At 60.4% G+C, this 54,717-nt stretch carries 54 protein-coding genes (1 of these 54 only partly in view); 24 read left to right on the forward strand and 30 right to left on the reverse strand.

The features are described from left to right. On the reverse strand, positions 1-122 hold the 5' end (the start) of the coding sequence (cadR, locus tag EYC95_RS15140; protein ID WP_131061077.1) for a Cd(II)/Pb(II)-responsive transcriptional regulator. The gene continues 328 nt to the left of window position 1, outside the view; 122 of the gene's 450 nt are visible here — the first part of the coding sequence; the start codon lies at positions 120-122; the stop codon falls past the left edge of the window. An 85-nt stretch (positions 123-207) separates the two neighbouring features. Here cadR and EYC95_RS15145 point away from each other — a divergent pair, with 85 nt between their 5' ends. From EYC95_RS15145 to EYC95_RS15175, 7 genes are all read left to right on the forward strand, one after another. Continuing rightward, complete coding sequence (locus EYC95_RS15145; RefSeq protein WP_131061078.1) at positions 208-2,481, forward strand: heavy metal translocating P-type ATPase; 2,274 nt, start codon at positions 208-210, stop codon at positions 2,479-2,481. Positions 2,482-2,497: 16 nt separating this feature from the next. After that, a complete protein-coding gene (locus tag EYC95_RS15150) occupies positions 2,498-3,361 on the forward strand; it encodes a LysR family transcriptional regulator (protein WP_131061079.1) in 864 nt (287 codons plus the stop codon). Between the two features lie 233 nt (positions 3,362-3,594). After that, on the forward strand, positions 3,595-4,671 hold the full coding sequence (locus tag EYC95_RS15155) for a putative 2-aminoethylphosphonate ABC transporter ATP-binding protein (protein WP_131061080.1): 1,077 nt from the start codon (positions 3,595-3,597) through the stop codon (positions 4,669-4,671). After that, entirely contained in the window at positions 4,671-6,395 is a 1,725-nt protein-coding gene (locus tag EYC95_RS15160) for a putative 2-aminoethylphosphonate ABC transporter permease subunit (protein ID WP_131061081.1), read from the forward strand. Before EYC95_RS15155 ends, EYC95_RS15160 begins: the two co-directional genes overlap by 1 nt. A 48-nt stretch (positions 6,396-6,443) precedes the next feature. After that, on the forward strand, positions 6,444-7,469 hold the full coding sequence (locus EYC95_RS15165; protein ID WP_131061082.1) for a putative 2-aminoethylphosphonate ABC transporter substrate-binding protein: 1,026 nt from the start codon (positions 6,444-6,446) through the stop codon (positions 7,467-7,469). Positions 7,470-7,588: 119 nt separating this feature from the next. Then, positions 7,589-8,722 (forward strand): TIGR03364 family FAD-dependent oxidoreductase, encoded by a 1,134-nt coding sequence (locus EYC95_RS15170; protein ID WP_131061083.1) that lies wholly within the window; start codon positions 7,589-7,591, stop codon positions 8,720-8,722. Further along, positions 8,722-9,279, forward strand: a complete 558-nt coding sequence (locus EYC95_RS15175; RefSeq protein ID WP_131061084.1) for a phosphonate degradation HD-domain oxygenase — start codon at positions 8,722-8,724, stop codon at positions 9,277-9,279. The genes EYC95_RS15170 and EYC95_RS15175 overlap by 1 nt, the downstream gene beginning before the upstream one ends. A gap of 144 nt (positions 9,280-9,423) precedes the next feature. On the opposite strand, the gene EYC95_RS15180 is transcribed toward EYC95_RS15175, so the two are convergent. Continuing rightward, complete coding sequence (locus EYC95_RS15180) at positions 9,424-10,800, reverse strand: GTPase/DUF3482 domain-containing protein (RefSeq protein ID WP_131061085.1); 1,377 nt, start codon at positions 10,798-10,800, stop codon at positions 9,424-9,426. Further along, positions 10,793-12,172, reverse strand: a complete 1,380-nt coding sequence (locus tag EYC95_RS15185; protein ID WP_131061086.1) for a DUF2868 domain-containing protein — start codon at positions 12,170-12,172, stop codon at positions 10,793-10,795. Before EYC95_RS15185 ends, EYC95_RS15180 begins: the two co-directional genes overlap by 8 nt. A gap of 85 nt (positions 12,173-12,257) precedes the next feature. On the opposite strand from EYC95_RS15185, the gene EYC95_RS15190 reads away from it, so the two are divergent. Continuing rightward, positions 12,258-12,770: a dihydrofolate reductase gene (locus EYC95_RS15190; RefSeq protein WP_131061087.1), complete on the forward strand. Its 513-nt coding sequence runs from the start codon at positions 12,258-12,260 to the stop codon at positions 12,768-12,770. A gap of 120 nt (positions 12,771-12,890) precedes the next feature. On the opposite strand, the gene EYC95_RS15195 is transcribed toward EYC95_RS15190, so the two are convergent. Continuing rightward, the gene (locus EYC95_RS15195; RefSeq protein WP_131061088.1) at positions 12,891-14,282 is read right to left on the reverse strand and encodes an L-cystine transporter; all 1,392 of its coding nucleotides are present in this window, start codon (positions 14,280-14,282) and stop codon (positions 12,891-12,893) included. A gap of 241 nt (positions 14,283-14,523) precedes the next feature. Between EYC95_RS15195 and EYC95_RS15200 the strand changes: the two genes are divergently transcribed. Further along, complete coding sequence (locus EYC95_RS15200; RefSeq protein ID WP_131061089.1) at positions 14,524-15,579, forward strand: haloacid dehalogenase-like hydrolase; 1,056 nt, start codon at positions 14,524-14,526, stop codon at positions 15,577-15,579. 255 nt (positions 15,580-15,834) lie between these two features. Here the strand turns inward: EYC95_RS15200 and ilvD are convergent, their stop codons facing one another. The 5 genes from ilvD to EYC95_RS15230 all read right to left on the reverse strand — a co-directional run bounded on the left by ilvD (position 15,835) and on the right by EYC95_RS15230 (position 22,801). Then, positions 15,835-17,676 (reverse strand): dihydroxy-acid dehydratase, encoded by a 1,842-nt coding sequence (gene ilvD / locus EYC95_RS15210; RefSeq protein ID WP_131061090.1) that lies wholly within the window; start codon positions 17,674-17,676, stop codon positions 15,835-15,837. Between the two features lie 258 nt (positions 17,677-17,934). After that, positions 17,935-19,143, reverse strand: a complete 1,209-nt coding sequence (locus EYC95_RS15215; RefSeq protein WP_131061091.1) for an MFS transporter — start codon at positions 19,141-19,143, stop codon at positions 17,935-17,937. Continuing rightward, positions 19,136-20,101: a diiron oxygenase gene (locus EYC95_RS15220; RefSeq protein ID WP_131061092.1), complete on the reverse strand. Its 966-nt coding sequence runs from the start codon at positions 20,099-20,101 to the stop codon at positions 19,136-19,138. Before EYC95_RS15220 ends, EYC95_RS15215 begins: the two co-directional genes overlap by 8 nt. Further along, positions 20,098-21,177 carry a SagB family peptide dehydrogenase gene (locus tag EYC95_RS15225; protein ID WP_131061093.1) on the reverse strand — a complete coding sequence of 360 codons (1,080 nt, stop codon included), beginning with the start codon at positions 21,175-21,177 and terminating at the stop codon, positions 20,098-20,100. Before EYC95_RS15225 ends, EYC95_RS15220 begins: the two co-directional genes overlap by 4 nt. Positions 21,178-21,604: 427 nt before the next feature. Then, a complete protein-coding gene (locus EYC95_RS15230; RefSeq protein ID WP_071490392.1) occupies positions 21,605-22,801 on the reverse strand; it encodes a class I SAM-dependent rRNA methyltransferase in 1,197 nt (398 codons plus the stop codon). Between the two features lie 313 nt (positions 22,802-23,114). Here EYC95_RS15230 and EYC95_RS15235 point away from each other — a divergent pair, with 313 nt between their 5' ends. The 3 genes from EYC95_RS15235 to EYC95_RS15245 are packed head-to-tail and all read left to right on the forward strand — an operon-like array spanning position 23,115 to position 25,149. Next, a complete protein-coding gene (locus EYC95_RS15235) occupies positions 23,115-23,930 on the forward strand; it encodes an HDOD domain-containing protein (RefSeq protein ID WP_178083838.1) in 816 nt (271 codons plus the stop codon). A gap of 28 nt (positions 23,931-23,958) precedes the next feature. Then, entirely contained in the window at positions 23,959-24,771 is an 813-nt protein-coding gene (mutM, locus tag EYC95_RS15240; protein ID WP_131061096.1) for a bifunctional DNA-formamidopyrimidine glycosylase/DNA-(apurinic or apyrimidinic site) lyase, read from the forward strand. Between the two features lie 54 nt (positions 24,772-24,825). Next, on the forward strand, positions 24,826-25,149 hold the full coding sequence (locus EYC95_RS15245; RefSeq protein WP_131061097.1) for a multidrug transporter: 324 nt from the start codon (positions 24,826-24,828) through the stop codon (positions 25,147-25,149). Between the two features lie 53 nt (positions 25,150-25,202). Here the strand turns inward: EYC95_RS15245 and EYC95_RS15250 are convergent, their stop codons facing one another. The 5 genes from EYC95_RS15250 to EYC95_RS15275 form a co-directional block, all read right to left on the reverse strand. Further along, a complete protein-coding gene (locus tag EYC95_RS15250; protein ID WP_048722619.1) occupies positions 25,203-25,454 on the reverse strand; it encodes a YfhL family 4Fe-4S dicluster ferredoxin in 252 nt (83 codons plus the stop codon). Between the two features lie 102 nt (positions 25,455-25,556). Next, the gene (gene coaD / locus EYC95_RS15260) at positions 25,557-26,036 is read right to left on the reverse strand and encodes a pantetheine-phosphate adenylyltransferase (RefSeq protein WP_131061099.1); all 480 of its coding nucleotides are present in this window, start codon (positions 26,034-26,036) and stop codon (positions 25,557-25,559) included. Between the two features lie 115 nt (positions 26,037-26,151). Continuing rightward, complete coding sequence (locus EYC95_RS15265) at positions 26,152-27,747, reverse strand: GMC family oxidoreductase (RefSeq protein WP_131061100.1); 1,596 nt, start codon at positions 27,745-27,747, stop codon at positions 26,152-26,154. A gap of 122 nt (positions 27,748-27,869) precedes the next feature. Next, entirely contained in the window at positions 27,870-28,415 is a 546-nt protein-coding gene (locus EYC95_RS15270) for a twin-arginine translocation pathway signal protein (protein WP_131061101.1), read from the reverse strand. Between the two features lie 28 nt (positions 28,416-28,443). After that, on the reverse strand, positions 28,444-29,880 hold the full coding sequence (locus tag EYC95_RS15275; protein WP_131061102.1) for a coniferyl aldehyde dehydrogenase: 1,437 nt from the start codon (positions 29,878-29,880) through the stop codon (positions 28,444-28,446). A 147-nt stretch (positions 29,881-30,027) separates the two neighbouring features. Between EYC95_RS15275 and EYC95_RS15280 the strand changes: the two genes are divergently transcribed. Continuing rightward, complete coding sequence (locus EYC95_RS15280) at positions 30,028-30,699, forward strand: TetR/AcrR family transcriptional regulator (RefSeq protein ID WP_131061104.1); 672 nt, start codon at positions 30,028-30,030, stop codon at positions 30,697-30,699. 33 nt (positions 30,700-30,732) lie between these two features. Continuing rightward, positions 30,733-31,587 (forward strand): sulfurtransferase, encoded by an 855-nt coding sequence (locus EYC95_RS15285; RefSeq protein ID WP_131061105.1) that lies wholly within the window; start codon positions 30,733-30,735, stop codon positions 31,585-31,587. Between the two features lie 196 nt (positions 31,588-31,783). On the opposite strand, the gene EYC95_RS15295 is transcribed toward EYC95_RS15285, so the two are convergent. Genes EYC95_RS15295 through EYC95_RS15315 form a run of 5 tightly spaced genes read right to left on the reverse strand, consistent with a single transcriptional unit; the run spans position 31,784 to position 37,130 of the window. Next, a complete protein-coding gene (locus EYC95_RS15295) occupies positions 31,784-32,623 on the reverse strand; it encodes an AraC family transcriptional regulator (protein ID WP_131061107.1) in 840 nt (279 codons plus the stop codon). Positions 32,624-32,626: 3 nt separating this feature from the next. After that, positions 32,627-33,625, reverse strand: coding sequence for a hydrolase (locus tag EYC95_RS15300; RefSeq protein ID WP_131061108.1), 999 nt, complete (start codon positions 33,623-33,625; stop codon positions 32,627-32,629). Between the two features lie 55 nt (positions 33,626-33,680). Then, positions 33,681-34,292 carry a 16S rRNA (guanine(966)-N(2))-methyltransferase RsmD gene (gene rsmD, locus EYC95_RS15305; protein ID WP_109635619.1) on the reverse strand — a complete coding sequence of 204 codons (612 nt, stop codon included), beginning with the start codon at positions 34,290-34,292 and terminating at the stop codon, positions 33,681-33,683. Then, on the reverse strand, positions 34,292-35,782 hold the full coding sequence (locus tag EYC95_RS15310) for a pitrilysin family protein (RefSeq protein WP_131061109.1): 1,491 nt from the start codon (positions 35,780-35,782) through the stop codon (positions 34,292-34,294). The genes rsmD and EYC95_RS15310 overlap by 1 nt, the downstream gene beginning before the upstream one ends. Next, positions 35,775-37,130: a pitrilysin family protein gene (locus EYC95_RS15315; RefSeq protein ID WP_131061110.1), complete on the reverse strand. Its 1,356-nt coding sequence runs from the start codon at positions 37,128-37,130 to the stop codon at positions 35,775-35,777. Before EYC95_RS15315 ends, EYC95_RS15310 begins: the two co-directional genes overlap by 8 nt. 608 nt (positions 37,131-37,738) lie before the next feature. Here EYC95_RS15315 and ftsY point away from each other — a divergent pair. The 4 genes from ftsY to rpoH all read left to right on the forward strand — a co-directional run bounded on the left by ftsY (position 37,739) and on the right by rpoH (position 41,901). Further along, the gene (gene ftsY, locus EYC95_RS15330; protein ID WP_131061111.1) at positions 37,739-39,247 is read left to right on the forward strand and encodes a signal recognition particle-docking protein FtsY; all 1,509 of its coding nucleotides are present in this window, start codon (positions 37,739-37,741) and stop codon (positions 39,245-39,247) included. Next, on the forward strand, positions 39,244-39,915 hold the full coding sequence (ftsE, locus tag EYC95_RS15335; RefSeq protein WP_131061112.1) for a cell division ATP-binding protein FtsE: 672 nt from the start codon (positions 39,244-39,246) through the stop codon (positions 39,913-39,915). Before ftsY ends, ftsE begins: the two co-directional genes overlap by 4 nt. Continuing rightward, positions 39,912-40,934, forward strand: coding sequence for a permease-like cell division protein FtsX (gene ftsX / locus EYC95_RS15340; protein ID WP_131061113.1), 1,023 nt, complete (start codon positions 39,912-39,914; stop codon positions 40,932-40,934). The genes ftsE and ftsX overlap by 4 nt, the downstream gene beginning before the upstream one ends. Positions 40,935-41,046: 112 nt before the next feature. Beyond that, on the forward strand, positions 41,047-41,901 hold the full coding sequence (rpoH, locus tag EYC95_RS15345; RefSeq protein ID WP_007897890.1) for an RNA polymerase sigma factor RpoH: 855 nt from the start codon (positions 41,047-41,049) through the stop codon (positions 41,899-41,901). A 338-nt stretch (positions 41,902-42,239) separates the two neighbouring features. Here rpoH and mtgA read toward each other — a convergent pair whose 3' ends face one another. Then, the gene (mtgA, locus tag EYC95_RS15355; protein WP_131061116.1) at positions 42,240-42,962 is read right to left on the reverse strand and encodes a monofunctional biosynthetic peptidoglycan transglycosylase; all 723 of its coding nucleotides are present in this window, start codon (positions 42,960-42,962) and stop codon (positions 42,240-42,242) included. A gap of 74 nt (positions 42,963-43,036) precedes the next feature. On the opposite strand from mtgA, the gene EYC95_RS15360 reads away from it, so the two are divergent. From EYC95_RS15360 to EYC95_RS15385, 5 genes are all read left to right on the forward strand, one after another. After that, positions 43,037-43,408, forward strand: coding sequence for a DUF423 domain-containing protein (locus tag EYC95_RS15360; RefSeq protein ID WP_131061117.1), 372 nt, complete (start codon positions 43,037-43,039; stop codon positions 43,406-43,408). A 90-nt stretch (positions 43,409-43,498) separates the two neighbouring features. Then, positions 43,499-43,699: a sulfur carrier protein ThiS gene (thiS, locus tag EYC95_RS15365; RefSeq protein WP_165557463.1), complete on the forward strand. Its 201-nt coding sequence runs from the start codon at positions 43,499-43,501 to the stop codon at positions 43,697-43,699. Between the two features lie 60 nt (positions 43,700-43,759). Next, positions 43,760-44,554, forward strand: a complete 795-nt coding sequence (locus EYC95_RS15370) for a thiazole synthase (RefSeq protein ID WP_008068101.1) — start codon at positions 43,760-43,762, stop codon at positions 44,552-44,554. Between the two features lie 9 nt (positions 44,555-44,563). Next, complete coding sequence (trmB, locus tag EYC95_RS15375; RefSeq protein WP_131061118.1) at positions 44,564-45,289, forward strand: tRNA (guanosine(46)-N7)-methyltransferase TrmB; 726 nt, start codon at positions 44,564-44,566, stop codon at positions 45,287-45,289. Between the two features lie 184 nt (positions 45,290-45,473). After that, positions 45,474-46,265 carry a hypothetical protein gene (locus tag EYC95_RS15385; RefSeq protein ID WP_131061119.1) on the forward strand — a complete coding sequence of 264 codons (792 nt, stop codon included), beginning with the start codon at positions 45,474-45,476 and terminating at the stop codon, positions 46,263-46,265. Between the two features lie 143 nt (positions 46,266-46,408). Here EYC95_RS15385 and EYC95_RS15390 read toward each other — a convergent pair whose 3' ends face one another. From EYC95_RS15390 to EYC95_RS15435, 10 genes are all read right to left on the reverse strand, one after another. Further along, positions 46,409-46,732, reverse strand: a complete 324-nt coding sequence (locus EYC95_RS15390) for a DUF3392 domain-containing protein (RefSeq protein ID WP_131061120.1) — start codon at positions 46,730-46,732, stop codon at positions 46,409-46,411. A 22-nt stretch (positions 46,733-46,754) separates the two neighbouring features. Next, the gene (gene hemW / locus EYC95_RS15395; protein WP_131061121.1) at positions 46,755-47,960 is read right to left on the reverse strand and encodes a radical SAM family heme chaperone HemW; all 1,206 of its coding nucleotides are present in this window, start codon (positions 47,958-47,960) and stop codon (positions 46,755-46,757) included. Beyond that, positions 47,957-48,553 (reverse strand): RdgB/HAM1 family non-canonical purine NTP pyrophosphatase, encoded by a 597-nt coding sequence (gene rdgB / locus EYC95_RS15400; protein ID WP_131061123.1) that lies wholly within the window; start codon positions 48,551-48,553, stop codon positions 47,957-47,959. The genes hemW and rdgB overlap by 4 nt, the downstream gene beginning before the upstream one ends. Continuing rightward, positions 48,550-48,984: a DUF4426 domain-containing protein gene (locus EYC95_RS15405; protein WP_131061124.1), complete on the reverse strand. Its 435-nt coding sequence runs from the start codon at positions 48,982-48,984 to the stop codon at positions 48,550-48,552. Before EYC95_RS15405 ends, rdgB begins: the two co-directional genes overlap by 4 nt. Positions 48,985-49,010: 26 nt before the next feature. Further along, a complete protein-coding gene (metW, locus tag EYC95_RS15410) occupies positions 49,011-49,631 on the reverse strand; it encodes a methionine biosynthesis protein MetW (protein ID WP_131061125.1) in 621 nt (206 codons plus the stop codon). Between the two features lie 7 nt (positions 49,632-49,638). Beyond that, a complete protein-coding gene (locus EYC95_RS15415) occupies positions 49,639-50,778 on the reverse strand; it encodes a homoserine O-acetyltransferase (RefSeq protein ID WP_131061126.1) in 1,140 nt (379 codons plus the stop codon). Between the two features lie 182 nt (positions 50,779-50,960). Then, positions 50,961-51,257: a DUF167 domain-containing protein gene (locus tag EYC95_RS15420; RefSeq protein ID WP_131061127.1), complete on the reverse strand. Its 297-nt coding sequence runs from the start codon at positions 51,255-51,257 to the stop codon at positions 50,961-50,963. Then, positions 51,257-51,844, reverse strand: a complete 588-nt coding sequence (locus EYC95_RS15425) for a YggT family protein (protein ID WP_131061128.1) — start codon at positions 51,842-51,844, stop codon at positions 51,257-51,259. The genes EYC95_RS15420 and EYC95_RS15425 overlap by 1 nt, the downstream gene beginning before the upstream one ends. A 24-nt stretch (positions 51,845-51,868) precedes the next feature. After that, positions 51,869-52,687, reverse strand: coding sequence for a pyrroline-5-carboxylate reductase (gene proC / locus EYC95_RS15430; protein WP_131061129.1), 819 nt, complete (start codon positions 52,685-52,687; stop codon positions 51,869-51,871). Between the two features lie 24 nt (positions 52,688-52,711). Further along, positions 52,712-53,410: a YggS family pyridoxal phosphate-dependent enzyme gene (locus EYC95_RS15435; RefSeq protein ID WP_131061130.1), complete on the reverse strand. Its 699-nt coding sequence runs from the start codon at positions 53,408-53,410 to the stop codon at positions 52,712-52,714. A 57-nt stretch (positions 53,411-53,467) separates the two neighbouring features. Here EYC95_RS15435 and EYC95_RS15440 point away from each other — a divergent pair, with 57 nt between their 5' ends. Next, entirely contained in the window at positions 53,468-54,502 is a 1,035-nt protein-coding gene (locus tag EYC95_RS15440) for a type IV pilus twitching motility protein PilT (RefSeq protein ID WP_131061131.1), read from the forward strand. The last annotated feature ends 215 nt before the right edge of the window (positions 54,503-54,717 follow it).

Below are 54,717 nucleotides of genomic sequence, written 5' to 3' on the forward strand. Positions count from 1 at the left end.
TGGGTGTAGACGCGGTAGTTGCCGTCGCTGCGGGCCGGCTCCGGCAGCAGGTTTTCGCGCTCGTAGTAGCGGATGGTTTCCACGGCGCAGTCGGTGAGTTTCGCCAGTTCTCCGATCTTCATGACGGCAATCTCCAAATAGGTGCTTGACCCTATAGTGGCTACAGGGTCTTTACTTGGCAACAGGCACCTTCATGGACGTAACCCGATGAGCGATTCCCTTCACACCCATAAACCCGAGGCTGATCACGATCACGATCACGATCACAGCCACAAGCTGCAGCCTGTGCAGAAACATGACCACGGCGGGCACGGGGACTCTTGCTGTTCATCCAAAGCGGCAGCACCTTCGCTGATCAAGTTGAGCGACAAGCCGACCGACGGCGCACGGCTGAGCAGCTTCCGCATCGACGCCATGGATTGCCCGACGGAGCAGACGCTGATCCAGAACAAACTGGGCAAGCTTGCGGGTGTGCAGCAACTGGAATTCAACCTGATCAATCGGGTACTGGGCGTGACCCATGACCTGCCAAGCACTGCGCCGATTATCGAGGCGATCAAGTCGCTGGGCATGGTGGCCGAACCGATGGAGCAGGGCGAAGAAGCGCCCGCGCCAATTCCCGAGAAAAAGCACTGGTGGCCCCTGGCGCTGTCCGGCGTGGGTGCGCTGGCTGCAGAAGTTATCCACTTCACCAACGCCGCACCGATGTGGGTGGTGGCAATCATCGCGCTGATTTCGATCCTCAGTGGCGGCCTCACCACTTACAAGAAAGGCTGGATCGCGCTCAAGAACCTCAACCTGAATATCAATGCGCTGATGAGCATCGCGGTGACTGGCGCGATCCTGATCGGCCAATGGCCGGAAGCGGCGATGGTGATGTTCCTGTTCACCGTGGCCGAGTTGATCGAAGCCAAGTCGCTGGACCGGGCGCGCAACGCCATTGGCGGCTTGATGCAGATGACTCCGGAGCGGGCCACGGTGCAGCAAGCTGGCGGCAGTTGGGTCGAGCAAGACGTCAAAACCATTGAGCTCGGTGCGCGCGTGCGGGTTCGTCCCGGCGAGCGGATTGGCCTGGACGGCGAAGTGGTGTCGGGCAGTTCGACCATCGATCAGGCGCCGATCACCGGCGAAAGCCTGCCGATCGAGAAGACGGTGGGCGATAAGGTCTTCGCCGGCACCATCAACCAGGCGGGCTCGCTGGAATACACCGTAACCGCCGCGGCGAATAACTCGACCCTGGCGCGGATCATCCACGCCGTGGAACAGGCCCAAGGCGCACGGGCGCCGACCCAGCGCTTCGTCGATCAATTCTCGAAAATCTATACCCCGGCAGTGTTCATCTTTGCCCTGGCGGTGGCAGTGATTCCACCGTTGTTCATGGGAGCGCTGTGGTTCGACTGGATTTACCGGGCGCTGGTGTTGCTGGTGGTCGCCTGCCCATGTGCGCTAGTGATTTCCACCCCGGTGACCATCGTCAGCGGCCTTGCAGCGGCGGCGCGCAAAGGCATCCTGGTCAAGGGCGGTGTTTATCTGGAGGGCGGTTACAAGCTCGATTACCTGGCCCTGGACAAGACCGGCACCATTACTCACGGCAAACCGGTGCAGACCGATTATTTGTCGCTTGATCCAATCGCTGACGCAACCGCCCCGGCGATTGCAGCGGCGTTGGCCGGTCGCTCGGATCACCCGGTGTCGCTGGCCATCGCCAACGCGGCTGTGGATAAACAATTGGCGCCACTCATTGTGGATAACTTCGAAGCCTTGGCCGGTCGCGGTGTCCGCGGTGAAATCAACGGTCAGGTTTACCATTTGGGCAACCACCGCTTGGTGGAAGAGCTGAATCTTTGTTCGCCCGAGCTGGAAGAACAACTGTTTGCACTGGAAAAACAGGGCAAGTCCGTAGTGTTGTTGCTCGACGCGTCCGGCCCACTGGCGCTGTTCGCCGTGGCGGATACGGTCAAAGAGTCCAGCCGCGAAGCGATCCAGCAACTGCACGATCTGGGCGTCAAAACCCTGATGCTGACCGGCGACAATATCCACACCGCTCAGGCGATTGCCGTGCAAGTCGGCATCGACGAGGCCAAGGGCGATCTTCTGCCGACTGACAAGCTGCAAGCCATCGAAGCCCTTTATGCACAGGGCCATAACGTCGGCATGGTCGGCGACGGCATCAATGATGCGCCGGCGCTGGCCCGGGCCGAGATCGGTTTTGCCATGGCCGCAGCCGGCACCGATACCGCCATCGAGACCGCCGATGTCGCCCTGATGGACGACGATCTGCGCAAGATCCCTGCGTTCATCCGCCTGTCGCGGCAGACCTCGATTATCCTCAAACAGAACATCGCCCTCGCTTTGGTCATCAAGGCGATCTTTCTTGGGGTAACCTTTGCCGGGATCGCCACCATGTGGATGGCGGTGTTCGCCGACATGGGCGTGAGCCTGTTGGTGGTGTTCAACGGTTTGCGTCTGCTGCGCAAATAAGCGATGAGGAAAGGGTGTGCTGAGTGCCGAGCTGAAGGCGTTTTACATGGTTGCCCGCTTGGGCAGCATTACCCTGGCGGCGAAAAAGCTCGGCCTGAGCCAGCCCACGGTGACCACGCAAATCCGCAACCTGGAAAGTCAGTACTCGGTTGAACTGTTCTACCGTGGCGGCCGCCGCCTCAGCGTCAGCGATGAAGGCGCGCGGTTGCTGCCGATGGTCAAGGCGTTGTTGCAGCAGGAAGCGGACATCGAGTTTTTCCTGCGCAACAGCGGTCAGGTCCAGGGCACGCTGCGCATCGCCGCCACGGCGCCGTATTACATCCTCGATCTGGTGAAGACCTTCCGCGAGCGCCTGCCGCAGGTGGAGGTGTCGGTGGAGATCGGCAACTCCCAGCAGGTGCTGGAGGCGCTGGAGGATTATCGGGTCGACGTCGCCGCTTCCTCACAATTGCTCGACGATGCGCGACTGATTCGTCGGGTGCTCGGCAGCGATCCGCTGGTGTTGGCAGTGCATTGCAATCATCCGCTGGCGGTCCACGACCATGTGCCGCTCAGTGCGTTGGCCGGGCATACCTTGTTGATGCGCGAGTCGGGCTCTACGACTCGGCGATTGACCGAAGAGTTGCTGGCCAGCGCCGGGGTGAGTTTCGGGCCGCTGCTGGAGATCGGCAGCCGTGAATCGATTCGTGAGGCGGTGCTGCGCAACATCGGCATCAGCATCATCGCCCGGCAGGAAGTGCCGCATGATCCGCAACTGCGCGTGCTGACGATTGAGAATGCGCCGCAGATTCCCGAGTATTTGTACTGCCTCAAGGAACGCAAAGGCGCGCGGCTGCCGGCGGCGTTTCTGGGGTTGGCGCAGGAAATGGCCCCGGCCTAAAAGTTGTGGTGACTGGTCTGGCCTCTTCGCGGGCAAGCCTCGCTCCTACAGGGGAATGCGATCGACCTGTAGGAGCGAGGCTTGCCCGCGAAGGCGTCGGGTCAGGCAGCGCAAGACTTGAACTCTTGAACCCAAATCCCTGAATACCACTATCAGCCGTTTTTGCCTCACTGCCACATGACCGACGCATTACAAATCTAGGATGGCTCTCATCTGCTTGATGAGGCCCGTCCATGAACCACTCGATCGCAACTGCCCTGACCAACCCCGGCGCCCCGATGAAAGTGCGCGGCGTGCAGAAACGCTTTGGCGCCTTCACCGCGCTGGACAACGTATCTCTCGACGTCGCCGCCGGTGAACTGGTGTGCCTGCTGGGCCCGTCGGGCTGTGGCAAGACCACCTTGCTGCGCTGCATCGCCGGTCTGGAGAAACAAGACAGCGGCGAGTTGTACCTCGGCGATCGCGACGTTTCCCACCTGGCACCCCAGGCTCGGGACTACGGCATTCTGTTTCAGTCCTACGCGCTGTTCCCCAATCTCACCGTCGAAGCGAACATCGCCTACGGCCTCGCGGGCAGTGGTCGCGAAGAAGTGCGCCAGCGCGTCGGTCAGATGCTGGAACTGGTCGGCCTGATCGGCAGTGAGAAAAAATACCCCGGCCAATTGTCTGGCGGCCAACAGCAGCGTGTCGCGCTGGCTCGGGCATTGGCGCCGGCACCTTCGTTGCTGCTGCTCGACGAACCGATGTCGGCCCTCGACGCCCGGGTCCGCGAGCATCTGTGCACCGAACTGCGCCAACTGCAGCGCAACCTTGGCGTCACCACCCTGATGGTCACCCACAATCAGGACGAAGCCATGCTGATGGCCGACCGCATCGCCGTGATGAACAATGGCAAGGTTGAGCAGTACGCCACGCCGCAGGAAATCTACGACCGTCCGGCAACGCCGTTTGTGGCGGAGTTCGTCGGCCAAGGCAATTGGCTGCCGTTCCGCCGCAGCAGCGACAGCCACGCTCAGGTCGGCGGGATGAGCATGCGACTGGCGGATGGCAGCGCTAAAACGACGTCGGGCCGCCTGTTCTGTCGCCCCGAAGCGATCAACGTCAACCCGCCTGTGCATGAAGAAAATCTGTTCCCGGCGAAGGTTCGTGAAATCACCTTCCTCGGCAACCGCTGCCGCATGAGCTTCGAACTCGATCAACTGCCAGGCCATGCATTGCTGGCGGAACTCGCGCCGGAAGCCATGCCGCGCCTCGGAGCCCAGCAGATCATGGTCGCCTTGCCACCGCGCAGCCTGCAGGTGTTTGCCTGATGAGCGCGAACATCGCGCTGCCGATACCGCACAAGCAGGTTCGGCAGACCTCCCGTGCCGAGATCGGCGACCGGGTGTTCGTGGTCGGTGGCAAAGTCCTTTTACTGGTGCTGCTCGGCATCGCGGTGTTGATGCCGTTGCTGGCGATCTTCTGGCGTGGTTTCAGTTCCGAAGCCGGGCAGGGTGGTGGCCTGGCCGCTGCACGAGAGCTGGTGACCAGTGCGAACTTCCACTGGCTGCTCGGCAATAGCCTGAAAGTTTCCCTCAGCGTTGCGGCGATTGTCGTTCCGCTGGCTTACCTGTTTGCCTACGCGCTGCAACGCACCTTGATTCCGGGCAAAGGCATCTGGCGTGGGATGTCACTGTTGCCACTGATGGCGCCGTCGATGTTGCCGGGTATTGCGCTGGTTTATCTGTTCGGCAATCAGGGCATGTTGCGCGGTTTGCTCTCGGACAATATCTACGGCTTCTGGGGCATTGTTCTGGGCGAGGTCATCTACACCTTCCCACACGCTTTGATGATTCTGCTGTCGGCGTTGTCGCTGGCGGATGCGCGACTCTTCGATGCGGCCTCCAGCATGGGCGCCAGTCCGGCGAAAGCTTTCCGTAGCATCACCTGGCCGGCGACGCGTCAGGCTGTGTTCGCGGCGTTCTGTCTGGTGTTCACCCTGACCATCACTGACTTCGGTGTGCCTGTGGTGGTCGGTGGCGATTATCAAGTACTGGCGCTGGAAGCCTACAAAGCAGTGGTCGGTCAGCAACAATTCGGCCGCGGCGCATTGATCGGCATGGTGCTGTTGCTGCCGGCACTGTTCAGTTTTGCGGTCGATGCCTGGTTGCGTCGGCGTCATGGCGATTCCATGAGTGGCCGGGCTCAGGTGTTTCAACCGGCGCCGTCGAAGCTGCGTGATGGCTGCTACCTGGCGATCGTGTTGCTGATCTGCGCGGTGTTGCTGCTGGTGTTCGGCATGGCGGTGTACTCGTCGCTGGTGAAATTCTGGCCGTACAACCTGTCGCTGTCGCTCAACCATTATCAGTTCAACGACACGGCGGGCGGTGGCTGGCTGGCCTACGGCAACAGCGTGAAGATGGCCCTGTGCACGGCGTTGATCGGCAGCGTGCTGATCTTCACCGGCGCCTACCTGATGGAAAAAACCAAGGGTCAGCGCGGGTTGAATCTGACCCTGCGCATGCTCAGTTTCGTACCGATGGCGGTGCCGGGTCTGGTGCTGGGCCTGGGTTACGTCTTCTTCTTCAACCTCACCGGCAACCCGCTGCATGTGCTCTACGGCACCATGACCCTGCTGGTGGTCTGCACCATTGCTCACTATTTGACCACCGCGCAAATGACCGCCACCACCGCGCTGCGCCAACTCGATGCGGAGTTCGAAGCCGCCGCGCTGTCGCTCAAGGCGCCGCTGTATCGGCACTACCTGCGCGTCACCGTGCCGATCTGCCTGCCGGCATTGCTGGACATCGTGCGCTACCTGTTCGTCTCGGCCATGACCACCGTTTCGGCGGCGATCTTTCTTTACAGCCCGGACACCATCCTCGCGGCGGTGGCGGTGTTGAACATGGACGACGCCGGCAATGTCGGCGGCGCGGCGGCGATGTCGACCCTGATTCTGTTCACCTCGGCGGGCGTGTCCCTGCTGCTGGCCTGGGCCTCGCGCGGTTTGTTGCGCCGCTCCCAAGCCTGGCGACAGACCGCGCCTGGCAATTGATTCCCTGCTCCTCAACCCGAAAGCCTTCAACTCAAACAGGAAAAGATCATGTTCAAGCCCCTGGCCCTGGCCGCTGCTGTCCTCACCGCTTTCAGCCTGAACGCCTTCGCGGCGCAAACCGAGTTGACGGTGTACACCGCCCTCGAAGCCGAACAACTGAAGACCTATAAAGAAGCCTTCGAAAAAGCCAACCCGGACATCGAGATCAAGTGGGTGCGCGATTCGACCGGCATCATCACCGCCAAGCTGCTGGCCGAAAAAGCCCGCCCGCAGGCTGATGCGGTCTGGGGCCTGGCGGCCTCAAGCCTGGCGATTCTCGATCAGCAAGGCATGCTGCAAAGCTATGCGCCGAAGGACCTGGGCAAGATCGGCGGCAACTACCGCGATGCGGCCAACCCGCCAGCCTGGGTCGGCATGGACGTCTGGGCCGCGACCATTTGCTTCAACACGGTTGAAGCCGAAAAGCAGGGTTTGACCAAACCTGTGAGCTGGCAGGACCTGACCAAGCCTGAGTACAAAGGCAAGATCGTGATGCCGAACCCGGCCTCGTCCGGCACCGGTTTCCTCGACGTCAGCGCCTGGCTGCAAACCTTCGGCGAGAAGCAGGGCTGGCAGTACATGGACGACCTGCACCAGAACATCGGCCAGTACGTTCACTCCGGTTCCAAGCCGTGCAAGCTGGCGGCAGCGGGTGAGTTCCCGATCGGTATTTCCTTTGAATACCCGGCCGTTCAGTTGAAACGTCAGGGCGCGCCGCTGGACATCATCCTGCCGAAGGAAGGCCTGGGCTGGGAGATCGAAGCGACCGCTGTGATCAAGGGCACACCGCATGAAGAGGCGGCAAAGAAGCTGGCTGACTTCTCGGCAAGTCCTGCGGCGATGGAGCTTTATAAGGAGAACTTCGCGGTGCTCGCTCAGCCTGGCATCGCCAAGCCGCAGACCGAATTGCCTGCGGATTATGAGCAGCGTTTGATCAAGAACGACTTTGCCTGGGCGTCGAAGAATCGCGACGAGATCCTGACCGAATGGCGCAAGCGTTATGACGGCAAGTCCGAGAAAGTGGTTGCCAAGTAAGATTTCCATCGGCTGACAGGGCCCCTTCGCGGGCAAGCCTCGCTCCTACAGGGATACGCGTTCCCCTGTAGGAGCGAGGCTTGCCCGCGAAGGCGGCTTCGAATTCAGGGCAAAACTTCATGACACAACACAACGACATGCTGATCGTAGGCGCTGGCATTTTAGGCCTGTCCCACGCCTACGCCGCCGCCAGACGCGGTCTCAAAGTCACGGTTTTCGAACGCAGCGAAACCCCGCTCGGCGCCTCGGTCCGCAACTTCGGCCAGGCCCTCGTCACCGGCCAGCCACCGGGCCCGATGCTCGAGCTGGCCAAAGCCAGTCGCGAGATCTGGGGCCACTGGGCGCAACTGGCGGGCCTGCAACTCAAGCGCAACGGCTCGTACCTGTTCGCCCGCACCGAAGCCGAAGAACACCTGCTGGAAGCTTTCTGCGCCGGCCGAGCCGTGGAACACGGTTACCGCGTCGACCTGTTGCGCGGTGCTGCACTGCGCGACCTGTACGGCGGCCAGTTCCGCCATCACCGCGCTGCGTTGCATGGCATGGATGATCAACAACTGTATTCGCGCGAAGCGATTCCGGCGCTAATCGACTACCTGCGCCGCGACCTCGGCGTCGAGTTTCACTTCTCCACGTTGGTGCGCGACATCGAACCGGGTCGCCTGCACAGCACCGCCGGCACTTTCAGCGCCGAGCAGATCATCGTCTGCTCCGGCCACGACTATCAGACCTTGCTGGCCGAGCCGATTGCCGCGCTCAATCCGCAAATCTGTCGCCTGCAAATGCTCCGCGCCCGACCGCAGATCAACCTCAATCTGCAACACGCGTTGCTCACCGGTTTGAGTTGCGTGCACTACGGCGCTTTCGCCGATCTGCCGGAGGCGGCGGCGGTGCAGGCGCAAATCCTGCGCGAGGAACCGCACCTGCATGAAAACGGCATCCACCTGCTGATCAGCCCGACGCCTTACGGCGAATTGATCATCGGCGACTCCCACCATTACGGCAGCGATCCGTCGCCGTTCAATGTCGAGCAAGTGGATAGCTGGATGATCGAACTCGCTGAACAAACCCTGGCTTGCAAGGTGCAAGTGGTCGAGCGCTGGCAGGGTGTCTATGGTTCACGGGGGCCAGGGCCGTTCTCGTTCTTGCGGCCGATGCCGGGTGTGAGCGTGGCGCTGATGCACGCCGGGGTCGGCATGAGTGTCGGGCCGGCGATGGCCGAACGTAATGTCGCTCACGTGTTGGGGGAAGATTGATGGCGCGTCCTGAGCAAGTGATTGCCGAGGTGTTCGGTTTGTACGAGCGCTTTGGCGACAGCGATTACATCGGCGAGCCGGTGTCGCAGATCGAGCACATGTCCCAGGCGGCCGAACTGGCCATGGCCGAGGGCTTCGATGATGAAGTGGTGCTGGCCGCGTTCTTCCATGACATCGGGCATATCTGCACCGACAGCGCGCAGAACATGGGCGGTTTCGGCGTGGTCAGCCACGAGCGTCTGGGCGCCGATTACTTGCGTCGGGCTGGTTTCAGCGAACGCATGGCGCGGCTGGTGGAATACCACGTTCAGGCCAAGCGTTATCTGACGCTCAAAGTGCCCGGGTACTACGAGCGATTGAGCGAAGCCAGCCGTCGGACCCTGGAATATCAGGGCGGGGTGATGACGCCTGCCGAGGTTGAAGCCTTCGAACAGGACCCGTTGTGCGAAGTCAGTTTGCGCATGCGGCAGTGGGATGAGTTGGCCAAGGAGATGTGGGTGCCGGTGATTGATCTGGGGGTGTTGAAGGACAAGGCGTTGCGGTTGTTGGCTGCGTAATGCTTTGAGATCGAGGTGCTGCCTTCGCGAGCAGGCTCACTCCTACAGATTCCGTAGTGACTACAGAACTTGTGTCCACCACATATCCTGTAGGAGTGAGCCTGCTCGCGATGGGGCCAGCCCAAACACCATAATGACCAAGGTTTACAACTGCTGCGCCAACACCTCAACCTGCTCCTGCCTTTCCGCCTGACTCAACTTCGCCTGGGGATTCAGCGACGACCACTGCGGATGCGCCCGAGCCTTGTTCAGGGCTTCGGGCAATTTGCCTTCGCGCCAGGTCTTGTCCTGTGGCGTGGCCACCTGAATGCTGTCCATCGCCGCGTGCCCGCGCACATTCAGCGCTTGCAGCAGTTGCCGCTGACGCAATGCCAACAACCTCAACACACTGTCGTCGACCGTCAACTCTCGCTGGCCTCGGATCTTGCCCATCAACCGGCTGCCATAACTGCGGGCGGTTTGCAGCGCACCGCCGGCAATCGCGCCGGCCAGTGCCGCCGCGCCGAGGGTCAGGCCGCCCACCAACAAGTCGATCCCGGCACCGGCGGCCGCGCCAGCCGCGATACCACCGCCGACCCGGACGCCGAGTTGCTTGAGGGTTTCCGGGTTGAACAAATCATCGCCCCAACGGCCATCGAGCAGCGGCAGATCACTGGCCGCCGCGTCCTGTAAGCGGAAGGCGTAGAGCTTGAGCAAGGCTTCGACGCAGCGCTGTTCCCGTTGGCGAACGGCTTTGCGCAGTTCGCTGATGGCCTGCTGTTCCTGATCCGCATCGCTGACCACGCTGCGTCGGCACGCGGCGCAATCGATCAGCAACTCGGCAATCAGCCGCGCCGCACTTTGCTGTCGGGCCAGGCGCTGGGCCTGTTGATCGGCGATCAGGCGCTCCAATTGTTCGCGGGAGTTTTCCAGCAGCAAGGCGAGGCTTTCATAGAGTCGACGTTCGCCATCCTCGGGCGGCGCGACGCTGTCGAATCGCACCAGGGCATGCAAGCCCAACCGTGCCAGGGCTTCACGCCAATCCGGCTCGCGATGATTGGCGCTGCTGACGAAATTCAGCACCGGCAGCAGCGGTTTGCCGCAACTGGCCAGCACTTCCAGTTCGTCGCGGTACTTGGCCAGCACCGGCTCCCGGGCGTCGATCACATAGAGGCCGGCGTCCGAGGCGAGCAACTGCCGCAGCACTTTGGCTTCCTGTTCAAAGCGCTGCCGGGCTTCGCTGCCCTCCAGGAACCGTGCCAGCCGTGCCGGGCCGTCGAGGCGTTCGCCGGGGCGTTCCAGGCGTTCGAGGTAGTCGAGCAAGGCGATGGCGTCTTCAAGGCCTGGCGTGTCGTAGAGATCGAGCAAGGGCTCGCCGTCCACCGACAACCGCGCGCCTTCGACGTGGCGGGTGGTGCTGGGGCGATGGGACACTTCACCGAAACCGACATCCCGGGTGAGCGTGCGCAGCAACGAGGTTTTACCGACATTGGTGTGGCCGACCACGGCCAGCTTCAAGGGCGCTTTCCAGGTATTAGTCATGGCCGGTTTCCAGCCAGTTCACGGGCACGCAATCGGCGAACGGCAGGTCCAGCTGTTGCAGCGCCACATGCCAGTCACCCAGGCGTTCGGCATCCAGTGCTTCGCCGGGCGGCGCTTGCAGCAACCAGACACGGGTGGCGGCGGCATTGCGCGCGAGTTCGGCGATCAGTGCCAGGCTGCCACGGTCTGGTGAGCGGCGCGGATCGCAGGCAATTGCCAGGCGTGCCGGGGGAAAACGACTCAGCTGTTCGAGGAGTTTGTTGCGTGACTCGCGGCTGTCGAGGATGCCGGCGTTGTTCACGGTTTTCGGCAGTGGCGGCGGCCACGGGCGTTGATCGTCCAGCTCGATGGCCACCAGCAGTGCGCCATCGCTCTGCTGTTCACTGACACCGCTTTCCACACGATGAAGTTGCGCAGGCGCGGCATCGCTGATGCCGAGGCGTTCGCTGGTGGGCATCAGGCGTTCGCGCAGTTGGGCATAACCGGGCAGGTTCAAATCCAGGCGCAAAGTTGCCTGACCAGATTTCCAGCGCCACCGGCAGAACACCGCCAGCAACAGACGCGGCAACACGCCGTAGACCAGCAACACGCCCACCAGCCATGCCGCCCAGGCCTGACGGGCGCTTTCGATGTTCAGCGCGGCATCGCCACTGGCGCGGATCATCTCCACAGTGGGCACGCTGAAACCGAGCAACGCTGGCAGGGCGCCGAGGGCCTGGGTCATGGCGACGAAGGTTTCGCCGCGCAGAATAGTGGTTTCCCAGACGAAGCCGTAGCGCCGGGTCGCCATGAGCGTCAGCAAAATCGCCAGGGCGCTGAGCATCGCCAGTAACCACAAGCCATTGACCAGCACGCCGATCGCCCAGCGATTGAGTTTCTGTCGCTGCAATAACAGCAGCAGCGCTGGCGCCAGTTGCGCAGCTTTGGCATCCCGGGCGAGTTTTTCGCTGAGCCACAGCCACAAGCGTCCAAGGCTGGCGCCGTGTTCACCGGCAAACACCAGCCCCAACGCCCAGCTCAACAACAGAATCAGATTGAGCCCAAGCAGACTGCCCAAGGCCCAAAACACATTCACCGGGGTCTGGCCGTCACCCAGCGCGGCAAACGCCAGGCCCGCGCCGCTGACAATGGCCAGCACCGCCATGACGATCAGCGCCAGTCGCGCACCTTGCAGCCAATGTTTGAGGGCGTCGGCCAAGCCGTCGCGCTCGGCCAGCCACACCGCCCGGCGCTGAATGCGCGTCGGCAGGTCGCCGCCGGCGCTGCGGGCCAGTCGGTTGGCTTCCAGATCATCCAGGGGGCCGGCGTGTTCTTCACGCAGGCGCACCGTCTCGGTCAGCCAGAGGTTTTGCAGTGGAGTCAGTTCCGTCACGCGGCATCCCGTCGCTCAATTGAGCTGTGAGCATAACCGCTGTGGCGCTTATCGGGGTACGGGAGGCTCTGGTATCCTCGCCAGCATGACTAAACCACTCCCCCTCAGCCTGATCGCAGCCCTCGGTGAAAACCGTGTGATCGGCGTCGACAACAGCATGCCCTGGCACTTGCCGGGGGACTTCAAATACTTCAAGGCCACGACCCTGGGCAAGCCGATCATCATGGGTCGCAAGACCTGGGATTCCCTTGGTCGTCCGCTGCCTGGCCGCTTGAACATCGTGGTCAGCCGTCAGGCGGATCTGGTGCTGGAAGGCGCGGAGGTTTATCCGTCACTGGAGGCTGCCGTGGTTCGCGCGCAGGAATGGGCGAAGGAGCAGGGCGTCGACGAGGTGATGCTGATTGGCGGGGCGCAGTTGTATGCGCAGGGGGTAGCGCAGGCGGATCGGTTGTATCTGACGCGTGTGGCGTTGAGCCCGGAGGGGGATGCGTGGTTTCCGGAGTTTGATTTGAAGGCGTGGAAGTTGGTGTCCAATACCCCGAATCGGGCTGAAGGTGACAAGCCGGCGTACAACTTCGAGGTTTGGGAAAAAGCCTAAAAGCTTCGCGGGCAAGCCTCGCTCCTACAGGATTTGTGTCGATAGCGAAAATTGCGTACGACACAAATTCTGTAGGAGCGAGGCTTGCCCGCGAAGAGGCCCGCTCAGTCGCTGAAAGACTTAAGCGTGAGCCAGCTCCGCATGCTCATCCGCACCCAGCAGTTCTTTATCCGTCTGCTGCATCATCTGGCTGGTAATCGCCCCGGCCGTAATCGAGCCACTCACGTTCAACGCCGTGCGGCCCATATCGATCAGCGGCTCAACCGAAATCAGCAACGCCACCAATGACACCGGCAAGCCCATCGCGGGCAGCACGATCAGCGCGGCAAACGTTGCACCACCGCCCACGCCCGCCACACCGGCCGAGCTCAAGGTCACAATCGCCACCAGCGTCGCGATCCATAGCGGGTCCAGCGGATTGATGCCGACAGTTGGCGCGACCATCACCGCCAACATCGCCGGGTACAGACCGGCACAGCCGTTCTGGCCAATGGTTGCGCCGAACGAAGCGGCGAAACTGGCGATGGACTGCGGGATGCCCAAGCGACTGGTCTGCGCTTCGATGCTCAGCGGAATCGTCGCGGCGCTGGAGCGGCTGGTGAACGCAAACGTCAGCACCGGCCAGATCTTGCGGAAGAAACGCAACGGGTTGATCCCGGCCGCCGACACCAGCAGGCCATGGACCACAAACATCAGGCCCAGGCCGAGGTAGGAAACCACCACAAAACTGCCGAGCTTGATGATGTCTTGCAGGTTGGAACCGGCGACCACTTTGGTCATCAGCGCCAACACACCGTACGGGGTCAGCTTCATCACCAGGCGAACCAGGCGCATCACCCAGGCTTGCAGGGTGTCGATGGCGTTGATCACTTTCTGACCTTTCTGCACGTCATCCTTGAGCAGTTGCAGCGCCGCGACGCCGAGGAACGCAGCGAAGATCACCACGCTGATGATCGAGGTCGGCTTGGCGCGAGCGAGGTCGGCGAACGGGTTTTGCGGAATGAACGACAGCAGCAGCTGCGGCACATTCAGGTCGGCAACCTTGCCCGCATAGTCGGTCTGGATGGTTTGCAGACGGGCCATTTCCTGGGTGCCGGCCACCAGGCCTTCGGCGGTCAGGCCGAACAGGTTGGTCAAACCGATACCGATCAGCGCCGCGATGGCGGTGGTGAACAGCAGCGTGCCGATGGTCAGGAAGCTGATCTTGCCCAGCGAGGAAGCGTTGTGCAGGCGTGCCACGGCGCTGAGGATCGAGGCGAACACCAGCGGGATCACGATCATTTGCAGCAACTGCACGTAACCGTTGCCCACCAGATCGAACCAGCCGATCGAGGCTTTCAGCACCGGGTTGCCGGCACCGTAAACGGTGTGCAAGGCAACACCGAATACCACGCCGAGCACCAGCGCGAGCAGGACTTTTTTTGCCAGGCTCCAGGTGGTGTGACGGGTTTGCGCGAGGCCAAGCAGTAACGCGAGGAACACCAGCAGATTGAGGATCAGCGGCAGATTCATGAGAACTCCGAAAGTGACTTGTGCCAGCCACCTTCCGGGGCAGCTGCGAACCGGCAAGCCTAACAGCTTGATTTACAATGAATTAATACCAAAAACGCATGAAAACCGTCGTTTTTGGAATAAGCCGATGTCGCTGTCGGGGATGCAGCTGGCGCAATAGGTGCGTTAACGGTCGCAGGCAGACGGGGACTGTCACACTAATTTGATAGCGTCGATATCTTTGAATCAGGGAGAAATGCAGATGAAGTTCGCACCAAAATTTCTGGTTGCCGCACTCTGTCTTGGCCTCGCCGGCCAAGTGCTCGCCACGGATCTGAAACACTGGCCAGCCGATCAGGCCAAGGCGCTGGACGCGATGATTGCGGCCAACGCTAACAAAGGTAACTACGCGGTGTTCGACATGGACAACACCAGTTACCGCTACGACCTCGAAGAGTCGTTGCTGCCGTACATGGAAAACAAAGGCCTGATCACCCGCGAGAAACTAGACCCCTCCCTGAAACTGATTCCGTTCAAGGACACCGCCGACCACAAGGAAAGCCTGTTCAGTTACTACTACCGCCTCTGCGAACTCGACGACATGGTTTGCTATCCATGGGTCGCCCAGGTGTTCTCCGGCTTCACGCTCTCAGAGCTCAAGGGTTATGTCGATGAGTTGATGGCGTCCGGCAAACCGGTGCCGGCCACTTACTACGAAGGCGACGTGGTCAAGAAACTCGACGTCAATCCGCCGAAAGTCTTCACCGGTCAAACCGAGCTGTACAACAAGCTGATGGAGAACGGCATCGAGGTCTACGTGATGACCGCGGCCTCCGAAGAACTGGTGCGCATGGTCGCTTCCGATCCGAAGTACGGCTACAACGTGAAACCGCAGAACGTGATCGGCGTGAGCTTGCTGCTCAAGGATCCCAAGTCTGGCGAACTGACCACGGCGCGCAAGCAAATCACCGCTGGCAAGTATGACGAGAAGGCTAACCTGGGCCTCGAACTGACGCCGTACCTGTGGACCCCGGCGACCTGGATGGCCGGTAAGCACGCGGCGATCCTGACTTACATCGATGAGTGGAAAAAACCGGTGCTGGTAGGCGGCGACACCCCGAGCAGCGATGGTTTCATGCTGTTCCACGGTGTCGACGTGGCCAAGGGCGGCATCCACTTGTGGGTCAACCGCAAAGACAAATACATGACCCAGATTAACGGCATGATGACCAAAAACGCTGCGGCTCAGGCCAAGGAAGGGTTGCCGGTGACGGCGGACAAGAACTGGGTGATCGTCAAGCCGGAGGAGATTCAGTAAGACCGAGGCGCTGCCATCGCGAGCAGGCTTGCTCCCACAGGTCTTGGGTGATCCAGAGGTTGTGTGAACACCGAAGATCCCTGTGGGAGCGGGCTTGCCCGCTAATGCGGTGTGTCAATCAACGTTAATGCTGGATGTGCCGGCCTCTTCGCAGGCAAGCCAGCTCCCACATTGATCTCCATCGTTTGGTGGATTTCGGTCAGACAAAAAAATGCCCCGCACTTGGCGGGGCATTTTCGTTTCTGCGATTGACGCTTACAGCCCGTCAAGCATTGCCTTGTTACGCACAGCACCCTTGTCGGCGCTGGTTGCCAACAGAGCGTAGGCTTTCAATGCAGTGGTCACCTTGCGTGGACGTTTTTCCACAGGTTTCCAGCCTTTCTGATCCTGCTCGGCACGGCGCCCAGCCATTTCTTCGTCGCTGATCAACAGGTTGATCGAGCGGTTCGGAATGTCGATCAGCACCTTGTCGCCGTCCTGCACCAGACCAATCGCGCCGCCCGCAGCCGCTTCTGGCGAAGCGTGGCCGATGGACAGGCCCGAAGTGCCGCCGGAGAAACGGCCGTCGGTGAGCAGGGCGCAATCTTTGCCCAGGCCTTTGGATTTCAGGTACGACGTCGGGTACAGCATTTCCTGCATGCCCGGGCCGCCTTTCGGTCCTTCGTAACGGATGATCACGATGTCGCCGGCCTTCACTTCGTCCGCGAGGATGCCGCGTACGGCGCTGTCCTGGCTTTCGAAGATCTTCGCGTTGCCTTCAAAGACGTGGATCGACTCGTCGACGCCCGCGGTTTTCACCACGCAACCATCAAGTGCGATGTTGCCGTAGAGAACGGCCAGGCCGCCTTCTTTCGAGTAAGCGTGCTCGACACTGCGGATGCAGCCGTTTTCACGATCGTCGTCCAGGGTTTCATAGCGGGTCGACTGGCTGAACGCGGTTTGCGTCGGGATGCCCGCCGGACCGGCCTTGAAGAAGTGATGCACCGCTTCGTCGTCGGTCTGTGTGATGTCCCACTTGGCGATGCCTTCGGCCAGGGTTTTGCTGTGCACGGTCGGCAGATCGGTGTGTAGCAGACCGCCACGGGCCAGGGAGCCGAGGATGCTGAATATCCCGCCAGCACGGTGCACGTCTTCCATGTGGTACTTCTGGATGTTCGGCGCGACTTTGCACAGTTGCGGCACGTGACGGGAGAGGCGGTCGATGTCGCGCAGGTCGAAATCGATCTCGGCTTCCTGGGCCGCGGCCAGCAGGTGCAGGATGGTGTTCGTGGAACCGCCCATGGCGATGTCCAGCGTCATGGCGTTTTCGAACGCCTTGAAGTTGGCGATGTTGCGCGGCAACACCGACTCGTCGTTCTCGCCGTAGTAACGCTTGCACAGCTCGACGATGGTGCGACCGGCCTGCAGGAACAGCTGCTCGCGGTCGCTGTGGGTGGCCAAGGTCGAACCGTTGCCCGGTAATGCCAGGCCGAGGGCTTCGACCAGGCAGTTCATCGAGTTGGCGGTGAACATGCCGGAGCAGGAGCCGCACGTCGGGCAGGCGCTGCGCTCGTACTCGGCGACTTTCTCGTCAGAAGCGCTGGAGTCGGCGGCGATCACCATGGCGTCGACGAGGTCGAGACCGTGGCTGGCCAGTTTGGTCTTGCCGGCTTCCATCGGGCCGCCGGAAACGAAGATCACCGGGATGTTCAGGCGCAGGGACGCCATCAGCATGCCGGGGGTGATCTTGTCGCAGTTGGAGATGCAGACGATGGCGTCGGCGCAGTGGGCGTTGACCATGTATTCGACGGAGTCGGCGATGATCTCGCGGCTCGGCAGCGAATAGAGCATGCCATCGTGGCCCATGGCGATGCCGTCATCCACGGCAATGGTGTTGAATTCTTTCGCTACACCGCCGGCGCGTTCGATTTCGCGGGCGACCAGCTGGCCCAGGTCCTTGAGGTGGACGTGGCCCGGTACGAACTGGGTGAAGGAGTTGGCAATGGCGATGATCGGCTTTTTGAAGTCGTCATCCTTCATCCCCGTGGCGCGCCACAGTGCGCGGGCGCCGGCCATGTTGCGGCCATGGGTGGACGTTTTCGAGCGGTAATCAGGCATGAAGCACTCCGGGCGGCTAATCAGGTATCAAAAGGGAAGTGAGCTTCTATTGACGTCTGGAACACCCAGAAATGGCCGTGTGTCCGGAAGTTGCCGATAACTTTGCGGGATCGCCGCGCGCTTCAGCTTGAGCTCATAAACCCGCCGGGGGATGACTGGCGATGAATGCCGCGATTCTACACGGCTGGCGTCAGGAGGGAATGCCGGGAAGCGTTGATCCAGCGCTGACACAGCGTGCGGGATGACGACTGGCAGGTTTCAGCCCACTTTCAGCGCCAGATGACTTCGTGTAATCAGTACATTCAAGCCAAGACCCGTGGCACTCAAGATCAGGAAACAAAGGGCCAGTGCCGTGGTCAGGTCCTCGGACGCGAGATTGATCACCACGCTGATCACGCCGCCACACATGAAAATCAGCACGCCGCCCACCGAGGTAGAGGTTCCGGCATTCTGTGGGTAGAGACTCATGGCTTTGGAGTTGGCGATGGGCCTGGTAATGGTGGTGCCTGCGGTACAAATCAGCATGGGTATCAGCACCGTCGCCGCAGAGAGCCCGAGCTGATCCGCCAACCAAAGCATCACCAGCCCTGACAACGCGATCAGTCCCAGACCAATGACTATTTGCGTATTGGCCCGCAGATGCCGATGCAGAACACTGGCGGCAATCCCGCCAAACACATAGGCCACGCCATACAGCAACAACGCCCAGGCAAATTCGTAAGGCGAGAGCGCCAGCCGCTCCATGAAAATGATTGGTGAAGTGACGATGAACGAGAAATGGCAGGCGAAAGCCAGGGCTGAAATCAACCAGTAACCCATGAAGCGCAGATCCGAACACAGCCGCCAATAGGCACTGAACAATCGCTCATGTGCCGTGGTATGAAGGTGCGGGTTTTCCCTGAGCAGGAAAAGGGCTTTAAGCCAGACAATGACAGCGAGGGTGATAAACACATAAAAGCTGCCCTGCCAGCCTAGCTGCAATTGCAGCCACGTCCCCAGCAGGGGCGAAATCGAAATGAACACCCCGCCGCCGGTCACCATCCAGATTCTGATTCGCTCCTGTTCCTTGCCGACGAACAGATCCTGAACCAGTGCCTGTGACAGGACAAAGGATCCGCAGCCAACGGCCTGGATCACCCGAAAGAACAAAAACCAGCTGTATTCGCTGGAAGCCAGGCACCCCGCGGCACCGATCACCGCGATTGCGATACCTGCCAGCAGCAGCTTCTTGCGCCCCCACAAGTCTGACAACGGTCCGACCAGCACCACAGAGAACGCCAGGCCAATGGCGAACATGCTGACGGAAAGGGCGATGTTGGACGGTGAGGTCCGAAAGTAGCCGGAAAGATCGGGAAAGGACGGGAGCACCACATCCAGGGGAAAGACGCCTAGCAGCGTCATGGTCATCAACAGAATGACCATCGCACGATGTTTTTCGATACGGGGTACATGTTTACCGTCATTCATCGAGAAGCCCCGCCCTGGAGAAGAGCTGCCGATTGGCAGGCAGATCGAAGAAACCCGCCTTTTTCATAGCGTTCAACGTGGCACCAGCACCCGACCGGGCGCGCAGGCGTAGTGCTTGCGGGCCGGTCAGATCACAAAGGATTTGCGCCACAGACATTTCGCTCAGGCCGGCGCTGCGCAGGCTTTCGCCAAGCCAGCGTTCATCAACTTCAAAGAAAATCAGCAGGATTTCCAGGAGCAACCTGGCGGTGAACGTGCGTTGGCCACAGCTCAACTGCAGCCACAGATAATGGAATACTTCGCAAAAGTAGCGACTGTGTCGCGCCTCGTCGGCAAGGTGATCCCTGAGCATTTCCTGAACGCTGCTGACCAACGTGTCGCGGCAAACGTCGAGCAGTTCCTTGGCGATAATCGTTTCCGAGACGAAGCCGACGAGAAACCACGCCAGTGCTTTGTGCTTGTCTGGGGTGCGGTCGAGCAGGGCGTTCAGCCGGGCTATCCGCTGGGGCATGACCGGGCGATCAGTCATGCCGTAAATGTCAGCAATCTGCTCGGCGAGGCTATTGGAGAACAGCGCGTGATAAGCCTCATCGGTGTAGAGCTGCAGCGCGGCCGTTTTCATCCGTTGGGGGATGGAGACCCCCAGTTCGTTGTGAGCGATGGTTTCCACGGATCGGTTGACGATACGGTGTTCGAGCAGGGTGGTGTAGTCGAGGAAATGCACCAAATGGTTGGCGGTCAGGCGATGAATGATCCCTCTGCCTGCTGCTTTGACCGCCGGGTGATTCAGGTAAGGCAGGAAGGCCGGAGGGAACCAGTGGCGGGTCTCCAGTTGCTGTTCCAGGTTCGAGGGCCGTTGATAGGCGTGTTCGCTGATGCGCACCGAGGCTCGGGTATTCCAGTCTCCAAGGGTGAAGCGATTGGCCCAAGACGCGGGGTCGATGAGGGGCTCGGTCATTGTTCCTGTCCCCGATTGCTCAGCAGTGCTTTCAACTCCTTGCACATCACTTGCCCGTCGCTCTGGCCGCAGCCGACAAAAAACAACGGTTGTTCTGCACTGTCCTCAAGTCCCAGCAACGCTTCGACCTGATCATCCGTCAAGGCGCCGGTCAGCCAGGTGTTCAATCCCAGCGAAGTGGCCGCCAGTTGAAAGGTCTGAGAAATATGGCCGGCCTCGACGTAGGCCATTCGGTAGGCCCGCGAGTGTTCATATTTCCACCACAGCTTGTCGAATCGACTGGTGATGAACAGGCCTGCGGGCAGGTTATTGATGAAATGTTGCCCGCACATCAGTTGACCCAAAGGCTGACGAGGCAGCGGATTAACGAAACTCAGTGCATGCCCGATGGGGTGGTAGGCGTAGAGACCGGGTTGCAGGCCGTTGACGTTTTGCACCAGCAGAAAGCCTTCGCAGGCATTCAGTCCGCCTCCGGACGGGCTGCTTCGCCGGGCGCCAAGGCCTTCGACAATGCTTTCGTCGACGTCGTTTTCGCGCTCATGCAGATAGCCAAGGGACAGGTACAGCAATGTACTCACCGCTTCGAGGGAAACGGCTTCACCCGTGAACGTGCGGCAGGTTTTGCGATTGACCAGGGCATTTGCCAGGGAGCCTTCCGGCAGGGAGGAAGGTTTTGGCAGGGCAATCAGCTCGCCTGCCAGGCGTTCCGAGCGCCTGGGTTTGGGCGTGGATGTGGACAGCACGTCGGTGCAATGATCAAGGTATTGTTTTGACCATTCATTAATGTCTTGCGGAATATGTTCGCAAGGAATGTTCTTGGTGCCGATATGATATATCTTCGACAGTTCGTCCCAGCCCCATTCAATACTGCCTGTTGTTGATGTTGTCAGTATTCCAGCGTTGAGCAGCTGAGTGTCGATTGTACTGCGGTGGTTGAACTTTTCGGGGTTGTCGATAAGTTCGGCCAGTCGAGTGGAGTACTTCAGGTTTAGTTCAAATTGCTTGTGGTTCTTGTAATCCCAGACTATTTGACCGGGCGTACGAGGAAGTATGAATAAATGAGGGCTGATCTGCATGATGGGCGGTTCGCTCTGGGCAATGCCATAAAAAACGCTGGGTAGCCGGCACTCCCCAGCGCCTCATTTACTTAACGGGCTTTAGGGGCAACCAGAAAAGCCAGGTTAGCGATGCTGTTAGCTTCCAGAGTAATTGCTTTCATTTTGGAACTCCTTGTAATTGAAAGTGAGTGTCACTTCGTTGTGACACTCTCAATCATAGAGCGTAATTAGCGCTTATCAAGGCAATATTAGGTAGGAATCCTCCAGAAATTTTGTCGGAACAATCATGTGTGTGAACAAGTTTTGTCAGGCGTATTCTTATTAATTAAAGACACAAGGAAACGTCCTGCAAGTTCGTAGGATTGCAAGTGTAGGAAGTTTGAGGGGGAATCAATAACAGATAATAGAACGGGGAGCCGGCTGGCTCCCCGTCAAACCGGTGTCATCAGCTGTTTGGCAGCAACCGGCAGGTGATGCTCTTGATGTAGCGGGTTTCGGCGATGGCCGGGTGGACCGGGTGATCCGGGCCTTGACCGCCACGCTCGAGCATCTGGATGTTGCGGTCCAGGTGACGGGCGCTGGTCAGCAGGATGTTCTGCAGATCGTCTTCCGGCAGGTGCATCGAGCACGACGCGCTGACCAGGATGCCGTCCTTGCTGAGCAGGCGCATGGCTTGCTCGTTCAGGCGACGGTACGCGCCTTCACCGTTCTTCATGTCTTTCTTGCGTTTGATGAAGGCGGGCGGATCGGCAACGATCACGTCGAATCGTTCTTCGCTGGCTTTCAGCTCTTTGAGGGCTTCGAACACGTCGCCTTCGATGCAGGTCATTTTTTCGGCGACGCCGTTCAGTGCGGCGTTGCGCTCGACGCCGTCGAGGGCGAAGGCCGACGCGTCGACGCAGAACACTTCACTGGCGCCGAATGCGGCGGCTTGCACGCCCCAGCCGCCGATGTAGCTGTACAGGTCCAGCACGCGTTTGCCTTTGGCATAAGGGGCGAGGCGCGCGCGGTTCATGCGGTGGTCGTAGAACCAGCCGGTTTTCTGACCCTGGATGACCGGTGCTTCGAATTTCACGCCGTTCTCTTCCAATGCGACCCACTCCGGCACCAGGCCGAACACGGTTTCGACATAGCGGTTGAGGCCTTCGGCATCACGGGCAGCGGAGTCATTTTTGAACAGGATGCCGCTTGGCTTGAGCACTTGGGTCAGCGCCGCGATCACGTCTTCTTTATGGGCTTCCATGGTCGCCGAAGCGATCTGCACCACCAGGATGTCGCCGAAGCGGTCGACCACCAGACCTGGCAGCAGGTCGGAGTCGCCGTAGACCAGGCGATAGAACGGCTTGTCGAACAGGCGATCGCGCAGGGACAGCGCAACGTTCAGGCGATGGACCAGCAACGACTTGTCCAGCGGCAACTTGATGTCGCGCGACAGCAAGCGGGCGCAGATCAGGTTGTTCGGGCTCATGGCCACGATGCCCAGCGTCTTGCCGCCGGCGGCTTCGAGGATCGCCTGATCGCCAGCTTGAAAACCGTGCAATGGGGTGGCGGCTACATCGATTTCGTTGCTGTAGACCCACAAGTGGCCGTTTCGCAGGCGACGGTCGGCGTTGGCTTTGAGGCGCAGGCTAGGCAGGGACATGACGTCGCTCCGGAAAAAAGAGCGGGAGTATAGCGTGTTGAGTGTGGTGGCGGGCCGGGCGGGCGATGAAACGCTGATGACGCCTTCGCGGGAAGCCTCGCTCCTACAGGGCATAGGGTGCTTTTGTAGGAGCGAGGCTTGCCCGCGAAAGCGATTTCGATTGCTATGCAGAAATGAAACTTTGGCCGATGTGCAGGCCGGTATGTCGGATCCAACTTTATAAAGGTTAGAATCGCCTCCTGGCCCAGAGTGTGTACTTATGTCCCAAGAGCTGACTTCCGAACAGATTCAACAGTCCCTGCAAGGCATCAGCGTGCCTGCTCAGCCGCAAATCATGGTGGATTTGCAGATGGAGCAGTACATGCCCGACCCGGATCTGGAAGTGATCGCGAAGCTGATCTCCCAGGACCCGGGGCTCTCTGGCGCCTTGCTGAAGATCGTCAACTCGCCGTATTACGGCTTGAGTAACAAGATCGCGTCGATCCAGCGTGCGGTGAACCTGCTGGGCAGCCGTTCGATCATCAACCTGATCAATGCGCAGTCGATCAAGGGCGAAATGAACGACGACACCATCGTCACCTTGAACCGTTTCTGGGACACGGCTCAGGACGTGGCGATGACCTGCCTGACACTGGCCAAGCGCATCGGCGCCCAGGCGGGTGATGAAGCGTACGCGCTGGGGCTGTTTCACGATTGCGGCGTGCCGCTGATGTTGCAGCGCTTCCCCAATTACATGACCGTTCTGGAGGAGGCCTATGCCAACGCCAGTGCCGAATGCCGGGTGGTCGACACAGAGAACCGGGTGTTCAACACCAACCACGCGGTGGTCGGTTATTACACGGCCAAATCCTGGCGCCTGCCGGAGCATGTGACCGCCGCGATCGCCAATCACCACAATGCCCTGGTGATTTTCAGCGATGAGTCTTCGCGCAACGCTCAGCTCAAGAACCTGCTGGCGATCCTGAAAATGGCCGAGCATATTTGTGCGTCTTACCGGGTTTTGGGTAATCAGACCGAAGACCACGAATGGAACAGCATCGGGCATCTGGTGCTCGATTATGTCGGCCTCTCGGACTACGACTTCGAGACCCTCAAGCAAACGATTCGCGATCTCGGCGCTCACCGCTGAGCACCGGACAGCCTGATTCGAGTACACCATGCCTGAACTGCCAGAAGTCGAAACCACCCGTCGCGGGATTGCGCCGCACCTGGAAGGCCAGCGCGTCAGCCGGGTGATCGTGCGTGAGCGCCGCTTGCGCTGGCCGATTCCTGAAGACCTCGATGTGCGACTGTCCGGCCAGCGTATTGTGCTGGTGGAACGGCGCGCCAAATACCTGTTGATCAACGCCGAAGTCGGGACGCTGATCAGTCATTTGGGCATGTCGGGCAATCTGCGTCTGGTGGAAGTCGGTATGCCGGCGGCCAAGCACGAGCATGTCGACATCGAACTGGAATCCGGGCTGGCCCTGCGCTATACCGACCCCCGCCGGTTTGGCGCGATGCTCTGGAGCCTCGACCCGCTCAACCACGAACTGCTGATTCGCCTGGGGCCGGAGCCGTTGACCGACCTGTTTGATGGTGATCGCTTGTTCCAGCAGTCCCGGGGACGATCCATGGCGGTCAAGCCGTTCATCATGGATAACGCGGTGGTGGTCGGCGTCGGTAATATCTATGCGACCGAAGCCCTGTTCGCCGCCGGCATCGACCCGCGTCGTGAAGCCAAGAGCATTTCCCGAGCGCGCTATTTGAAGCTGGCGATCGAGATCAAACGCATTTTGGCCGCGGCCATCGAGCGTGGCGGTACTACGCTGCGGGACTTTATCGGCGGCGACGGTCAGCCGGGTTATTTTCAGCAGGAACTGTTTGTGTATGGCCGTGGCAGTGCGCCCTGCAAGGTCTGTGGGACGGAGTTGCGGGAAGTAAAACTCGGGCAGCGCGCCAGCGTCTTTTGCCCACGCTGTCAGAGCTGATACGTCCTACGGTCTATAGTCAGTGTTCTGACTGCCTAGCCGAAGGACCGTGCCATGAACTCGTTTCGAACCCTTGTTGTTGCGCTGCTGCTGAGCGTCGGTGCGCCAGCGCTGGCGGCAAACAGCGGCAGCGGTGACCCGCGCTACACCATTCAGAATCCCCCGGCCTACGCCATGCTCGGCGACTTGCTGATTGCCCGACCCTTGTTGGTCGTGGCGACGGTGATCGGTGCCGGGGCGTTTGTGGTGTCGTTGCCGTTTACCGCGTTGGGCGGCGGCATTGGCGATGCGGGTCAGGCGCTGGTGGTTGATCCGGCGAAAGCGGCGTTTGTGCGGTGTCTGGGGTGTATCGGGGAGGGGTTTGAGCAGCGGGAGTGAAGCCTGTAGGAGCGAGGCTTGCCCGCGAAGGCGTCCTCACAGACGCCAAAGAATCAAGCCTTCCCGGTAATGACCCGATACTTCGCCATCAACTGCTCTTCAGTCTCCGGATGCGCTTCATCCAGCGGAATGCAATCCACCGGGCAAACCTGCTGGCACTGAGGTTCGTCGTAGTGGCCGACACACTGTGTGCACAGGTTCGGGTCGATCACGTAGATCTCTTCGCCTTGGGAAATGGCGGCGTTCGGGCACTCAGGTTCGCAGACGTCGCAATTGATGCAATCGTCGGTGATGATCAGGGACATGCTAACTCCAGCCAGGGCGCAAGGCCCGGGCGCAATAAACCAATGCGCGCAATTGTGCCGCATTGGCGCCCGCAGTGCACGCGGGCGCCGCTTGAGCGGTCGTTACTTCTTGAAGCGTTCGGTGAGGGCGTCCGCCACCACAGGGTGGACGAACTTGGTGATATCGCCGCCCAACGCTGCGATTTCACGAACCAGCGTCGAGGAAATGAACGAATAACGCTCGGATGGTGTAAGAAACAGACTTTCCACATCCGGCGCCAGTTGGCGGTTCATGTTGGCCAGCTGGAATTCGTATTCGAAGTCCGACACCGCGCGCAAACCACGCAGGAACACGTTGGCGTTTTTCTCTTTGGCAAAGTGCGCCAACAGCGTCGAGAAGCCGACGACTTCAACGTTCGGCAGATGTTTAGTGACCTCGCGGGCAAGCGCCACACGCTGTTCCAGGGGAAACAACGGGTTTTTCTTCGGGCTGGCAGCGACGGCGATGATCACATGATCGAACAGGCGCGCGGCGCGTTCGACCAAGTCGCCATGGCCCTTGGTAATAGGGTCGAAGGTACCTGGGTACAACACTCGGTTCATCGCGTCGTCCTGGCGGGAGTCCGTTGGGGAGTCGGATGGTATCGCAGCCTTCCCGGTCGGCCAAGTCGCCTGTTGGGTAAGAAAGCACTATAGACGATTGGAATATTCTCCGTTTTCATGGGTTTTTCAAACGTTCGGCGAGGGAAGTTGCCAGTTGCGCCGTCAACCCGTAGACCGACAATTGCGGGTTTGCGCCAATGCTGGTGGGGAACAGCGAGCCGTCATGAATCGACAGATTGCTGATCTGGTGATGCCGGCCGAGGCTGTCGGTCACGGCGTTTTTCGGGTCTTCACCCATGGCACAACCGCCCATCACATGAGCGCTGCCCAGGCGGGTGCGGTACAGTTCAAGGCTCAAACCGTCGATCAGCGTGCGCGCTTCGGCCAGGGTTTTCACATAGCGCGCGTCAGCGTGCATCGGCATGACCGCGTTGGCGCCACCGGCAAACTGGATTTCGGCCATGCTGTGGAAGGCCCGGCGCAAGCCGTCCCAGGCATAGGGTGAAACCTGATAGTCGAGCACTGGCGTGTTGTCGCCGCGTAACTCGACGCTACCGCCCGGGCTGTCCGGGTGGAAGCCGTCCCGTAACAGCGCCAGCATCGCGTGGGTGTGGGGCAGGTTTTCCATGTGCGCGGCGTTTTCCTTGCCGAAACCGCCGAGCAGGGTGGAGGCGAGCGCCGGGTGCAGTGGCGGTACTTCCAGTTTGTAGGACATCTTGCCGGTGGTGCCGTCCTGCCACTGGAAATGGTCGGAATAGATCGACTGCGGTGCGCCGTAGAACGGGTTGATCACCTCGTCAAACAGCCCGGCGGACATGTTCACCAAGTGCAGGAACGTCCGCTTGCCCAGTCGCGCGTGCGGATCGGGCGCCTCCGAACGCAGGAGCAGCGCCGGGCTGTTGATCCCGCCGCCCGCCAGCACGTAATGCCGCGCCTTGACCGTAATCGTCCGTCCGGTTGGCGCGACGCAACGGTCGTCCATCGCCAAACATTGCAGGCCGGTGACCTTGCCATCCTTGATCGAGACCTTTTCGGCGCGGGCCAGATAAAGCAGCTCGCCACCTTTTTCCAGGGTCGCGGGAATGGTCGTGACCATCATCGATTGCTTAGCGTTGGTCGGGCAGCCCATGCCGCAATAGCCAAGGTTCCAGCAACCGCGCACATTGCGCGGGATCACATGCCAGGTGTAGCCAAGTTGCTCGCAGCCTTTGCGGATTACATCGTTGTTGGCGTTGGGCGGCACCATCCACGGCGCGACGCCCAGGCGTTGTTCCATCTTCTCGAACCACGGCGCCATCTCGGCCGGCGTGTGGCCTTTGACGTCGTGTTCTTTGGCCCAGTGGTCGAGGGTCGGGTCCGGCGTGCGAAAGCTTGAGGTCCAGTTGATCAGCGTGGTGCCGCCCACCGCGCGGCCCTGGAGGATGGTGATCGCGCCGTCCTTGCTCATGCGGCCGATGCCTTCCTGGTAGAGGTTGGTGTAGGCCTGGTCTTCGAGCAGCTTGAAGTCGCTGCTGGTCTTGAGCGGACCTTCTTCGATCAGTAACACCTTGTAACCGGCGGCGCTGAGGATTTCCGCGGTGGTCCCGCCGCCCGCGCCGCTGCCGATGATCGCCACGTCCGCTTCGAGGGTCAGGTCCTGGGTCAGTTGCGAGCCGTTGTAGGTTTTCCAGCCTCGGGCCATGCCTTCGCGGAACGGGTCGGGTACGGGCATCTTCAGGTTCTCTTGTTGTTATGGTTTGGGTGCAGTGGTGTTTACATGGACGCCTTCGCGGGCAAGCCTCGCTCCTACAGGATCGAGTGAGCCCTTGTAGGAGCGAAGGGCGCGGCTCGGTCTCAAACGGCAGGCGGCCCTGGATACCCGCAATGCACCCACGATTCCGCTCGGCTATACCAGGCCATCATCACCAGTTGCAGCAACGAGCTATGCCCCATGCGCAACAGGCTCAACGAACTGTTTTCCCAGCGATCGAGAAAATGCCGGATCTCATCGGCACTGGCGTTTTCCCAGCTGCCCCAGATCCCGGTCAGCGGCCCGCGGGTCACCGCCATTCCCAGCACGTCGAACAATTGCTGGGTCAACTTGAGCATTTCCGGCGACAAATGATTCAAGTCGTTATCCAGGGTTTCAAGCGTGCCATCGACGGCCGCCGGCATCTTCTCGACGGCCACGGCGCCTTCGAGCATCACCGGCACCAATGCCCGCAGAAACAGTAGGTCGCCGCTACGCAAAATCGCGAAACCGCTGGCCGGGAGGCTCGATGAGCAGCCGCTGAGGCTCGCGCCCAATCCGGCCGTGGCCAGAAACGCACTCGCGCCGAGGCTGAATTTAAGCAGGCCGCGCCGTGACAGCGCGGGTGTATCGGACAGGCTTGGGCTCATTATTGTTATTACCCGAAGGGGATGATCGTTAGCGGATAAACAGCTTCTGGATCAGTTTCTGAATGGCTTTTCCGTACGGCGGGTAAATCAGTTTCGCGGCGTTGAAGCGTTGTTTGATCAGCACGCCTTTGGCCTTGCTGAAGGTCAGGAAGCCTTCGTGGCCGTGGTAATGGCCCATGCCGGAGGCACCGATGCCACCGAACGGCATATCGTCCTGAGCCACGTGCAGCAAGGTGTCGTTGAGGCAAACGCCGCCGGAATGGGTTTCGTGGAGTACGCGATTTTGTTCGCGCTTGTCGTAGCCGAAGTAATACAGCGCCAGCGGACGAGGTCGTTGATTGATGTAGGCAAACGCCTGATCAAGATCCTTGTACGGAACGATCGGCAGCAGCGGGCCGAAGATTTCGTCCTGCATCACGGTCATGTCATCACTGACGTTGAGTAGCACGCTGTGACTCATGCGCCGGCCCTGGCCCTGACCTTGATCGAACAGCGGAATCAGCAGTGCACCCTTGCTGGTGGCATCACTGACGTAACCGTTGAGCCGCGCCAATTGCCGGTCATTAATGATCGCGGTGTAGTCCGGGTTGTCGGCCAGTGTCGGATAAAACCCGCGAACCGCCTGGCGATAGGCTTCGACGAAAGCGCCGACACGATCTTCCGGCACCAGCACGTAGTCCGGGGCCACGCAGGTTTGTCCGGCATTGAGCGTCTTGCCGAAAGCGATGCGTTCGGCGGCGTCCTTGAGCGGCACGTCGAGGGAAACGATGGCTGGGGATTTGCCGCCCAGCTCAAGGGTCACCGGCGTCAGGTTCTCTGCCGCCGCGCGCATCACGTGCTTGCCGATGCTGGTGGCGCCGGTGAACAGCAGGTGATCGAAGCGCAGTCGGGAGAACGCGACACCGATATCGGCTTCGCCGAGCACCACGCAGACCAGGTCTTGCGGGAAGATCCGACCCAGCAACTCTTTCATCAGCAAGCCGGTGGCGGGGGTCGACTCACTGAGTTTGAGCATCACCCGATTGCCCGCCGACAACGCACCCACCAGCGGCCCGATGGCCAGGTAAAGCGGGTAGTTCCAGGGCACGATCACGCCGACCACGCCCAGCGGTTGATAAACAACTTTGGCCGAAGCCGGCTGAAAAGCGATACCGACCTTGCGCCGCGAAGCTTTCATCCAGCCTTTGAGGTGCTGACTGGCGTAGTGAATACCGTGCAGGCTGGGCATCAACTCGGCGAGCAGGGTTTCATCGGCACTGCGATGACTGAAGTCCTGACTGATGGCATCGATCAGAGCCTGGCGCTCATTGCTCAGCAGATCCCGCAGTGCCTTGAGCCATTGTTGGCGCTGGGCGGCCGGCGGCATCGGGTTGGCTGCATACGCCGCACGCTGCGTATCAAACAGGGCCTGGAGCTCGTCCAGAGGCTGTTGCAGGTTCTGCAGGTACGCGATGTCGGCGGTCATGATCGGCTCCGGTTTTTGTTGTAATGAGGCACTTTTTAGAGTCTATGCTCTAGAAAGTCAAATGACATCCTGGTGCAGCATTGTTTTATCCACTCGCCGATAGGTCGTAAGATGCCCGTCAACGCACTCTGAATTAAAGCTCAAGCCATGGCCCCTCGGATCAAAACCAGCGAGCGCATCGTGCAGAACAGCCTGGAGCTGTTTAATCAACAGGGCGAGCGCAGCATTAGCACCAACCACATTGCTGCCCACATGGAGATTTCTCCGGGCAACCTGTACTACCACTTCCCCAACAAGCAGGCGATCATCGCCGTGTTGTTCAGTGAGTACGAAAGCCTGGTGGACAGCTTCCTGCGCCCGCCCCAGGGCCGCGCGTCCACGGTGGAAGACAAGCGCTTCTACCTTCAGGAACTGCTGGCGGCGATGTGGCGCTACCGGTTTTTGCATCGTGATCTTGAGCATTTGCTCGACAGCGATTCCGAACTGGCCGCCCGTTATCGGCGTTTCTCCCAGCGCTGCCTGATCCATGGCACCCACATCTACGCCGCCTTCGTTGACGCCGGCATCCTGCAAATGGACAAGGTCCAGATCGAATCCCTGACGCTCAATGCGTGGATTATCCTGACGTCCTGGGTGCGTTTTCTGTGCACCACGCGGGAAAACTCCAATCACCTGAGTGAGCAGGCCATCAAACGTGGGGTGTATCAGGTGCTGGTGCTTGAGGCCGGTTTCGTCACGGACCAGGCGCGCGACGCGGTCAACGCGCTGTACGAAGAGTTTTACGTGCCTCTGGCCCAGGCCCTTGAAGAAGTGCAGTAGGATTCAAGACAGACTTAATCACAGGAGCCCGTTATGCCCATTGCGCAACTGATCAGCCCGCAAGCGTTGGACCTGAAAAAGGATGCGCCCGGGCTGGTGATTCTGGATTGTCGTTTTGCCCTCGAAGACCCGGACTACGGTCAGCGCAGTTATGCCGAAGGGCATATCGCTGGGTCGAGCTTTGCCGATCTTGAACGTGATTTGAGCGGGGCAGTGGTCAAGGGCGTGACCGGGCGCCACCCGCTGCCTGAACCTGAAGACTTGATCGAGCGTCTGCAAGCGTGGGGCATCAACGCCGACAGCGAAGTGGTTTTGTACGACGATGGCCCCGGTGCCTACGCGGCGCGGGCCTGGTGGTTGCTGGCCTGGCTGGGCAAGCGTGACGGCGTGTTCATTCTCGATGGCGGGCTCAAGGCCTGGCACGCGGCCGGATTGCCGCTGAGTCTGGACAGGTGCGACATCAAGCGCGGCACCTTCACCGGGACGCCGGACAACGCGCTGATCTTGAGCGCCGAACAGCTCCAACAGCGTCTCGATCAGCCAACGCTGACCTTGCTAGACGCCCGCGCCTTGCCGCGTTTCAAGGGCGAAGTCGAACCGATCGACCCGATTGCCGGGCACATTCCCGGTGCGCAATGTGCGGCCTTCACCGAGAACCTGGGCAGTGACGGGCGCTTCCTGCCGGCTGAGCAGCTCAAGCAGCGTTTTGCCGCAAAACTCGGCGATCGTGCACCGACCGATCTGGTGGCGTATTGCGGATCTGGCGTGACGGCTTGCCATAACCTGTTCGCACTGTGTCTCGCCGGGTATCCGTTGGGCTCGTTGTATGCCGGCTCGTGGAGCGAGTGGATCAACGATCCCGCGCACGGCATCGCCACCGGCGAATAAACACAAATCCCTGTGGGTGCGAACTGTGGCGAGGGGATTTATCCCCGTTGGGTCGCGAAGCGGCCCCGAATCGAAAACTGCGGTGTATCAGATACACCGCACACAATGGTTTTACGGCGCAGCCGAACGGGGCGGTGCGACGTTTCGCTAAATCCCCTCGCCACAGTTCGCTCCCACATTCGGATCTTTGCCGAGCTCAATATCCCGATAGTTGCCGCGCACTGCGATACGCCCCCGGTCCAACCCCGTAAACCTGCTTGAACTGTCGACTCAGATGGCTCTGGTCGGCAAATCCCAGCTGCATCGCGACTTCCAGCGGCAAACAACCGTTCTGTAACAGCGCCCTTGCCTGGGCGATGCGTTGCTGCATCAACCAGGTGTGCGGTGGCATGCCCGTGGCGCGGCGAAATACCCGGGCGAAGTGAAACGGTGACAGGTTGACCGTTGCCGCCAGTTCTTCCAGCGAGGGCGGCGCGGCCAATTGCGCTTGCAGTACGTCCTTGGCCAGCGTCACCGCCCGGTGCTCCTTGCCGGGTTTGCCGGCGATCGGCACGGCCGCATGACGTTGCAGCAGCAACAGCATCATTTCCCGCCAGACCGTTTGCTGTTGCAGGGCCGTGGACGGACTTTCCAGCAAGCGATGCAATTGGCAGAAACCCTTCACCAGATCCGGATCGCGATACAGCGTCGCGCCAAACCCCGGCAGGTTGTGGGTCGGCAGCTCCAGTTCGTCCAGCAGCGAGAGAATTTGCCCGCTGTCCGGATAAAACGCCCGGTACAACCAGCCGTCCTCCGTGCCCTTGTGGCCGGTGTGCAGTTCATCAGGGTTGATCAGCACCAGGGTGCCGCTGCCGGCCAGGTGTTCGGCACCGCGATAGCGATAACGCTGGGCACCGGCCATGATCATGCCGATCACATAACCGTCATGCACGTGGGGCGCGAAGCGGTGTTCGATGTAGCGCGCGGACAATAATTCGACGCCGGCCAACGGCGCCGTTTGCCAGAAGCGGATCGACTCGCCCTGATCGGCGTCCATGGCTTACCCGCGACCCACGGCGCTCAGCCACTGCGGAATGCGTCGTTCCAGGTAATAACCCGGTTGCCGGAACGAGCCATCGATAAACCCGACATGCCCGCCCTTGGGTTGCAGCTCGAATTGTGTGGAGGCGGACAATTCCGACGCGTGCGGCAGGCTATGGGGGAACACGAAGGGATCGTCGGCCGCCTGGATGATCAGGGTCGGCGTGCGAATCTGGTCAAGGAAATAGCGACTGGAGGCGCGGCGATAGTAATCCTCGGCATCGACGAAACCATTGAGCGGCGCCGTGACCCGGCCATCGAAATCCCAGAAGGTGCGCATGTTCTCCAGCGAGCCCAGCGCCGCCAAGGCCGCCAGTCCATCCTCGCGCCCGTCATGCTGGAACTGGCGCTGCTTGTTCTTGATATAGGCCACCATCTCACGCATGAAATGCGCCTGATAGACCTTCGAAAAACCCTGCCCGATACGATCGGCGCAATGATCGAGACGAAACGGTACCGACACCGCCACCGCACCGAGTACGCCGCTGTCACTGCCGGTCTCGCCCAAGTGTTTGAGCAAGACATTGCCGCCCAGGGAATAGCCGACCGCATACAGCGGTGCGAGAGGGCGCTTGGCCCGCAGGTGTTTGATGACTTCGGCGAGGTCTTCGCTGGCGCCGGAATGGTAGCTGCGTGGCAACAGATTCGGCTCGCCCGAACAGCCGCGCCAGTTCAACGCGACACTGGCCCAACCCTGGGCACCGAATGCTTTCTGCACCCCGACCACGTAAGGCGAATTCGAAGAACCGGTCAGCCCGTGCAACACCAGCACCAGCGGCGCATCGGCGGTGTGCGGGCCGTGCCAGTCCATATCGAGAAAGTCGCCATCCTCAAGCCACAAGCGTTCGCGCTCGCGTTCGATGTGCGTGGTTTTGCGCCACAGCGGTCCCCACAAGGTTTGCAGGTGCGGGTTGCCGAGGCCGAAGGCGGGGGTGAAACGTTCTGACGGAAAGGACACGATTGCTCTCGATGCAGCGGTGCGCAACCTGTGCGCACCTTTTCAGGCCGGTCGATTAACCGGCGATCTCTGCCATACGTTGCCACAACGCGTAATACACCCGCCCGGATTTCTGCTCCCGGTGCAGGCGCCAGTTGCCTGGCAAGCCAAGGCTCGACGGCGCGTTTTCGCTTTCAGTGTAGATCCAGGCTTCATTGGCCAGCCACTGCCGCTCTTCAAGCAGGGTGCAGACGGTCGGTAACAGGTCCTGGTTGAACGGCGGGTCGAGGAACACCAGGTCGTAAGCGGTCGCGGTCTGGGTTTCCAGATAGCGCAGGGCATCGGCGGTCTGGATCTGGCCGGTGGTGCAGCGCAGCGTGCCCAGATGCTCCTTGATGCTGGCGACCGCAATGTTGCTGGCGTCCAGCGCCTGCCCCATCGCGGCGCCACGGGACAGGGCCTCAAGGAACAACGCGCCGCTGCCGGCGAACGGATCAAACACTTTGGCCCCGGCAACGTACGGCGCGAGCCAGTTGAACAGGGTTTCACGCACCCGGTCCGGGGTCGGACGCAGGCCCGGAGCGTCCGGGAAGCTCAGCTTCCGGCTGCCCCATTCGCCGCCGATGATGCGCAGTTGGTTCACGCCATTGTGTACGTTGTGAACGGGTTTTTTAGGACGAGTGGCCATTAATGCTCCGGAACCCCGAGCGGCTGCTCGGCAGGTTTATCAGTTGGGGCCGGTAACGGCTTTTGCGGCACGGTCGGGCCAGCGCTGACGATGACCATTTTGTCCGTGCTCAAGTGTTTGTTCAGTGCGGCTTTGACCTGCTCGACGGTCAGGCTCTGCGACTCACGCATGAAGTCATTCAGGTAACTCAGCGGCAGGTTGTAGAAACCCATGGCGCCGAGCTGGCCGACGATATCAGCGTTGCTGGCGGTGGAGAGCGGGAAGCTGCCGGCCAATTCACGCTTGGCGTCGTCGAGTTCTTTCTGGGTCGGGCCGGTTTTAAGGTAGTCGGCGAGGACGTCCTGCACCAGTTTCAGCGTGCCTTCGCTCATTTCTGCGCGGGTTTGCAGGTTGATCATGAACGGGCCGCGCGCCTGCATCGGGCTGAAACCCGAATAAACGCCGTACGCCAGGCCACGCTTCTCTCGCACTTCGCTCATCAAGCGGGTGCCGAAACCACCGCCGCCGAGGATCTGGTTGCCCATGGACAACGCCGCGTAGTCCGGATCGTCACGGTCGATGCCCAGTTGCGCAACCATCAGGTTGGTTTGCTTGGACGGGAACTCGATGTGGCCGATGCTGGCTTTCGGTTCTTCCGGTTGCGCGATTTTCGCCAGTGCCGGGCCTTTCGGCAGCGCGCTGGAGACTTGCGCGGCAATCGCCTCGGCTTCGGCACGGGACAAATCGCCGACCAGCGCAATCACCACGTTGCCGCCTGCGTAGGCTTTCTCGTGGAACGCCTTGAGTTGCGCCACGGTAATCGCCGGGACGGTTTTTGCCGTGCCGTCACTGGAATGCGCGTACGGATGATCGCCGTACAAGCGGTTCATCAGCTCCAGGCTCGCCAGTTTTCCGGGGTTCTGCTTCTGGTATTCGAAACCGGCGAGCATCTGGTTCTTGATGCGCGCAAAGGAGTCGGCAGGGAAGGTCGGTTTGCCGACGACTTCAGAGAACAGCTTCAGTGCGGGCTCGCGCTTGTCTGCGGCGCTGAGGCTGCGCAGGGAAGCCAGTGCCATGTCTTTAAATGCGCCGTTGCCAAAGTCTGCGCCCAGGCCTTCGAAGCCCTGAGCAATGGCGCCGACATCTTTACCGGTCACACCTTCGTTGAGCATCGCGTTGGTCAGCAGGGCGAGACCGGGCGCGTTGCCGTCCTGGCTGCTGCCGGCGGCGAAGATCAGGCGCAGGTCGAACATCGGCAGCTCGCGGGCTTCGACGAACATCACTTTGGCGCCTTCGGCGGTGTTCCAGGTCTGTACGTCGAGTGAGCGGTGGCTCGGCGCCTTGCCGTCGAGTTCGGTCAGCGATTGCAGCTTCTGGCTGGCCTTGGCCTTGTCGAGGGCTTCGCTGGCCTTGGTGTCATCGCTTTTTGACAGATAAAACGCAGCGGAGCCGATCAGCACGGCTGCGATCAGGCCGATCAGGGCCAGGCGGGGGTTTTTACGCTCACTCATGAGTCGTCTCCAGTGGCAGTACATGGGCGACGCTGAGACGTTCGCGGGTGAAATACAGCTTGGCGGCTTTCTGGATATCTTCCGGTGTCACGCTTTCCAGGTCGGCGAGTTCGGTGTCCATGAGCTTCCAGGACAGGCCGACGGTTTCCAGCTGGCCGATGGAGGTGGCCTGGCTGGTGATCGAATCACGCTCGTAGACCAGGCCGGCGATGACTTGGGCGCGGACGCGTTCCAGTTCTTCAGTGGACGGCGCGGTGGTTTTCAGCTGTTCGAGCAGCTTCCACAGGCCCGCTTCGGTCTGGGCCATGGTTTTCTTTTTCTGCGTGTTCGGCGTGGCCGACAAGGTGAACAGGCTGTCGCCGCGGGTGTAGGCGTCGTAACTCGACGAGCCACCGGACACCAGCTCTTCGCCGCGCTCCAGTTGCGTCGGGATGCGTCCGCTGTAACCGCCGTCGAGCAGGGCCGAGATCAGGCGCAAGGCGTTCACCGAGCGTTTGTCTTCGGCGGTGGCGATGCTCGGCACGTTGAAGCCCAGCATCAGGCTCGGCAATTGGGTCTGCACGTGCAGGGTGATCTGGCGCTCGCCGGGTTCGGCCAGTTCCAGCGGGATTTTCGCCGGTGGCACGTCACGTTTGGCGATCGGGCCGAAATAGCGCTGGGCCAGGGTTTTGACCTCGTCCGGGGTCACGTCGCCGACCACCACCAGCGTGGCGTTGTTCGGCACGTACCAGGATTGGTACCAGTGGCGCAGCTCTTCGACTTTCATACGGTCCAGGTCAGCCATCCAGCCGATGGTCGGCGTGTGGTAACCGCTGGCCGGGTAGGCCATGGCCTTGAAGCGTTCGTAGGCCTTGGACATTGGCTTGTCGTCGGTGCGCAGGCGACGTTCTTCTTTAATGACTTCGATCTCGCGGGCGAACTCGTCGGCCGGCAGGCGCAGGCTGGCCATGCGGTCGGCTTCCAGCTCGAAGGCCACGCCGAGGCGGTCGCGGGCCAGCACCTGGTAATACGCCGTGAAGTCATCGCTGGTGAACGCGTTCTCTTCGGCGCCGAGGTCGCGCAGGATCAGCGAAGCTTCGCCGGGTCCGACTTTCTCGCTGCCCTTGAACATCATGTGTTCAAGCGCGTGGGACAAACCGGTCTGACCTGGCGTCTCGTAGCTGGAGCCGACCTTGTACCAGACCTGGGAAACCACCACTGGTGCACGATGGTCTTCGCGCACAACGACCTTCAGACCATTATCCAGAGTGAATTCGTGGGTGGGTTGTGGATCGGCAGCCAGGGCCGAGAGGGGCAGACAAACTGTGCTGAGCAGCAGGCCTGCAGCGCGGCGGGCTAAAGCATTCATTCGTTTTTAAACCTTTGGGGCTGCCCGCTTGTTCTTAGCGTCAGCGGGCGAGAGGTAGGGCGTGTCATCAATCATTACCAGTACCGTGCCGGAGCCTGATAGTGCGCAGGGCAAGGCGCGAGGAGTGTAGTTTGGTCATTCCAAATAAACTCCGAGCAACGCAGCCCTGCACACTATCAGGCCCGGCCCTCCGGGTGGCGCCTGAAAACGGGCCATGCTGCGTTGCAGTCCTTGGGAAGGAAAGCACATTCCCTGCGGCCTGCGCCTTGCCTGGCCCGTTTTCAGGCGGCCACGCGGTACTGGTAATGATTGATGACACGCCCTAGGATACTGGTCCGTTTTACTGGCGGCCACGCCTATCAGGCCTTTGATCGGCCGGAAGGTTGCATGGGTTACCTGCGGAAGCTTTGAGTTTGTCAGCTAAACTCTGCGTTTTCGCCGACGATGCCGTTCCAGTCCTTCGTATTAGTCAACCTTTGAGGTGCTGTTTGCACCTCGACAAAATGTTGCGCGTGAACAAGCTGGGTCAATCGCAGTCTGTTCTGCATCGAATATTCATTTGCCGGGGCGCCCTTAGGCGCGTCGCTACCGTGAGATAGCCGTCCTCCATGTTTGGTTCCAACGACGACAAGAAGACCCCAGCTGCGGCTGGCGAGAAGAAAAGCCTGTTCGGATGGCTGCGCAAAAAGCCGCAGGACCCCGTCGTCGAACAGCCACAACCACTTCCTGAGCCAACATCTGCGCCGGTAATAGAAGAAGAGCTGGCGCCGGTTGTCCTGCCGATCGCCGAGCCGGTACTGCAACCGGTGGCTGAAGCGGAACTCGAAGTGATTGCCGAGCAGCCGCTGACACCCGGCGCCGAGCCGTGGCTGACGTTGCCGGTGGCGGAAGAACCGGTGGCCTTGGTTGAAGATGAGTTGGCGCCGCATGTGACGCCGCCGATTCCTGCCCCGACGGCCTTTGCTCATGAGCCTGTTCATGCGCCGGTGGTTGAACCGGTTGTCGTGCCGGTCGTCGTGGCCGAGCCTGAGGCGGTTGTCCCAGAGCCGGTGATTCCTGTGTTTGTCGCTCCGCCCGCTCCTGTGGTTCAAGCCCCGGCGCCTGTACCGGTTGTTGCTCCCTTAGTCGCCGCGCTCGATGTTCCCGTCGAACTCCCGGTCGAGCCGCCGCGTACCGAAGAAACCAAAGCCGGTTTCTTCGCCCGCCTCAAGCAAGGTCTGTCCAAGACCAGCGCCAGCATCGGCGAAGGCATGGCCAGCCTGTTCCTGGGCAAGAAAATCATCGATGACGAGCTGCTCGAAGACATCGAAACCCGTCTGCTGACCGCCGACGTTGGCGTCGAAGCGACCTCGGTGATCATCCAGCACCTGACCCAAAAGGTTGCGCGCAAAGAGCTGGCCGATGCCGACGCACTGTACACATCCCTGCAAGCTGAACTCGCGGCGATGCTCAAGCCTGTCGAGCAGCCGCTGAAAATCACCTCGCAGAACAAGCCATTCGTGATTCTGGTGGTTGGCGTCAATGGCGCCGGCAAGACCACCACCATCGGCAAACTGGCGAAGAAGCTGCAGCTCGAAGGCAAGAAAGTCATGCTCGCGGCCGGCGATACTTTCCGCGCCGCCGCCGTCGAGCAGTTGCAGGTGTGGGGCGAGCGCAACAAGATCCCGGTCATCGCCCAGCACACCGGCGCCGACTCCGCTTCGGTTATCTTCGATGCCGTGCAAGCCGCCAAGGCCCGTGGCATTGACGTGTTGATCGCCGACACCGCCGGTCGCCTGCACACCAAAGACAATTTGATGGAAGAGTTGAAAAAGGTTCGCCGGGTCATCAGCAAGCTCGATGCCGATGCGCCGCACGAAGTGCTGCTGGTGCTCGACGCCGGCACCGGTCAGAACGCCATCAACCAAGCCAAGCAATTCAACCAGACCGTCGAACTGACCGGCCTGGCGCTGACCAAGCTCGACGGCACTGCCAAGGGCGGGGTGATTTTCGCCCTGGCCAAGCAATTTGGTTTGCCAATTCGCTACATCGGCGTCGGTGAAGGCATCGATGACTTGCGTACTTTTGAAGCAGAACCCTTTGTCCAGGCACTGTTTGCCGAGCGGGAGCGTTCATGATTCGTTTCGAGCAAGTCGGTAAGCGCTACCCGAACGGTCACGTCGGCTTGCATGAGCTGAGCTTTCGAGTCCGACGGGGCGAGTTTTTGTTTGTGACCGGCCACTCTGGCGCCGGTAAAAGCACCTTATTGCGCCTGCTGCTGGCGATGGAGCGTCCGACCACCGGCAAATTGCTGCTCGCCGGCCAGGACCTCGCCACCATCAGCAATGCGCAGATTCCTTATCTGCGTCGGCAGATAGGTGTGGTGTTCCAGAATCACCAGTTGCTGTTCGATCGCACGGTGTTCAACAACATCGCGCTGCCCTTGCAGATCCTTGGCCTGTCGAAGGCCGAGATCGTCAAGCGCGTGGATTCGGCGCTTGAGCGCGTGGCGCTGTCGGATAAAACCGATCTGTACCCCGGCGACCTGTCCACCGGTCAGCAACAGCGCGTCGGCATCGCCCGCGCCATCGTCCACCGTCCGGCTCTGCTGCTGGCGGACGAACCGACCGGTAACCTCGACCCGCGTCTGGCGGCCGAGATCATGGGCGTGTTCGAAGACATCAATCGTCTGGGCACCAGCGTGCTGATTGCCAGTCACGACCTGGCGCTGATCGCTCGTATGCGTCATCGCATGCTGACCCTGCAACGTGGCCGACTGATCGGCGACGGGGAGGCGGGCGTATGAGTGCGACACGCAGCCCCAAGGTTTCCGAGCGTGTGGCCCCCAAGGCCGCCGACCCGCAGCCGCAGAAGAAAAAACGCGACGATGATGACGGTCCGGACTTCGCCACGCTGTTCCGCGCCTGGGTCGAGAGTCATCGCGCCAGCCTGCTCGATAGCTTGCGTCGTTTGGGCAAGCAGCCAATCGGCAGTTTCTTCACCTGCATGGTGATGGCGGTTGCCCTGAGTTTGCCCATGGGCCTGTCACTTTTGCTAAGTAACGTCGAACGCCTCGGCGGTTCCTGGCAGCGTGCGGCGCAGATTTCCCTGTACCTGCAAATCGAGGCCAGCCCCGCTGAGGGTGAGTCGTTGCGCGAGCAGATCAAAGGCATGCCCGGCGTCGCGGAGGCGGAATATGTCGGTCGTGATCAGGCGCTGGAAGAGTTCCAGCAACAGTCCGGTCTGGGCGAGGCGCTCAAGGAACTGCCGGAAAACCCGCTGCCAGGCGTGGTGCTGGTGACCCCGAACGAGGTCGACAAGCCCGCGCTTGAAGCATTACGACAAAAACTTTCCGAGCTGCCGAAGGTACAACAGGCGCAACTTGATCTAGTCTGGGTCGAGCGTCTGGCAGCGATCCTCAAGCTGGGTGACCGTTTTGTCTTCGGTCTGACCGTGCTTCTGGTTTCTGCATTACTTTTGGTGATAGGCAATACCATTCGTCTTCATATTGAAAACCGCCGCACAGAGATAGAAGTGATTAAACTCGTCGGCGGCACTGACAGCTATGTGCGCAGGCCCTTTCTGTACATGGGCGCGTTGTATGGCTTCGGTGCGGGGATGCTTTCCTGGGGTGTATTGGCGTTCGGCCTGAACTGGCTGAACGACGCGGTGGTAGGGCTGGCCGGTTTGTACGGCAGTGATTTCGCACTGGCTGGCGTGCCAGTTGCCGACGGTCTGTCTCTCTTGCTTGGCGCGGTGCTGTTGGGGTATATCGGTGCATGGATTGCAGTCGCACGCCACCTGAGGGAGCTTGCGCCTAAGTAGTATCATTTTGCTCGTATTGACCTTTCAGCGTTTATGGGAACTTGTCTTTCGGTTTCCGGTCAATTTTCGCAGTGCTGAACTGCACGAGTTTGTAAGTGGGAGGTTTTTTCGTATGACCAATTCTTTGCAACCTGCATATGCTCTGGTCCCGGGTGCGAACCTGGAGGCCTATGTGCACACGGTGAACAGCATTCCATTGCTGACGCCGGAGCAGGAGCGTGAACTGGCCGAGAGTCTCTATTATGAGCAGGATTTGGGGGCGGCTCGGCAGATGGTGCTCGCCCACCTGCGTTTTGTTGTACATATCGCCCGTAGCTATTCCGGTTACGGCCTGGCTCAGGCTGACCTGATCCAGGAAGGCAACGTCGGCCTGATGAAGGCGGTGAAGCGCTTCAACCCGGAAATGGGTGTGCGTCTGGTTTCGTTCGCAGTGCACTGGATCAAGGCGGAAATTCACGAGTTCATCCTGCGCAACTGGCGCATTGTGAAAGTCGCGACCACCAAGGCTCAGCGCAAGCTGTTCTTCAACCTGCGCAGCCAGAAGAAACGCCTGGCGTGGCTGAACAACGAGGAAGTCCACCGTGTGGCGGAAAGCCTCGGCGTAGAGCCGCGGGAAGTGCGCGAGATGGAAAGTCGCCTGACCGGCCATGACATGGCCTTCGACCCGGCCGCAGAAGCGGACGACGACAGTGCTTTCCAGTCACCGGCCAACTATCTGGAAGACCACCGGTACGACCCGGCCCGTCAACTGGAAGATGCCGACTGGAGCGACAACTCCAACCACAACCTGCACGAAGCGCTGGAAGTGCTGGACGACCGCAGCCGTGACATCCTCTACCAGCGCTGGCTGGCGGAAGAGAAAGCCACGCTGCACGACCTGGCGCAGAAGTACAACGTGTCGGCCGAGCGTATTCGTCAGCTTGAAAAGAGCGCGATGAACAAGCTCAAGTTGTCGATCGCCGCTTAACCGCGCGCCCGGCAATAAAAAACGCCCCGATCATTGATCGTAATGCTGTTCACTTAAGCGCGGGCACTCATTTGTGGCGAGGGGATTCAGCGAAACGTCGCACCGCCCCGTTCGGCTGCGAAGCAGTCGTAAATCCACACAACTCGGTCTGTCTGAACGGGCGCAGGGGGCCGCTTCGCAGCCCAACGGGGATGAATCCCCTCGCCACAAGTTCTCGCTCGACTGATGATTGTCTTAAGTGAACAGCATTACGATCATTGATCGGGGCGTTTTTGTTTGTGCCCACTAGTGACGCATCGCCCCCCTGCAGGAGCGAGGCTTGCGTCGTCGCGGATCAGTCATTGTGCCCAAGGCGCTCGGCGTGAATCGTTGATGCCCACCAGATAACTATCCCCGCCCAACTGACTCATCTGCTGCCGAATCCACCCAGCCCGCCGCGCAACATAGTGGGTCGGATGGCTCGCACTCCACACCCGTGGATTAGGCAGCACCGCCGCCAGCAAACTCGACTGCTGCCGGGAAAGAGACTTGGCGCCAACACCAAAGTGATGTCTGGCCGCTGCTTCAGCGCCAAACACCCCGTCATCCCACTCGGCACTGTTGAGGTACACCTCGAGAATTCGTTGCTTGGGCCAGAGCACCTCGATCAACCCGGTGAACCAAGCTTCCAGGCCTTTACGCAGCCAGCTGCGCCCAGACCACAAAAACAGATTCTTTGAGACTTGCTGGCTCAGGGTGCTGGCACCGCGAATCGAACCGCCGAGTTCGTTATGGGCCAATGCTTTCTGGATCGCCCCAAAATCAAAACCCCAATGCTCCGGGAATTTCTGATCCTCGCCCGCGATCACCGCGACTTTCAGGTCGTCAGAGATTTCATCCCAGGGCTTCCAGGTGCGTTGCAGGTCAATCGGCTCGCCGTCGAACCAGGATTCGACCTTGCGCTCGACCATCAAGGCCGTTCCCGGTGGTGGTACCACGCGAAAAATCAGAACCAGCAATACGCTGCCGCCCGCGAACCAGAGCAGGGCTTTTGTGAATCGTCGCAAAAATATACGCAGCATAGAGATGGCTTGGCCGAACCCGTTGAGCGGGCCATTATACAGACCCTGTTGATCGCGTCTGACTGGAGTTCTTCATGCTGCGTGGCTTTCTGATGCTGGCCGCTTTCTTCGGTTTCACTGGCGTTGCCCTTGGCGCGTTCGCCGCCCACGGCCTGAAAAACCGTCTGACACCCGAGTACCTGGCGATTTTCCACACCGGCGTCACGTATCAACTGGTGCACACCTTGGCGCTGCTGGGCGTGGCGCTGCTGGCCACGCAGATTCCGGGTCGCCTGATCAGTTGGGCCGGCGCCTCGTTTGCCATCGGCATCCTGCTGTTTTCCGGCAGTCTGTACCTGCTGACCCTGACCGGCTTCAGCAAGCTGGGGATCATCACGCCCTTCGGCGGCCTGGCATTCCTGGTCGGCTGGTTCTGCCTGGGGCTCGCCGCCTGGCGGTTGAGCTGACCGGACGGTCCATTTCATGACGAATGGCTTGGGTCGCCAAGACTGATCGGGCTAGAATGCCAGCCCCTAAAAATGATGGCGGCATTCGGTATGCGCATTCAGTTGAACGGCGAATCCCTTGAACTGCCCGACGGTGAAACCGTTGCGGCCCTGCTGACCCGTCTGGAACTGACCGGACGCCGGGTGGCGGTTGAACTCAATCTGGATATCGTCCCGCGCAGCCAGCATGCCGACACCACGCTGAACGACGGTGACAATGTCGAAGTCGTGCACGCCATCGGCGGCGGCTAGTCGCCCGGCCCGCAAGGGCACAGAATTCTGCAAGAACCTCACCCCTACAGAGGATTTCCCATGAGCATCGTTCGTAGCGACAAGCCCTTCGTCCTGGCCGGTCGTACTTACCAGTCGCGTTTGCTGGTAGGCACCGGCAAGTACCGTGACATGGAAGAAACCCGCTTGGCCATCGAAGCCTCGGGTGCCGAGATCGTCACCTTCGCCGTGCGCCGCACCAACCTCGGCCAGAACCCGGGCGAACCGAACCTGCTCGAAGTCCTGTCGCCGGATCGCTACACCTTCCTGCCGAACACTGCCGGTTGCTTCGACGCTACCGAAGCTGTGCGCACCTGTCGCCTGGCCCGTGAGCTGCTGGGTGGCCACAACCTGGTGAAGCTGGAAGTACTGGCGGACCAGAAAACCCTGTTCCCTAACGTGATCGAAACCCTCAAGGCCGCCGAAGTGCTGGTCAAGGAAGGCTTCGACGTGATGGTCTACACCAGCGATGACCCGATCATCGCCCGTCAACTGGCGGAAATTGGTGTTATCGCGGTCATGCCACTGGCAGGCCTGATCGGCACGGGCCTGGGGATCTGCAATCCGTACAACCTGCAGATCATCCTCGAAGAAGCCAAGATTCCGGTGCTGGTGGATGCCGGTGTCGGTACCGCTTCCGACGCCACCATCGCGATGGAGCTGGGTTGCGAAGCGGTGCTGATGAACTCGGCCATCGCCCATGCCCAGCAGCCGATCATGATGGCTGAAGCCATGAAACACGCCATCGTTGCAGGCCGCCTGGCCTACCTCGCCGGCCGCATGCCGAAAAAACTCTATGCCAGCGCCTCCTCGCCGCTGGATGGTCTGATCAAGTAAGAGCCATTGATGACTGAATCAAACGACACGCCTATCACGCCTGCAGAAGGCGAAGAGCGCCAACACCGCCGCATCAAGAGCTTCGTGATGCGTGCCGGGCGCATGACCGAAGGCCAGCAAAAAGGCCTGGAGCAGGGCACGCCGCTGTTCGTCCTGCCGCTGGCTGACGCACCGGTGGACTTCGACCAGGTGTTCGGCCGCTCCGCGCCGCGCTCGCTGGAAATCGGTTTCGGCATGGGCCATTCGCTGCTGGAAATGGCCGCAGCCTCGCCGGAACAGGATTTCATTGGCGTGGAAGTTCACCGTCCGGGTGTCGGCGCGCTGCTCAATGGCGTGCTGACCCAGGGCTTGACCAACCTGCGGGTCTACGATTGCGACGCGATCGAAGTGCTCAACCGTTGCGTGGCCGACAACAGCCTCGATCGCCTGATGCTGTTTTTCCCGGACCCATGGCACAAGAGCCGTCACCACAAGCGCCGTATCGTTCAGGCGTCCTTCGCTGAACTGGTGCGCAGCAAGTTGAAAGTCGGCGGTGTATTGCACATGGCCACCGACTGGGAACCGTACGCCGAGTACATGCTGGAAGTGATGAACGTCGCACCGGGTTATCGCAACCTGGCAGAAGACGGCAAATGCGTCCCGCGCCCGACCGAGCGCCCGATCACCAAGTTCGAACGCCGCGGCGAACGTCTTGGGCATGGCGTGTGGGACCTGAAGTTCGAAAAACAGTCCTAAGCCTTACGCAACACCCAATGTGGGAGCGGGCTTGCTCGCGAAGACGGTTAATCATTCAACAGTGATGTTGACTGACACGACGCCTTCGCGAGCAAGCCCGCTCCCACATTTGTTTTATGCAGTGTTCAAGATCAGCGTTGATCCGCCGAAAGATCTAGGTCCCCACTTGTAAAGGAAGACAGGTTTGAAAGTCATTTTCGTCTGCACGCTATTTTTAAGTCTGCTGTTTTCTGCAGCTTGCGAACGCGTTGTAACGCCCGATGAATACTTTGCACGCGCCCAGAGAGTGGCCGACAAATTCAAGCGTGAGGCCGATGAAAGGTTAAAGCTGGAGGCCGCCGGGGAATCTGCTTTCAAGTACAGTCCAGAGCAGCTGCGCAATGCGGAAGGTGATTTGGAAGCGCTCGTAGACAATCTGAAACGAGCGTCTGATGGCGGACACACTGGAGCAACGTACTTTTTGGCCAACCTGCAGGACAATCCGATGTTCTCTGAGCGCACGCGCAAGGAGGCGTGTGGCCTTTACCAAAAAGCCATGGACCAAGGCTTGCTGGCGGCTGCGGTTGGCTATTACCACTTGTGTGATAAGGCATACGAGAGGTTTGATCTGCACAACGCGGATCACCTGAAGTACTTGCAGTCGCTGGAACAGTTGCTGCAAAAGCCCGACGCCCATGGTGACGCCTATCCGTTACCGGCCAAGCATTCCGTGTGTTTCGTGGACGAAGCGGCGCCCTTGCCGGAGCAGGGTGTGCTGGCGGCCATGCAGGCTCGCGCCGTCGCGCTGGTCCTGACCGAAGATCAATACCGGGCCGAGGCCAATTACATTCTGGCGCTGACGCGTGTAAACAAAGATGACCGGCCTGACAGTGTGAATATTGCCTATCTGGATGAAGCTGAAGCGTTGGGCTGCAACGACTTCCACGGGCTGAACGCCATGATGCGCAATGCAGTCAAGGTCGCCGCCAAGCAATAAAGGAATTCGCAATACCCAATGTGGGAGTGAGACCGGCTTGCCGGCGATAGCGTCATTACATTCAACATCTTCGTTGACTGTCAGACCGCTATCGCCGGCAAGCCGGTCTCACTCCCACATTTGTTTTGGGGTGTTTTCGAGATTTAGCGGCGGTCTGCTACAACGCCAATCAACACCAGCACCACCAACAACACCGGCGCCAAGCTGTAGTTGTTGAACTGGCTCAGCCCTTTGATGATCCACGGCGTGGCGTAGATCAGTGCCACGCCGCTCCCGATCATGCACACCAGAGCGAGCAACGGTACTCGTAAGGCGCCGGCGATGCTGCCCAGGCGTTGGTCGACCCAGCCTTTGATGTCCGCGCCGAACAGCACCAGCAGGCAGCCCACCAGCGCCAGAGAGATTTCCGACAGGTTGCTGCGGCTCCAGCGGGAGACGGTGGCGAGCAGGTCGAGTATCAAATCCATTCGTTTTCCCCTAAGGCTGAAATCAGCTCAGAAATGTTTGCAGCAAGTCATTGAGAAACAGCTGTCCGCGATCAGTCGCCGCCAGACGTGACGGTTCGACCTGCAACAGGCCGCTTTGTTCGGCGACATGGCGGCCTTCGGCGAGGCTTTCCAGGCTCAGTCCGGTGCGTTCCGGATACAACCGCGATTCGACACCCTCGGTCAGACGCAAGGCATTCATCAGGAACTCGAAGGGCAGCTCTTCGTTGGTCAGCGCTTTCTCGCCAGCCTTGAAGCTTTTGGCCGGGTTCAGGTAATCCTTCGGCAGGCGAGTCTTCCAGGTGCGCACGATGCGCCCGTCCGGATGACTGAGCTTGCCGTGGGCGCCGGCACCGATGCCGATGAAGTCGCCGAAACTCCAGTAATTGAGGTTGTGCCGCGCCGCACGACCGGGCTGGGCATAGGCCGAGACTTCGTACTGCGCGTAACCGTGTTCGGCGAGCAGCGCCTGCCCGGCTTCCTGAATGTCCCACAACGTGTCGTCTTCCGGAAGCACAGGCGGCTGGTTCCAGAACACCGTGTTCGGCTCCAGCGTCAGCTGATACCAGGACAGATGCGTCGGCTTCAGAGCGATGGCTTGGCGCAGGTCGCTCAACGCATCATCCAGCGACTGATCCGGCAAGCCGTGCATCAAGTCCAGATTGAAGTTGTCGAACCCGGCCTGACGCGCCATGCCGGCGGCGCGCACAGCTTCGTCACCGTTGTGAATTCGTCCCAGCGCTTTGAGTTTCTCTTCCTGAAAGCTCTGGATGCCGATCGACAGACGATTGATGCCCAGCGCGCGGTAGGCGAGGAATTTCTCCTGCTCGAACGTTCCGGGATTGGCTTCCAGGGTGATTTCGATGTCACTGGCAAACGGAATGCGCTGCTCGACGCCTTTGAGCAACCGGCCCAGGGCCTCGGCACTGAACAGGCTCGGTGTGCCGCCTCCGAAGAAGATCGAACTCAACTTGCGACCGTAGACCGCGTGCAAATCCTGGTCGAGATCAGCCAGCAACGCGTCGACATACTCTTCTTCCGGCAGCACCGGGCTGGCGGTGTGGGAGTTGAAGTCGCAATAAGGGCATTTGCGCACACACCACGGGATGTGGATGTACAACGCCAGGGGCGGCAGCACGGGGAGCGCGGCCCGGGGCGATGATGCGGCACCGCCGAAAATCAGCGGTGACGCGGATGATTCGTGGGTCATTTCAAGCCCAGACGCTGGCGCAGCAGATCCATTGCACGGGCGCGGTGGCTGATGAGGTTCTTGTCGCTCGGGTTCAGCTCGGCGCTGGAACAATCGCGCTCCGGCACCCAGAACAGCGGATCGTAGCCAAAACCATGCTCACCACTGGCGGCTGCCAGGATGCGTCCGTGCCACAGGCCTTCGCAGAGGATCGGCAACGGATCGTCAGCATGGCGCACCAACGCCAGCACACAAACGAACTGCGCACCGCGTTCGGCTTCCGGTACATCTTTCAACACGTCGAGCAGCTTGGCGTTGTTCGCCGCATCGCCCTGACCGTCAGCGTAACGAGCCGAGTAGATCCCCGGCGCGCCGCCAAGGAAATCCACCGCCAGCCCGGAATCGTCGGCCAGCGCCGGCAGACCAGAGATGCGCGCGGCATTGCGGGCCTTGAGGATGGCGTTCTCGACGAACGACAGGCCGGTTTCTTCAGGCTCGACACTGCTGAACTCGCCGATCGAGCGCAATTGCACCGACTCGCCGAGCATGGCCTGGAGTTCCTTGAGTTTGCCGGCGTTATGGCTGGCCAGTACGAGTTGCGTGAAGTTGATCATTCGCCGGGGAAAAGCTCTTGGTTGAAATTGATGGTGTTGGTTTTATCGCCGTTCTGCACCTTGATCTCGAAGGTGCGGACTTCCTGCTGATCGACCGGGAACTGGGCGATGTAGTAGATCGCGCCTTGCTCGGTGATCTGTTTGAATTTCAGCGGCACACTTTGGCTGGTCAGGTCTTTGACCGTTCCACTGACTTGAGCCATCAGCGGTTTGCCTTCCTTGATCACCGAAACGTTGATCACACCTTGGTTCTTGCTGCGGGTGAGCTCCGCGGCTTTAGCGATATCGGGTGTCAGGAAGGTAGAGTTGAAGGTGTTGTAATGCACCGTCACATCGCCAAACTTTTCCTGACGATCACCTTTGATGACGTCGGCGGCCATGGCGGTGACGCTCAGGCAGGCAGTAAGTACAAACAGCGCTAGACGACCCATGTTCGTTCTCCTTGGAATGTCGTGGTTCAGACCGCGATTTTGTGATCCTGCAACCCTGGGCTGCTGACGCGGTAAATACCGATTTCACCTAATAGATTAGGCCATAGCTTACTGGCCCACCCGTGTCGATGCTGTTGATCCACGGCAAGGCGATCAATGACCCTCGCTTCACGTTCGCGGCACAACGCTTCAAAGTCTTCGAAGGTGCAGAAGTGAATGTTCGGCGTGTTGTACCAGGTGTACGGGAGAAAATCGGATACCGGCATCCGACCCTTGCTCGCCAGGTACCAGCGGCAACGCCAGTGACCGAAGTTGGGGAAGGTGATGATGCACTGGCGGCCGACCCGCAGCATTTCGTCGAGGATCTTGTCCGGGTAATGCACCGCTTGCAGCGCCTGGGTCATGACTACGACGTCGAAGCTGTTGCTGGCGAAGTTGCCCAGGCCCTTGTCCAGGTCCTGCTCGATGACGTTGATGCCTTTGGCCACGCACTCGGCGATATTGTCCGGGTCGTTTTCCAGGCCATAGCCGGTGACTTGCTTGTTGTCCCGCAGCCAGGTCAGCAGCTCACCGTCGCCGCAACCGAGGTCGAGCACGCGGCTGCCGGCGGGGATCCATTCCTGGATGATTTCCAGATCAGCTCTCATGGCTTTCTCACAACGTAATACGGTTCATGTAATTGCTGAACGCCTGCAAGTATCGCGGGATCGGAATCAGGAAGGCGTCGTGGCCTTGCGGAGCATCGATCTCCAGGTAGCAGACGTCTTTCCTGGCCGCCATCAGCGCGTCCACCAGTTCCCGCGAGCGGGCAGGGGAGAAGCGCCAGTCGGTGGTGAAAGACATCACGCAGAACTTGGCCTGGGCATTGGCGAAGGTTTTCGCCAGGTCGTCGTCAAAGTTGGCTGCCGGGTCGAAGTAATCCAGCGCCTTGGTCATCAGCAGGTACGTGTTGGCGTCGAAACGCCCGGAGAACTCTTCGCCCTGATAACGCAGGTAGCTTTCGACCTGGAACTCGACGCTGTGGAAGTCGTAGTTGAGCTTTTCGCTCTTGAGGCCACGGCCGAATTTTTCGCCCATCGAGTCATCGGACAGGTAAGTGATGTGCCCGACCATCCGCGCCAGCATCAAGCCGCGCTTGGGGATCACGCCCGCCTCCTGGAACGAACCGCCGTGGAATTCGGGGTCGGTGAGGATCGCCTGACGCGCCACTTCGTTGAAGGCGATGTTCTGCGCCGACAGTTTGGGGGCCGAGGCGATGGCCAGGCAGTGGCGAATGCGATCGGGGTAGGTGATGCTCCACTGCATCGCCTGCATGCCGCCGAGACTGCCGCCGATCACGGCGGCCCATTGGCTGATGCCGATCCGGTCGGCCAGGCGCGCCTGACTGTGAACCCAGTCTTCCACGGTCAATACCGGGAAGTCGGCGCCGAAGGGCTTGCCGGTCTCCGGGTTGACGCTGCTCGGGCCGGTGGAGCCGTTGCAGCCGCCGAGGTTGTTCAGGCTGACCACAAAGAACTTGTTGGTGTCGATCGGCTTGCCGGGGCCGATGCAGCTGTCCCACCAACCGGGCTTGCGGTCGTCGGGGCTGTGGAAGCCGGCAGCGTGGTGGTGACCCGACAGGGCGTGGCAGATCAGCACGGCGTTGCTCGCCGTGGCGTTCAGCGTGCCGTAAGTTTCGTAGATCAGGTCATAAGCTGGGAGCGAACGGCCGCAGGCCAGGGCCAGGGGTTCACTGAAGTGCGCCACTTGCGGCGTCACCAGACCAACAGAATCGGCGGGAAAGGCAGTTGGCATCGACCCTGCTCTCGTTGAAATGAGGCGTAAGTCTAAAGACCGCTGCCCCTAGCAGCAAGCAAAGGGCTTGGCTGATTTTCCTGTCAGACCGGGGGGCGGCATTCGCGGGCAAGCCTCGCTCCTACAGGACTTATGCGATCCCCTGTAGGAGCGAGGCTTGCTCGCGATGAACGATGACGCGGTTAGCCTGCTGGGCGCAGCAGATCAGGCAAATCCGGCAGCTTCTTCGGCGAACAGATCCGCACCCGCTTCTGCCGGTTCAACTCACCGCTGAGCAAACTGACCTGACTCTTGGAAACCCCAAACGCCTTCGCCAGGAACGCCATCAGATACGCATTGGCTTTACCTTCAACCGGCGGCGCCGTCAGGCGGATCTTCAGTCGATCACCGTGCAGCCCGCAGAAATCATCGCTGCGGGCCGCCGGTTGCAGGTGACAATCCAGAATCAGGTCATCACCGTCCCAGCGAAAGTAGCTCATCAGATCAGGCCGAGCAGCCCCTGCGGCATTAAGGCAAAGTGCGCGAGGCGCGGGATCAGCCAGCTTTGCAGCAACTGGATCACGATAAACGCGAAGATCGGCGAGATGTCGAGGCCGCCCAGGTTCGGAATGATCCGACGGAACGGGGCGAGTACCGGTTCAGTAATCTGCGCGACCAGCTCTGCGCCCGGATTGTGGCTCCCCGGGGCGACCCAGGACAGAATCACGCTGATGATCATCGCCCAGAACACAATGTTCAAGAACAACGAGAAGAGGGCGATCAGCGCCCACGGCACCAGGAACAGCCAGTCGACCATGAAGCCTTTGAGCAGCAGGATCACCGCGATCAGCAGCATTTGAATGATCAGCGCCAACACCAGTGACGACATGTCCAGCCCGAACATGCTCGGGATGACCCGGCGCAGAGGCTTGAGCAGCGGCTGAGTCGCCTTCACGATGAACTGGCAGAGCGGGTTGTAGAAGTTCGCCCGAACCAGTTGCAGGATGAAGCGCATCAGCACGATCAGCAGGTACAGGCTGCCCAGGGTTTTAATTATGAAAATGGCAGCGTCATTGAGTCCAAGCATCATTGATTCCTTTGTAAGAGCTGATTAGCGGCCAAGTTGCTCAGCCATCTCGGCCGAGCGGTGCGCAGCGGCGCCGAGTGCTTTTTCCACCAGCGATTCGAAGCCGCCGGCCTGGAACGATTTGATTGCAGCTTCCGTGGTGCCCGCAGGCGAAGTCACGCGACGACGCAATTCTGCGGCGTCGACATCGCTGGCCACGGCCATGTGCGCGGCGCCCAACGCGGTTTGCACGGTCAATTGTGCGGCGATGTCCGCCGGCAGGCCGAGCTTCACGCCGGCGGCGGTCATCGCTTCAATCAGCAAAAAGAAGTACGCCGGGCCGCTGCCCGAAACGGCGGTGACCGCGTCCAGTTGCTGCTCTTCGTTCAGCCACAGGGCAATGCCGACGGCCGACAACAGTTCTTCAGCTTGCTGGCGTTGTTCAGCATTTACTTCGGCCGTGGCAAACAAACCGCTTACGCCCTGACGCAGCAGTGCCGGGGTGTTGGGCATGCAGCGCACGATCGGCTGGGCGCCGAGCCAGTTGTTCATGCTGGCGCAGGTAATGCCGGCGGCGATCGAGACCACCAGTTGATTCGGCTTCAGGCTTGGGCGAATCGCTTCGCACACGGCTTTCATCGCCTGGGGCTTTACTGCCAGCACGACGACGTCTGCGTCTTGAATGGCATCGGCGTTGTCGGCGAAAACTTCAACGCCGTGTTCGGCCTGCACGTTGGCGCGGGTTTCGGCGCCCGGGTCGCTGGCGCGGATCTGTGCGGCGTCCAGACCTTTGGCGCGCAGGCCGCCGATCAGGCTGGCGGCCATGTTTCCGGCACCGATAAAGGCAATACGAGTCTTGCTCATGTCAGGTCCTTATAAAGAGAGGAGTCAGCCATTGTTTACTGGCTGGCCGTAGTCGCGGGCGCCAAACAGGGCTGTTCCGATGCGGACCCAGGTGGCGCCCATGGCGATGGCCGACTCGAGGTCGTGGCTCATGCCCATGGAAAGTGTGTCGAGCGGCAGGTTCAGGCTGGCTTGCAGGCTTTGCACGGCTGCAAAAGCAGCGTCCTGGACAGCGCGATCTTCAGTCGGCTCAGGGATCGCCATCAACCCGCGCAGCTTGATGCGCGGCAATTCGCTGATGGCTTTGGCCAAGGCCGGCAGGTCGGCCGGGGTGCAGCCGGATTTGCTGGCTTCACCGCTGACGTTGACCTGGATGCAAATGTTCAAGGGAGGCAGATCGGCAGGGCGTTGTTCGGAGAGGCGTTGTGCGATTTTCAAGCGATCCACGGAATGCACCCAGGCGAAGTGCTCGGCGATAGCGCGAGTCTTGTTCGATTGAATGGGGCCGATGAAGTGCCAGATCAAGGGCAGGTCGGCCAATTCGAGCTGTTTGCTCAGGGCCTCCTGCAGGTAATTCTCGCCAAAGTCACGAATCCCGGCGGCGTGGGCTTCGCGCAGGGCCTCGGCGGGCTTGGTCTTGCTCACGGCCAATAGTTGAACGCTGTGTTCGTCACGGTGGGCGGCGAGGGCGGCGGCACGGATGCGCGAACTAACCTGAATAATGTTGTCTGCTATCGTGGACATTCAAGAGGCGCCAGCGGGTCTGAGGTTGGCGGCATTCTACTGGAATTGAGGAGCGCTATGGATATCACTGAGCTGCTGGCCTTCAGCGCTAAACAGGGCGCGTCCGACCTGCACCTGTCTGCCGGTCTGCCACCGATGATTCGCGTTGACGGTGATGTGCGGCGTATCAACCTGCCGGCCCTGGACCACAAACAGGTGCATGAACTGATCTACGACATCATGAACGACACCCAGCGGGTGGACTTCGAGAAACACCTGGAAACTGATTTTTCCTTCGAAGTGCCCGGTGTGGCGCGTTTCCGGGTCAATGCCTTCAACCAGAATCGGGGTGCAGGCGCGGTGTTCCGGACCATTCCGTCGAAGGTTCTGAGCATGGACGACCTCGGCATGGGCGACGTGTTTCGCAAGATTACCGAGGCCCCGCGCGGTCTGGTACTGGTGACCGGCCCCACCGGTTCCGGCAAGTCCACCACCCTGGCGGCGATGATCGATTACCTCAACAACCATCGCCATCACCACATCCTCACCATCGAAGACCCGATCGAGTTCGTCCACGAATCGCGCAAATGCCTGATCAATCAGCGCGAAGTCCATCGCGACACCCGCAGCTTTGCCACGGCCCTGCGCTCGGCGCTGCGGGAAGACCCGGACGTGATTCTGGTGGGGGAGATGCGTGATCTGGAGACCATCCGCCTGGCGCTGACCGCCGCTGAGACGGGTCACCTGGTGTTCGGTACGCTGCACACTACGTCAGCAGCGAAGACCATCGACCGGGTGGTGGATGTGTTTCCGGGGGACGAGAAGTCGATGGTGCGTTCGATGCTGTCCGAGTCGTTGCTGGCGGTGGTGTCGCAGACCCTGATCAAGAAGATCGGCGGCGGGCGCATTGCGGCACACGAAATCATGCTCGGCACCTCGGCGATCCGTAACCTGATCCGCGAAGACAAGGTGGCGCAGATGTACTCGTCGATTCAGACCGGGGGCAACCTGGGGATGCAGACGCTGGACATGTGCTTGAAGGATTTGGTGACCAAGGGTTTGATCAGCCGGGAGCATGCGCGGGAGAAGGCGCGGTCACCGGATAATTTCTGAGGAGTCAGAAACGCCTTCGCGGGCAAGTCGGATCGCCGCGCCGCTCGCTCCTACAGGTCATGCGCCATTTTTTGCGGTACATGTTTAACCTGTAGATACTCTGTTCACGGTCAAGCTTTCGCGAGATGTTTTTCGCTAAAAAGCTTGGCCGTATTAAATTCTTCTCCAGAACGCATGCATGCCCATAACCCGGTCAGGTATTTACGCATCACTGC

The sequence above is a fragment of the Pseudomonas sp. BGI-2 genome (assembly GCF_004310295.1).
Taxonomy (GTDB): Bacteria; Pseudomonadota; Gammaproteobacteria; order Pseudomonadales; family Pseudomonadaceae; genus Aquipseudomonas.

What these genes read in the sequence shown, in the direction of transcription:
- EYC95_RS15145 (WP_131061078.1), top strand. Translation starts at nt 208, where the DNA reads ATGAGCGATTCCCTTCACACCCATAAACCCGAGGCTGATCACGATCAC.
- EYC95_RS15155 (WP_131061080.1), top strand. Translation starts at nt 3,595, where the DNA reads ATGAACCACTCGATCGCAACTGCCCTGACCAACCCCGGCGCCCCGATG.
- EYC95_RS15160 (WP_131061081.1), top strand. Translation starts at nt 4,671, where the DNA reads ATGAGCGCGAACATCGCGCTGCCGATACCGCACAAGCAGGTTCGGCAG.
- EYC95_RS15165 (WP_131061082.1), top strand. Translation starts at nt 6,444, where the DNA reads ATGTTCAAGCCCCTGGCCCTGGCCGCTGCTGTCCTCACCGCTTTCAGC.
- EYC95_RS15170 (WP_131061083.1), top strand. Translation starts at nt 7,589, where the DNA reads ATGACACAACACAACGACATGCTGATCGTAGGCGCTGGCATTTTAGGC.
- EYC95_RS15175 (WP_131061084.1), top strand. Translation starts at nt 8,722, where the DNA reads ATGGCGCGTCCTGAGCAAGTGATTGCCGAGGTGTTCGGTTTGTACGAG.
- EYC95_RS15180 (WP_131061085.1), bottom strand. Translation starts at nt 10,800, where the DNA reads ATGACTAATACCTGGAAAGCGCCCTTGAAGCTGGCCGTGGTCGGCCAC.
- EYC95_RS15190 (WP_131061087.1), top strand. Translation starts at nt 12,258, where the DNA reads ATGACTAAACCACTCCCCCTCAGCCTGATCGCAGCCCTCGGTGAAAAC.
- EYC95_RS15195 (WP_131061088.1), bottom strand. Translation starts at nt 14,282, where the DNA reads ATGAATCTGCCGCTGATCCTCAATCTGCTGGTGTTCCTCGCGTTACTG.
- EYC95_RS15200 (WP_131061089.1), top strand. Translation starts at nt 14,524, where the DNA reads ATGAAGTTCGCACCAAAATTTCTGGTTGCCGCACTCTGTCTTGGCCTC.
- ilvD (WP_131061090.1), bottom strand. Translation starts at nt 17,676, where the DNA reads ATGCCTGATTACCGCTCGAAAACGTCCACCCATGGCCGCAACATGGCC.
- EYC95_RS15215 (WP_131061091.1), bottom strand. Translation starts at nt 19,143, where the DNA reads ATGAATGACGGTAAACATGTACCCCGTATCGAAAAACATCGTGCGATG.
- EYC95_RS15220 (WP_131061092.1), bottom strand. Translation starts at nt 20,101, where the DNA reads ATGACCGAGCCCCTCATCGACCCCGCGTCTTGGGCCAATCGCTTCACC.
- EYC95_RS15225 (WP_131061093.1), bottom strand. Translation starts at nt 21,177, where the DNA reads ATGCAGATCAGCCCTCATTTATTCATACTTCCTCGTACGCCCGGTCAA.
- EYC95_RS15230 (WP_071490392.1), bottom strand. Translation starts at nt 22,801, where the DNA reads ATGTCCCTGCCTAGCCTGCGCCTCAAAGCCAACGCCGACCGTCGCCTG.
- mutM (WP_131061096.1), top strand. Translation starts at nt 23,959, where the DNA reads ATGCCTGAACTGCCAGAAGTCGAAACCACCCGTCGCGGGATTGCGCCG.
- EYC95_RS15245 (WP_131061097.1), top strand. Translation starts at nt 24,826, where the DNA reads ATGAACTCGTTTCGAACCCTTGTTGTTGCGCTGCTGCTGAGCGTCGGT.
- EYC95_RS15250 (WP_048722619.1), bottom strand. Translation starts at nt 25,454, where the DNA reads ATGTCCCTGATCATCACCGACGATTGCATCAATTGCGACGTCTGCGAA.
- coaD (WP_131061099.1), bottom strand. Translation starts at nt 26,036, where the DNA reads ATGAACCGAGTGTTGTACCCAGGTACCTTCGACCCTATTACCAAGGGC.
- EYC95_RS15265 (WP_131061100.1), bottom strand. Translation starts at nt 27,747, where the DNA reads ATGCCCGTACCCGACCCGTTCCGCGAAGGCATGGCCCGAGGCTGGAAA.
- EYC95_RS15270 (WP_131061101.1), bottom strand. Translation starts at nt 28,415, where the DNA reads ATGAGCCCAAGCCTGTCCGATACACCCGCGCTGTCACGGCGCGGCCTG.
- EYC95_RS15275 (WP_131061102.1), bottom strand. Translation starts at nt 29,880, where the DNA reads ATGACCGCCGACATCGCGTACCTGCAGAACCTGCAACAGCCTCTGGAC.
- EYC95_RS15280 (WP_131061104.1), top strand. Translation starts at nt 30,028, where the DNA reads ATGGCCCCTCGGATCAAAACCAGCGAGCGCATCGTGCAGAACAGCCTG.
- EYC95_RS15285 (WP_131061105.1), top strand. Translation starts at nt 30,733, where the DNA reads ATGCCCATTGCGCAACTGATCAGCCCGCAAGCGTTGGACCTGAAAAAG.
- EYC95_RS15295 (WP_131061107.1), bottom strand. Translation starts at nt 32,623, where the DNA reads ATGGACGCCGATCAGGGCGAGTCGATCCGCTTCTGGCAAACGGCGCCG.
- rsmD (WP_109635619.1), bottom strand. Translation starts at nt 34,292, where the DNA reads ATGGCCACTCGTCCTAAAAAACCCGTTCACAACGTACACAATGGCGTG.
- EYC95_RS15310 (WP_131061109.1), bottom strand. Translation starts at nt 35,782, where the DNA reads ATGAGTGAGCGTAAAAACCCCCGCCTGGCCCTGATCGGCCTGATCGCA.
- EYC95_RS15315 (WP_131061110.1), bottom strand. Translation starts at nt 37,130, where the DNA reads ATGAATGCTTTAGCCCGCCGCGCTGCAGGCCTGCTGCTCAGCACAGTT.
- ftsY (WP_131061111.1), top strand. Translation starts at nt 37,739, where the DNA reads ATGTTTGGTTCCAACGACGACAAGAAGACCCCAGCTGCGGCTGGCGAG.
- ftsE (WP_131061112.1), top strand. Translation starts at nt 39,244, where the DNA reads ATGATTCGTTTCGAGCAAGTCGGTAAGCGCTACCCGAACGGTCACGTC.
- ftsX (WP_131061113.1), top strand. Translation starts at nt 39,912, where the DNA reads ATGAGTGCGACACGCAGCCCCAAGGTTTCCGAGCGTGTGGCCCCCAAG.
- rpoH (WP_007897890.1), top strand. Translation starts at nt 41,047, where the DNA reads ATGACCAATTCTTTGCAACCTGCATATGCTCTGGTCCCGGGTGCGAAC.
- mtgA (WP_131061116.1), bottom strand. Translation starts at nt 42,962, where the DNA reads ATGCTGCGTATATTTTTGCGACGATTCACAAAAGCCCTGCTCTGGTTC.
- EYC95_RS15360 (WP_131061117.1), top strand. Translation starts at nt 43,037, where the DNA reads ATGCTGCGTGGCTTTCTGATGCTGGCCGCTTTCTTCGGTTTCACTGGC.
- thiS (WP_165557463.1), top strand. Translation starts at nt 43,499, where the DNA reads ATGCGCATTCAGTTGAACGGCGAATCCCTTGAACTGCCCGACGGTGAA.
- EYC95_RS15370 (WP_008068101.1), top strand. Translation starts at nt 43,760, where the DNA reads ATGAGCATCGTTCGTAGCGACAAGCCCTTCGTCCTGGCCGGTCGTACT.
- trmB (WP_131061118.1), top strand. Translation starts at nt 44,564, where the DNA reads ATGACTGAATCAAACGACACGCCTATCACGCCTGCAGAAGGCGAAGAG.
- EYC95_RS15390 (WP_131061120.1), bottom strand. Translation starts at nt 46,732, where the DNA reads ATGGATTTGATACTCGACCTGCTCGCCACCGTCTCCCGCTGGAGCCGC.
- hemW (WP_131061121.1), bottom strand. Translation starts at nt 47,960, where the DNA reads ATGACCCACGAATCATCCGCGTCACCGCTGATTTTCGGCGGTGCCGCA.
- rdgB (WP_131061123.1), bottom strand. Translation starts at nt 48,553, where the DNA reads ATGATCAACTTCACGCAACTCGTACTGGCCAGCCATAACGCCGGCAAA.
- EYC95_RS15405 (WP_131061124.1), bottom strand. Translation starts at nt 48,984, where the DNA reads ATGGGTCGTCTAGCGCTGTTTGTACTTACTGCCTGCCTGAGCGTCACC.
- metW (WP_131061125.1), bottom strand. Translation starts at nt 49,631, where the DNA reads ATGAGAGCTGATCTGGAAATCATCCAGGAATGGATCCCCGCCGGCAGC.
- EYC95_RS15415 (WP_131061126.1), bottom strand. Translation starts at nt 50,778, where the DNA reads ATGCCAACTGCCTTTCCCGCCGATTCTGTTGGTCTGGTGACGCCGCAA.
- EYC95_RS15420 (WP_131061127.1), bottom strand. Translation starts at nt 51,257, where the DNA reads ATGAGCTACTTTCGCTGGGACGGTGATGACCTGATTCTGGATTGTCAC.
- EYC95_RS15425 (WP_131061128.1), bottom strand. Translation starts at nt 51,844, where the DNA reads ATGCTTGGACTCAATGACGCTGCCATTTTCATAATTAAAACCCTGGGC.
- proC (WP_131061129.1), bottom strand. Translation starts at nt 52,687, where the DNA reads ATGAGCAAGACTCGTATTGCCTTTATCGGTGCCGGAAACATGGCCGCC.
- EYC95_RS15435 (WP_131061130.1), bottom strand. Translation starts at nt 53,410, where the DNA reads ATGTCCACGATAGCAGACAACATTATTCAGGTTAGTTCGCGCATCCGT.
- EYC95_RS15440 (WP_131061131.1), top strand. Translation starts at nt 53,468, where the DNA reads ATGGATATCACTGAGCTGCTGGCCTTCAGCGCTAAACAGGGCGCGTCC.